The sequence below is a fragment of the Flexivirga oryzae genome (genome assembly GCF_014190805.1).
Lineage (GTDB): Bacteria > Actinomycetota > Actinomycetes > Actinomycetales > Dermatophilaceae > Flexivirga > Flexivirga oryzae.
The window spans coordinates 687,355-745,025 of record NZ_JACHVQ010000001.1 but is presented as its reverse complement, the minus strand read 5'-3'; the positions used below and the strand labels follow the sequence as shown (position 1 = coordinate 745,025).

37 protein-coding genes (2 of these 37 only partly in view) are annotated in these 57,671 nt (G+C 65.8%); 23 read left to right on the top strand and 14 right to left on the bottom strand.

Features of this window, described 5'->3' with window-relative positions:
* A protein-coding gene (locus FHU39_RS03330) for an IS110 family RNA-guided transposase (protein WP_183318964.1) crosses the window boundary here: on the bottom strand, positions 1–278 show its 5' portion. The gene continues 676 nt to the left of window position 1, outside the view; 278 of the gene's 954 nt are visible here — the first part of the coding sequence; the start codon lies at positions 276–278; its stop codon lies off the left edge, out of view.
* Positions 279–283: 5 nt separating this feature from the next.
* Between FHU39_RS03330 and FHU39_RS03325 the strand changes: the two genes are divergently transcribed.
* From FHU39_RS03325 to FHU39_RS03315, 3 genes are all read left to right on the top strand, one after another.
* Positions 284–637, top strand: coding sequence for a transposase (locus tag FHU39_RS03325; RefSeq protein WP_183318081.1), 354 nt, complete (start codon positions 284–286; stop codon positions 635–637).
* A 584-nt stretch (positions 638–1,221) separates the two neighbouring features.
* Positions 1,222–2,676, top strand: a complete 1,455-nt coding sequence (ltrA, locus tag FHU39_RS03320) for a group II intron reverse transcriptase/maturase (RefSeq protein WP_221185327.1) — start codon at positions 1,222–1,224, stop codon at positions 2,674–2,676.
* Positions 2,677–2,708: 32 nt separating this feature from the next.
* Positions 2,709–3,719, top strand: coding sequence for an IS3 family transposase (locus FHU39_RS03315; protein WP_183318962.1), 1,011 nt, complete (start codon positions 2,709–2,711; stop codon positions 3,717–3,719).
* Positions 3,720–3,724: 5 nt separating this feature from the next.
* Here the strand turns inward: FHU39_RS03315 and FHU39_RS03310 are convergent, their stop codons facing one another.
* From FHU39_RS03310 to FHU39_RS03300, 3 genes are all read right to left on the bottom strand, one after another.
* The gene (locus FHU39_RS03310) at positions 3,725–4,993 is read right to left on the bottom strand and encodes an HNH endonuclease (protein WP_183318960.1); all 1,269 of its coding nucleotides are present in this window, start codon (positions 4,991–4,993) and stop codon (positions 3,725–3,727) included.
* Positions 4,994–5,162: 169 nt separating this feature from the next.
* Complete coding sequence (locus FHU39_RS03305) at positions 5,163–5,642, bottom strand: hypothetical protein (protein ID WP_183318958.1); 480 nt, start codon at positions 5,640–5,642, stop codon at positions 5,163–5,165.
* A 4-nt stretch (positions 5,643–5,646) separates the two neighbouring features.
* Complete coding sequence (locus FHU39_RS03300) at positions 5,647–6,078, bottom strand: hemerythrin domain-containing protein (RefSeq protein ID WP_246336152.1); 432 nt, start codon at positions 6,076–6,078, stop codon at positions 5,647–5,649.
* A 60-nt stretch (positions 6,079–6,138) separates the two neighbouring features.
* On the opposite strand from FHU39_RS03300, the gene FHU39_RS03295 reads away from it, so the two are divergent.
* Positions 6,139–6,927, top strand: a complete 789-nt coding sequence (locus FHU39_RS03295) for an alpha/beta fold hydrolase (protein WP_183318954.1) — start codon at positions 6,139–6,141, stop codon at positions 6,925–6,927.
* Positions 6,928–6,946: 19 nt separating this feature from the next.
* On the opposite strand, the gene FHU39_RS03290 is transcribed toward FHU39_RS03295, so the two are convergent.
* The 5 genes from FHU39_RS03290 to FHU39_RS03270 are packed head-to-tail and all read right to left on the bottom strand — an operon-like array spanning position 6,947 to position 10,796.
* Positions 6,947–7,549: a hypothetical protein gene (locus tag FHU39_RS03290; RefSeq protein ID WP_183318952.1), complete on the bottom strand. Its 603-nt coding sequence runs from the start codon at positions 7,547–7,549 to the stop codon at positions 6,947–6,949.
* Positions 7,546–8,466, bottom strand: a complete 921-nt coding sequence (locus FHU39_RS03285; protein ID WP_183318951.1) for a hypothetical protein — start codon at positions 8,464–8,466, stop codon at positions 7,546–7,548. The genes FHU39_RS03290 and FHU39_RS03285 overlap by 4 nt, the downstream gene beginning before the upstream one ends.
* Positions 8,463–9,335 (bottom strand): ATP-binding cassette domain-containing protein, encoded by an 873-nt coding sequence (locus tag FHU39_RS03280; RefSeq protein ID WP_183318949.1) that lies wholly within the window; start codon positions 9,333–9,335, stop codon positions 8,463–8,465. Before FHU39_RS03280 ends, FHU39_RS03285 begins: the two co-directional genes overlap by 4 nt.
* Positions 9,336–9,384: 49 nt before the next feature.
* On the bottom strand, positions 9,385–10,224 hold the full coding sequence (locus FHU39_RS03275) for a hypothetical protein (RefSeq protein WP_183318947.1): 840 nt from the start codon (positions 10,222–10,224) through the stop codon (positions 9,385–9,387).
* A complete protein-coding gene (locus tag FHU39_RS03270) occupies positions 10,221–10,796 on the bottom strand; it encodes an RNA polymerase sigma factor (protein WP_183318945.1) in 576 nt (191 codons plus the stop codon). The genes FHU39_RS03275 and FHU39_RS03270 overlap by 4 nt, the downstream gene beginning before the upstream one ends.
* A gap of 205 nt (positions 10,797–11,001) precedes the next feature.
* Between FHU39_RS03270 and FHU39_RS03265 the strand changes: the two genes are divergently transcribed.
* Both FHU39_RS03265 and FHU39_RS03260 read left to right on the top strand, forming a co-directional pair.
* Positions 11,002–11,304 (top strand): type II toxin -antitoxin system TacA 1-like antitoxin, encoded by a 303-nt coding sequence (locus FHU39_RS03265; protein ID WP_183318943.1) that lies wholly within the window; start codon positions 11,002–11,004, stop codon positions 11,302–11,304.
* Complete coding sequence (locus tag FHU39_RS03260) at positions 11,301–11,810, top strand: GNAT family N-acetyltransferase (RefSeq protein ID WP_183318941.1); 510 nt, start codon at positions 11,301–11,303, stop codon at positions 11,808–11,810. Before FHU39_RS03265 ends, FHU39_RS03260 begins: the two co-directional genes overlap by 4 nt.
* A 25-nt stretch (positions 11,811–11,835) precedes the next feature.
* Here the strand turns inward: FHU39_RS03260 and FHU39_RS03255 are convergent, their stop codons facing one another.
* Positions 11,836–13,257 carry an amino acid permease gene (locus FHU39_RS03255; RefSeq protein ID WP_343065720.1) on the bottom strand — a complete coding sequence of 474 codons (1,422 nt, stop codon included), beginning with the start codon at positions 13,255–13,257 and terminating at the stop codon, positions 11,836–11,838.
* Positions 13,258–13,559: 302 nt separating this feature from the next.
* On the opposite strand from FHU39_RS03255, the gene FHU39_RS03250 reads away from it, so the two are divergent.
* From FHU39_RS03250 to FHU39_RS03240, 3 genes are all read left to right on the top strand, one after another.
* Entirely contained in the window at positions 13,560–14,276 is a 717-nt protein-coding gene (locus FHU39_RS03250) for a hypothetical protein (protein WP_183318937.1), read from the top strand.
* A 234-nt stretch (positions 14,277–14,510) separates the two neighbouring features.
* Entirely contained in the window at positions 14,511–14,729 is a 219-nt protein-coding gene (locus tag FHU39_RS03245) for a hypothetical protein (RefSeq protein WP_183318935.1), read from the top strand.
* Between the two features lie 83 nt (positions 14,730–14,812).
* Entirely contained in the window at positions 14,813–16,612 is a 1,800-nt protein-coding gene (locus tag FHU39_RS03240; protein ID WP_183318933.1) for a TerD family protein, read from the top strand.
* Positions 16,613–16,683: 71 nt separating this feature from the next.
* Here the strand turns inward: FHU39_RS03240 and FHU39_RS03235 are convergent, their stop codons facing one another.
* Positions 16,684–17,202 carry a GIY-YIG nuclease family protein gene (locus FHU39_RS03235; RefSeq protein WP_183318931.1) on the bottom strand — a complete coding sequence of 173 codons (519 nt, stop codon included), beginning with the start codon at positions 17,200–17,202 and terminating at the stop codon, positions 16,684–16,686.
* A gap of 106 nt (positions 17,203–17,308) precedes the next feature.
* On the bottom strand, positions 17,309–18,376 hold the full coding sequence (locus FHU39_RS03230; RefSeq protein WP_183318929.1) for a DNA cytosine methyltransferase: 1,068 nt from the start codon (positions 18,374–18,376) through the stop codon (positions 17,309–17,311).
* A gap of 100 nt (positions 18,377–18,476) precedes the next feature.
* Between FHU39_RS03230 and FHU39_RS03225 the strand changes: the two genes are divergently transcribed.
* From FHU39_RS03225 to FHU39_RS23750, 13 genes are all read left to right on the top strand, one after another.
* Positions 18,477–18,902, top strand: a complete 426-nt coding sequence (locus tag FHU39_RS03225) for a DNA mismatch endonuclease Vsr (protein WP_183318927.1) — start codon at positions 18,477–18,479, stop codon at positions 18,900–18,902.
* 80 nt (positions 18,903–18,982) lie between these two features.
* On the top strand, positions 18,983–23,623 hold the full coding sequence (locus FHU39_RS03220) for a DEAD/DEAH box helicase (protein WP_183318925.1): 4,641 nt from the start codon (positions 18,983–18,985) through the stop codon (positions 23,621–23,623).
* Positions 23,620–25,338: a UvrD-helicase domain-containing protein gene (locus tag FHU39_RS03215; RefSeq protein ID WP_183318923.1), complete on the top strand. Its 1,719-nt coding sequence runs from the start codon at positions 23,620–23,622 to the stop codon at positions 25,336–25,338. The genes FHU39_RS03220 and FHU39_RS03215 overlap by 4 nt, the downstream gene beginning before the upstream one ends.
* A 7-nt stretch (positions 25,339–25,345) precedes the next feature.
* Positions 25,346–28,516: a DISARM system helicase DrmA gene (drmA, locus tag FHU39_RS03210; protein WP_343065719.1), complete on the top strand. Its 3,171-nt coding sequence runs from the start codon at positions 25,346–25,348 to the stop codon at positions 28,514–28,516.
* Positions 28,461–30,206: a DUF1998 domain-containing protein gene (drmB, locus tag FHU39_RS03205; RefSeq protein WP_221185109.1), complete on the top strand. Its 1,746-nt coding sequence runs from the start codon at positions 28,461–28,463 to the stop codon at positions 30,204–30,206. The genes drmA and drmB overlap by 56 nt, the downstream gene beginning before the upstream one ends.
* Positions 30,207–30,224: 18 nt before the next feature.
* Positions 30,225–31,829, top strand: coding sequence for a hypothetical protein (locus FHU39_RS03200; protein WP_183318919.1), 1,605 nt, complete (start codon positions 30,225–30,227; stop codon positions 31,827–31,829).
* 9 nt (positions 31,830–31,838) lie between these two features.
* The gene (locus FHU39_RS03195; RefSeq protein ID WP_246336151.1) at positions 31,839–33,713 is read left to right on the top strand and encodes a helicase-related protein; all 1,875 of its coding nucleotides are present in this window, start codon (positions 31,839–31,841) and stop codon (positions 33,711–33,713) included.
* Complete coding sequence (locus tag FHU39_RS23995; protein ID WP_246336150.1) at positions 33,611–34,708, top strand: hypothetical protein; 1,098 nt, start codon at positions 33,611–33,613, stop codon at positions 34,706–34,708. Before FHU39_RS03195 ends, FHU39_RS23995 begins: the two co-directional genes overlap by 103 nt.
* 1 nt (position 34,709) lies before the next feature.
* The gene (locus FHU39_RS23755) at positions 34,710–37,331 is read left to right on the top strand and encodes a DNA methyltransferase (RefSeq protein WP_221185108.1); all 2,622 of its coding nucleotides are present in this window, start codon (positions 34,710–34,712) and stop codon (positions 37,329–37,331) included.
* Positions 37,332–37,361: 30 nt separating this feature from the next.
* Positions 37,362–39,632 carry a hypothetical protein gene (locus FHU39_RS03190; protein ID WP_221185107.1) on the top strand — a complete coding sequence of 757 codons (2,271 nt, stop codon included), beginning with the start codon at positions 37,362–37,364 and terminating at the stop codon, positions 39,630–39,632.
* Positions 39,629–45,976, top strand: a complete 6,348-nt coding sequence (locus tag FHU39_RS03185; protein WP_183318917.1) for a DEAD/DEAH box helicase — start codon at positions 39,629–39,631, stop codon at positions 45,974–45,976. The genes FHU39_RS03190 and FHU39_RS03185 overlap by 4 nt, the downstream gene beginning before the upstream one ends.
* Positions 45,977–45,978: 2 nt before the next feature.
* Positions 45,979–47,493, top strand: a complete 1,515-nt coding sequence (locus tag FHU39_RS23990) for a UvrD-helicase domain-containing protein (RefSeq protein WP_246336149.1) — start codon at positions 45,979–45,981, stop codon at positions 47,491–47,493.
* Positions 47,442–48,251 (top strand): 3'-5' exonuclease, encoded by an 810-nt coding sequence (locus FHU39_RS23750; protein ID WP_343065861.1) that lies wholly within the window; start codon positions 47,442–47,444, stop codon positions 48,249–48,251. The genes FHU39_RS23990 and FHU39_RS23750 overlap by 52 nt, the downstream gene beginning before the upstream one ends.
* 7 nt (positions 48,252–48,258) lie before the next feature.
* On the opposite strand, the gene FHU39_RS03175 is transcribed toward FHU39_RS23750, so the two are convergent.
* Positions 48,259–50,106 (bottom strand): GmrSD restriction endonuclease domain-containing protein, encoded by a 1,848-nt coding sequence (locus tag FHU39_RS03175; RefSeq protein WP_183318915.1) that lies wholly within the window; start codon positions 50,104–50,106, stop codon positions 48,259–48,261.
* A gap of 30 nt (positions 50,107–50,136) precedes the next feature.
* Positions 50,137–51,606, bottom strand: coding sequence for an SIR2 family protein (locus tag FHU39_RS24890; RefSeq protein ID WP_183318913.1), 1,470 nt, complete (start codon positions 51,604–51,606; stop codon positions 50,137–50,139).
* Between the two features lie 232 nt (positions 51,607–51,838).
* On the opposite strand from FHU39_RS24890, the gene FHU39_RS03165 reads away from it, so the two are divergent.
* Positions 51,839–57,671, top strand: the 5' portion of a protein-coding gene (locus FHU39_RS03165; RefSeq protein ID WP_183318912.1) for a DUF4011 domain-containing protein. 686 nt of this gene lie beyond the right edge of the window; the window shows 5,833 of its 6,519 coding nt (coding positions 1–5,833); it begins with the start codon at positions 51,839–51,841; the stop codon falls past the right edge of the window.

Here is a 57,671-nt window from a genome sequence, read left to right as displayed (position 1 = left end):
TCGTGTTGCCCGGCGACCATCGCGGTCAGTATGTCGTGACACGACACCCCAGCCAGGTTGCTGGCCACCACCGAGAGTTTGATCCCGGCATCTTCCAACTGCTTCTCCAAGCGGCTGATCGTGCGGGTTCGCTCGTGCACGATGGCCTCCCGGGACCGAGTCAAGTCCCGCAACGCCCGGATCGGTGCCGGCGGCACGAAGCTGGATCGCACCAGATGATGTGTGAATCGTCCTTGGTTTGATTGAGGGGAAGCCAGATTTCCTGGAAGGAATCCCATCGATCATGGCGAATGTGAAGTATCCGCTGGAGTTGCGTGAGCGTGCGACCCGGTTGGCCGTGGAGGCCCGTCGTGACCCCGATACGCGTACTGGCGCGATCGCTCGGGTCGCCGAGCAACTGGGGGTGCACAAGGAGGCGTTGCGGATGTGGGTCCGTAAGGCCGAAGCGGCGGATCTACCGGTCGAGCCGGAGGACTCCGAGGCGCGGATCCGGTTGCTGGAGAAGGAGAACCGGGAACTACGTCGGAGTAACGAGATCCTGAAGTCGGCCGCGGCTTTCTTCGCGGCGGAGTTGTGCGCCACGAGGCGCCGTGTTATCGAGAGGCGGTGGGAGACCGTCTCCGCCGGGTTGTCGTAGCAGCTTGGTGAAGCCTGGGGGCAGCCTGGTGCGGGTGGTGACTCGCGCCGGGTGGCAAGCGGCCCCGACAAGCGCAGGGCGTGCCGGTACTGCCAGACGGTGCGGGCCTGTGAGGCGAGGTCAGAGGGTACAGCGAGAGCGAACCAGTGGTTGACGCCCCGTAATCGCGAAGCCGGCTCGAACCTGGTAGATCTGGGCCGGTGCGCAGCGCACGCTCATCGGGCACCGTGTGGTGACCGGTGGGTGACTTCGAAGCCGTGTAGCTCTGACGGTGGGAAGGCTGCGGTGAAGGGCTACGGCGTAGCCGCAGCGATGCTGCCGGGGTAGAGCTGGGTGCCGGACTGGCTGATCGAGACATGGTGAACGTGGGAACCACCCCGTGGTGCGAGAGCCCGTTGTCCGGGCTCGGGTCGGTCACCACCGGTGCGCCGCGGGGTGGGGCGGAGGCCTGGTAGTAGTCGCGGGCGTGACGACCCGCCGTAGGAGTCCGGGAAAGCCGGGCACAGGGCGAAGCGGGCCAGCAGGTCGAGCAGGTTGTGTCACTGGAAGATCAGGAGGTTCCCGTCCCACATGGGCGGGTGTCGATGGTGAATACCGACGAACTGGAAGCTGCGCTGTTCACGGCGCAGCAGCGGGTACTGAAGATTCAGACCAAACTGCATGGTTGGGCGCTGCGGGATCGTGATCAGCGGTTTCGTGACGTGTTCAACCTCGTTGCCGATCCGGCGTTCCTTTTGGTGGCGTGGGATCGGGTCGCGGGAAATACCGGCGCACGTACTGCCGGGGTCGACGGACGAACTGCCGTCAGTGTTGCGGACGGGATCGGTGTGGACGTGTTCCTGGCCGATCTTCGGGCGGCGTTGCGTGACGGGACGTTTCGGGCCTTACCGGTGCGGCAGCGGATGATTCCGAAGCCGTCCGGTGGGAAGCGACGGTTGGGGATCCCGACCATCGCGGACCGGGTGGTGCAGGCGTCGGTCAAGCTGGTGTTGGAGCCGATCTTCGAGGCGGACTTCCTGCCGTGCTCGTACGGTTTCCGCCCGAACCGCCGCGCGCATGACGCGGTCGCCGAGGTGCGTTACCTGGCCAGCCGCCCACGCTGTTACCAGTGGGTGCTGGAAGGAGACATCAAGGCGTGCTTTGACGAGATCGACCACACGGCCTTGTTGGGGCTGGTGCGTCGTCGCGTCAAGGACAAGCGCGTGATCGCGCTGGTGCGGGCGTTCTTGAAGGCCGGGCTGATGGATGAGGCCAGGGCCTTTGAAGAGACCACCGCGGGTACCCCGCAGGGTGGAGTGCTGTCACCGTTGTTGGCGAACATCGCGTTGTCCGTGCTGGATGAGCACATCGCGGCTCACCCGGGCGGGCCGCGCGCCAGTAAGGACCAGCGACACCGGCGTCGCCGTCACGGGCTGCCGTCGGTGCGGTTGGTCCGGTACGCCGATGACTGGTGTCTGATGGTCAAAGGCACTCGGCAGGACGCGGCTGTTCTTCGCGAGCAGATCGCCGTCGTGCTGGCAACGATCGGGTTACGGCTCTCGCCGGACAAGACGTTGATCACCCACATCGATGAGGGACTGGACTTCCTGGGGTGGCATCTTCAACGCCACCGTAAGAGGGGAACCAGCCGGTACTACGTCTACACCTACCCCTCACGCGCTGCGGTGCGGCGCGTGACCAGGAAGGTCAAGTCGCTGTCCCGGCAGGTCGGCACGAGCCAACCACTGGCCGAGCTGCTGCGACGCGTGAACAACGCGGTCCGTGGCTGGTGCGGCTACTTCCGGCACGGGGTGTCGTCGCGCGTGTTTTCCTACCTCAACCACGTCGTGTGGTCGCGGGTGTGGAACTGGATGCGGCGCAAGCACCGTCACGCCACGTGGAAGGACCTACGCCGCCGGTACTGCGGCGGCAGGTGGTGGCCCGCGGACGACCGGGTCGTCTTGTACGACCCGGCCAAGGTCCGCACGAACTGGTACCGATACCGCGGAACACTCATCCCCAGCCCCTGGCCACAACCGGCCCAGGGGCAGGCTGCCTGAGCAGACCTGTGGAGAGCCCGGTGCATTGAAAGGTGCACGCCGGGTTCGGGAAGCGGCCCGGGGAAACGGAATCCGCCCCTGCGGCGGACACCGCGCCCCGGGCCGACTTTCACCGACCGCCCATCCAGGTAGTCGTCGCGTTCATCGACGAGCACCGGCACCGCTGGGGTGTCGAACCGATCTGCCGCGTCCTTTCCGCCGAACTGGACGTCAAGATCGCCCCCGGCACGTACTACGCCCACAAGAAGCGACCGCCCTCGGCACGCGCCCGCCGCGATGCCGAGTTGAAGGAGGAGATCATGCGCATCCACGCCGACCGGCGGATGCGGGTCTACGGGATCCGCAAGATCCACGCGCAGCTGAACCGCGACGGGATCGACGTGGCCCGGTGCACCGTGGAGCGACTGTGCAAGCAGCTGGGTATCCGCGGCACGGTACGCGGGAAGTTCCCTCGCACCACCCGGCCGGCACCAGAGACCGGCCGGCCCAAGGACCTGGTCGATCGGCAGTTCGTCGCGGCCGCCCCGAACAAATTGTGGGTCGCGGACATCACCTACGTGCGCACCGAGACCGGCTGGGTGTACGTGGCGTTCGTGCTGGATGTGTTCTCCCGGATGATCGTGGGCTGGCAGGCCTCCACCCGGATGTACACCGACCTGGCGTTGGACGCGTTGAACATGGGCCTGTTCGCCCGCCGCCGTGACGGGCATGACGTCAACGGCCTTGTCCACCACAGTGATCGGGGCGTGCAGTACCGGGCGTTGCGGTACGCCCACCGGCTGGAGGAGGCCGACGCGGTCGCGTCCGTCGGGTCCCGTGGGGACTCCTACGACAACGCGATGGCCGAAGCGCTGAACTCCTTGTACAAGGCCGAACTCATCCACCTCGACGGCCCCTGGGACGGCATCGACGACGTCGAGACCGCGACCGCGGACTGGGTTGCTTGGTTCAACCAAGACCGGATCCACTCCATGCTCAACTATCAACCTCCGGTCGAGGTCGAAGCAGCGTACTGGGCGCAACACGCGACCAGCGCAGCATAAGAAAATCAAACCCGCTGAGCCTCAACCAAACCCGGGACTTGACAGCTCGTGTGTCCGGCGTGGCCGGTGACGTGGTAGTCGGGGTGTTCTTTGGCGTAGTTGCAGCGGGCGCACAGTCCTTGCCCGTTGCGTTCGGACGTGGCGCCGCCGTCGGTGTGCCTGGTGATGTGGTCGGTGTGCCGCACCGGCGCGCTGCACCAGGGCGTGCGGCAGGTCTGGTCGCGGAACAGGATCAGGCGGGCCAGCAACCCCGGGTAGCGGCGGGCACGGGACTCCATGCCGATGATGTCGCCGGTGCCGGGGTGGGTGAACAACCGGCGTAGCCGCGGACCGGTCGGGTCCCCGGTGGCCACCCATTCACGCACCAGGTCCGCCGGCACCGGCCCGTACCCGGGCACGTGCGCGGGCGTGTCGCCCAGCAGCGTGTCCAGGGGCATGAGCAGGTTCACCGTCACCCCGAACACGTCGTGCGCTTTCGCCCTGCCGGTGACGCGTTCGACCAGGGTGTCGGCCATCACCTGCCCCCGGTGCACACTGCCGGGGTCTGCCCCGGCGTCGGCGGCGGCTTCACGCGCTGTGGTGACGGCGTCTTCGAGGGCGGTCATGCACGCCAGGGCGTCCTTGACCGGTAACAGGGCGGTCAGGTAGGCCATGGTGTCGCCGGCGGGTCGCAGGCTCACCCCACGCCGGGCTTGGGCGGCGCGGCGGCGTGCCGCGACCGCCTCGGCGGCCACCAGCATGGCTTGCTCTTTCGCCAGTGCGGCCAGCCGGGTGCTGGCGGCGGTGCCGAGGTGGTCGCGGATCCCGGCGTCGACGCCGGATTGTTGGTCACCGGTCAGGCCGGTGGTTTCCCGCACGATCCGGGTCGCGTCCCACTCGGAGATGACGCCGGCGGCGAGCGCGGCCAGCGTGTGCGGCATGTGCCCCACCAGCACGTGGCACAACCCCACGAACGCGGCACCTTGGTGTGGGGTGCACCGGCGGGCGAACCCGACCTGCGAGCCGACCACCCGGGTCGTGTCCGCCGCGGTGATCCCGCGCGGGATGTCGCGGGCGGTTTGGGCGTCGTGCACTGCCACGACCGCCCGCGCCTGCCGGGCGGTGATCGCGTTGCGTAACTCGTCCAGGACCCGTAACTCTTCCACCAGGGCTTCCACATCGGCGCCGTCACCGGCGGTCAGGGGCGTGTCGAGGCGGTCGTGGAAGGCGCGCACCGCGGTCACGTCCAGTACGCCGCCGGCGCCTGGTCCGTTGTCCCGCGGTTCCTCGTTCATGTGTTCGAGTATGTCACGAATACTACTGCAATACAAGCATTTTCGGAACAAGTTGTTATCCACATCCCCTGCAAAACCGGCTCATCGTCCACAGGTCACGACAGGGGGATGTGGACAAACACTCCGGGGTCGGCGACCGCTTCCCGGCATACTCGACCGGACCGCCCAGCTACGCCCGCGCGCCCCACCCGTGCAGGATCGTGACCACGTCCTGCGTGGTGCGCAGATCGGAGCCCGGCCACGAGCCGGCCGAGCGCCACCGCGCCCTCCGGCTCGTGCTCGGCTCGATGGTGACCTTGCCGACCTGCGGCACTTCGGCATTGAACGTGGTGCCGATCCCGGAGGGCCACTGCACGCGCATCCGGGTCGCGGGAACGCTCCACGCCGGGGTCTGTGCGCCGTCCGGGGTGAAGGTGACCTGCCCGCCATCCACCTGCAGCAGGCCCCAGTCGTTCAGCATGTTGCGGAGCGTCGTCAGGCGGATTCCCGGAGCGCGCACCTGCGCGTACCAGACCCCGGAGCCGTTCGCGACGTCATACCGGGCACGGCCCTTCGCAGGCATCTTGCGGCTGGTGCGAATCACCAGCAGCACGACCACCACCACGGCGACCAGCGGCAGCGCGGTGACGAGCAGTGAGAAAAGACGCATCCAGTCAGGGTATGTCGCCGGCGACCTCGACCGGCCCGAACACCTCGCCGACATCGGCACGCAACTCGAGCGTGTCGAGCACACCCAGCAGCTGCCGCTCCTCATACCGGAAGTGGCTCTCCATGATCGCGCCGATGCCGTCCAACTGCCGTTCCAGCTCGACGACCGGCGCATCCGATGCGAGCGCCTCCCCCATCGCCGACAGCAACTCCGCGATGAGCCCGTGATCCTCTACCAGCGCACGGAGCACCGTCGCCAGTTCGGGATGGGTGGCTTCGAGTGCAGGGAAGAGGATCAATTCCTCACCCTGGTGGTGCTTTTCGAGGGCGCTGCAGAACCCGCGGCAGTGCAGCAGCAGCTCCTGATCACCAAGGGCCGCGCCCGGCGAGCGGGCCGCCTCCAACGCTTTTCGCAGCGCCGCGTGCGTGCGGCGCATCTCGTGTGCCCAGGCGACTACACCAAGACTAACCGCCCGCGGCGCGGGTAGCGTTGTCGAATGGAGTGCCGGATCGATGATCTCGTGATCCATTACGTCGAGCACGGCAGCGGCCTGCCTCTCGTGGCGCTGCACGGGGTCGCGGTGGATCACCGTGAGCTGGAGGCCGGTCTGGAGCCGCTGCTCCCCGACGGCGACTGCCGCCGGATCTACCCGGATCTGCCGGCCATGGGCCGGTCCACGGCGGTCGGGTTGGCCAGCAACAACGACGTCGTGACCGCGCTCGGGGCGTTCATCGAACGAACCGTCCACGGGCCGGCGCTCGTGCTCGGGCAGTCGTATGGCGCCTACCTCGCACGCGGACTCGCCGCGCGCCGGCCGGACCTGGTCGCCGGACTCGCCCTGATCTGCCCGCTGTCCGAGAGCGTCGGCGAGCGGCCGTCCCCAAAAGTCGTCGTGCAGGACGACAGGGCGTATGACGAGCTCGACCCCTCCCAGCACGCCGGCTTCGACGAATACTTCGTCGTCCGGACCCCGGCAACCGGCCGCCGCTACCGCGACAGCGTGGTGCCGAGCGCGAGCCTGGTGAACGAGAGCGCCCTCACCGACATCTTCACCGAGTTCCCGATCGACATGGGGCACGGGACGTACTCGTACCCGACGCTAGTCGCCGCCGGATTGCACGACACCACAGTCGGATTCGACGATGCGGTGCACCTGCTCGACATCTACCCGAGGACGACGGTGGCGGTGATCGATGGCGCCGGGCACGCGCTGATCCACGAGCGGCCGCGGGCGCTGGCCGGGCTGATCAGCGACTGGAGCGAGCGGGTGCGCGCGACGCTGTGAGCGACGCCAGTGCGCGCCCTCAGCGCCCCGGGTCACGCTCGAGCGCGACGGTAGCGAGCGCCCCGACCACACCGAGCGCGACCCACATGACCACACTTCGCGCCGCCGACTCCCCCGCACCGAGGGGCAGCCCCGGCACCCACCGCTGCAGCGGGTTCGCGAGCGCGATCAGCACCACCGCACCGCACGCGAGCACCGCCGCCAGGTCGCCAGGAGCAGCACGCCCGCCGCGCTTCAGACCAGCGGCCGCACCGAGTCCCAGCAGGGTCCCGGCCAGACCGACCACCCACAGCCGCGACCAGTGCGTCGCAGGATCCAACCCGCCGAGGGCGAGCAAGCCGACCACCAGCACACCGACGACCAGCGGCGCGAGCGCCACTCTCCACCCGGCCCGACGACCCCGGGACGCAGGCGTCGCGTCGGCGATCTCGACCGCCGGTTCGTCGAGCAGGAACGCTGCACAGCCAGCGCCCGCGCCGAGTGCCACAACCACCAGGAGCCCGGAAATAGCGCTGTGCCGCAACAGGATCGCGCACCCGAAGAGGACGGCGACGCCGGCCGTCATACCGACGACCGGCGCCCAGGGGACGGTTCGCAACAGCGCCCGGGCGAGCGGACTCACTGCGCCGCAGTGTCGGTGGGCACGGTGCCGTCGACCGTCGTGTTGAACAAGTGCGTGTTGCCACCCAGCACCGCCAGGACCAAGGCGACGAGTGCGATCGCGATCCAGCCGAGACCGACGCTCAGCAACCGACGTGACCGGGCACCGCGGTCGTGCCACAGCGCCCCGCAGGCCGCCAGAGCACACAGCGCAACGGTCCAGACGGCGAACCACAGCGTCGACCCGGTGAACGACGTGACGGTCGTCGGTGGGAGTTCGCTCGCGTCACTCGATGCCCACGCCGTGTACGGACCGGCCAGGTGCAGGATCCGCGACGGCCAGGTGTTGGCGTCCATGTTCTGCATGGGCGCGTACGAGACGATCATCGACCACACCATGACGACGAGCAAGCTGAGCAGCGCAGCTCCCGGCAGCCGGAGCCAGCGGCCGACCGCCACCCCGAGCAGTGGTCCGCCGGCACAGGCGAGCACCGGCAGCACGAACTGGATGATGACCAGCTGCCAGCCGTGGTAGGTGCCGTAGGTGAAGTCCGGGACCGGGTTCGCTGCCAGGAACGCGCGGTGGAACAGCACCGTCACCAGCCCGGCGCTCATCGGCACCGAACATGCCAGGCACAGAGCGGCGGTGCGAGTCGCCTCGCTGGTCGGCACCGACTCCAGCAGCGGGTTCGCGCGATCGATCGTGCGGGTCAACCGGGCGCCGACCACGATGCCGAGCAGGCCGATGAAGAACGCGGGGACCACCTGGCGGTCCAGCTCGATCGGCCCGAAGGTGCCTGCCTCGCACACCAGGGCGAGCGCGAACCCGAGCAGGAACAGCGGGTGTTTGGCGTACCGGACTGCTTCGAGCCGTGCGAGCTGGGCCAACGTCGAAGGATGCTCGGCCCTCACCGGCGCAGGAAACGCGATGGCGCTCATGCTGCTACCTCCGTGTCGCGCGCGGCGGCGCCGCGCAGGATCAGATAGGCGTCTTCCAGGGTCGGATCGGTCAGCTCGGCGTCCACCGGCGCCCGGCCGCCGACGTTGCGGTAACGGCCGTCCGGGGTTCGCCAGGACACCTGTGCCGCCGGGTCGGCGGTCTGCGCCAGCCACACCCGGCCGTGCGCGGTCGCGAGCAACCCGGGGACGGTGCCCTCGAACCGGACCTGTCCCCCGTCGAGCACGACCACGCGGTCGCACAGCGCGGCCACGTCCTCGGTCTGGTGGGTGGCGAGCAGGACGGTGGCGTGCCTGCCGGCCTCGGCCAGCACCCCGCGCAACGACACCCGCTGCTCCGGGTCAAGGCCGTTGGTCGGCTCGTCGAGGACGAGCAGCTCCGGAGCGCCGAGCAGCGCCTGCGCCAGCGCGACCCGACGCTTCTGACCACCGGACAGGGCGCAGATCCGCTTGGTGGACAATGCATCGAGCCCGACACTGTGCAACGCGGAACGCACCGCGTCGCGTCGCTGCTTGGTGTCGTCGAAGCCCTTGAGCACCGCGATGTAGTCGACGAACCCGTATGCCGTGAAGCCTCGCGGGTAGCCCAGCTCCTGCGGCAGGTAGCCGATGTGCCGGCGGATCTCGGTGCGTTCGGCCGCAGTGCGCGGGTCCTTGCCGAGGATCCGCACCGATCCCTCGTCGGGTGCGAGCACCGTGGCGAGGATGCGTTGCAAGGTGGTCTTGCCGGCGCCGTTGGGTCCGAGCAGGCCGGTCAGGCCGCGGGTGATCTCCAGGTCGACACCGGACAGGGCGGGCGAGCCCTGGAAGGTGCGGCTCACCCCGCTGACGGTGATGGTGTTGTGGGTCATGGTTCCTTCTCTCGTCGGGTGGGCTCGACGGGGCGAATCGGCTTGTGGTTCAACGAAGTCGTATGGCGGAGCGTGGCGCGCGGGCGCGGTACAGCAGGACGAGGCCGGCGCCGACGATGAGCGCGACGTAGGTCTCGATGGCGGCCGCGCCGAGCAGGTGGTCGAATGCTCCGCGGCGGGTGCCGACGACGACCGCCGCGATCCAGAGCACGGCGGCGCCGGTCGCGGCCCGTTCGATCTCGATCCAGGTCGCGCTGGCGAGCACTGCGACGATGAACCCGGCGCACGGCAGCAGCCAGAGCGTCGCGACGCGCGACGGAAGCGGGAGCAGCAGCCCGGTGATCAGGAGCGCCGGCACCGACGTGGCGAGCACGACGAGGGTGCGCAGCAGCACCAGCCGGATCAGCGGGTATGGCGCCGCCACCAGCAGCTCGTGCGCGGGGTCCGTCCGCGGTCCGCAGAGCAGCGCCACACCGGCCACCGGCACCAGCGGCGCAACCGCGAGGAACGATTCAGCTCCGCCGTCGCCCGTGCTGAAAACCGTTGCCATCACCACGAATCCGAGGGTCAAGATGGTGCCGAGCAACCAGACGATCCGTGGCGTCGTCGCCGATCGCGCCGCATGCAGGTCGGCGACCGGCACACCGACCCGGGCCAGCAGCCGGTGCACAGGCCCGAGGGGTGGGCTCTGGACGCTCGCGAGCAGGCCCTCCCACCCGGCGTCGACCGCGTCGTGCACGGGAGGGCGCTCGTCGACCAGGCCGGCTATCGCCATACGGCACTGGGGACAGCCGATCAGGTGCTGCTCGATCGAGGCGCCGAGCGCCAGGCCGGCGTCACCGTCGACCCAGGCGCGCAGGTCCCGCGGGTCGGCGTGCCAGGCGTTCATGACATCTCCTCGGACGGGTGGCGGCGCAGTTGGGCCTTGGCCCGGAACAGCCGGGTGCGCACGGTCGCGGACGGCACGCCGAGCAGCCGGGCGGCTTCGCGGGTGGTGAGTCCGTCCAGGACCGTGGCCTGCACGACGGCGCGTAGTTGGGGGCTGAGCCGGGTCAGAGCGGTGCCGAGGTCGCCGTACTCGACGCCGAGCAGCACCCTGTCCTCGGCGCTTGCCGCGACGGCGTCACCCGCCAGCACGGTCCAGGGGTCGCGGGCGATCTCGCGGTGCCGGGACTTGCGCAGGCTCGACGCCAGGCGCCGGATCGCCACGCCCCACAGCCAGCCGGCGACCTCGCCGTCCTCGCGGTAGCGGTCGGCTCCCCGCCATACGGCCAGGAAGGTGTCCTGGATGACCTCGGCGACGAGTCCTTTGTCATTGCAGCGCCGTAGGAGCCGGACGGTGAGCCAGGGCGCGTGCCGCCGATACAGGGTTTCCAGCGCGGAGCAGTCGCCCGTGGCCATCACGCGGGCGAGCTCTGCGTCGCTGGGATCCGTGACGGTGGATCCCGGGAAATCCTGCATACCGAACCTGTCGCCGGCAGGGTGCGCAAATGTTCCCTTCAGCGTGCCCGAGTTCGCTCAGACCTGCCACCACAAGGCCGGTTGCGGTGAAGCGGCACCTGCTCGACGCCTACCCACGGGCAACCGTGGCGGATCCATGATGTGCGGCAGGTAGTTGTCACGAAACTACGCTCGTGTAGGTATAATCGCTATACAGAATGAGGAGGTGCGGCTGGTGAGCGCTACCCAACAACGTCACCCGAAGAGCCAGCAGATCAACTTCAGAGCGACGGACCGGCAGGCCGAGATGCTCCGCCGTGCGGCCGCGGCAACGGACACGACGCTGACCGATTTCGTGCTGGACAGCGCCGTCGATCGCGCTGAGAAGATCCTCGCGGATCGCCGGTGGTTCAGCGTTACCCAGCAGCAATGGGATGAATTCGTCGACATGCTCGACAAACCACTGCCCTCGACCGAGCGTTTCCGCGCACTACGGCGCCGCCCCGATCCCTTCTCCGACGACGAGTGAACGACCGCCCGCGTCGACCGCGGAAGTTGGAGCGTGGCGATGACGTCACGAGCTTCAACAGCGGTGCCGCCGAGCTCGACACCTGGCTGCATCGTTACGCCTGGGAGAACCTCCGAGCCAACAATGCGATCACGTATGTCACCACCGTCGACAAGCGCGTGGTCGGCTATTACGCCATCGCTTCGGGCAGCGTCGCGCTCACGTCAGTGCCGCCCACGCTCAGGAAGGGCAGCCGGCCCGATCCCATGCCGGTGATCGTGCTCGCCCGGCTTGCAGTCGACCACGAAGCCAGGGGGTCCGGCATCGGCGCCGGACTGCTCCGGGACGCACTCGAGCGGGTTGCCGTCCTCAGCGAATCACTCGGCGCCGCAGCGTTGCTCGTGCACGCGCGTGACTCCGCTGCCCGGGAGTTCTATCGGCACAACGGCGACTTCCTGCCCTCGCCGATCGACGAACTGCAACTCCTGGCGCCCATGAAAGCGTTGCGGGCTGAGTTCTTGCCCTGACGCCCGTGCCAGGACGCCCGCACCCTCACTCAGTCACGAGCACGTCCTCCTGCTGCTCCTCCGCGCGCATCAGCTGCAGCTTGCGCCGCACCAGCGGCCAGAAGACCACGAGCACACCGGTCGCGACCAGGCTGGTCCACACCTGCGTACGGCCGGTGGAGGTGGTCAGCATGATGATGACGACGACCACGACACCGGCGATCAGGAAGAGGTTGAGCCACGGGAAGAAACGCACCTTCACCTGCAGCGCAGCGACCTCGTCGGGTGTCATCTTCTGCCGCAGCCGCATCTGGGTCAGCGCGATGAAGACGTAGACGAAGAGGGCGACCAGACCGGCGGAGTTCATGATGAAGTCGAAGATGCCGGAGTCGGGTGCGACGAAGTTGGCGATGGCTGCGATGACGCCGCCGCTGGTCGAGGCGAGCACGGCAACCACGGGGACGCCGTTGCGTGCCTGGTAGCCGACCGCCTTGGGCGCCAGACCTTTCCGTGCGAGCGAGGAGAACATCCGCGACGCCGAGTAGAGGCCGGAGTTGAGCACCGACAGCACGGCTGTGAAGATGACCAGCTCCATCATGTTGGAGGCGGCCGGGATGCCGAACTTGTCGAAGAGGATGGTGAAGGGCGCGTCGGCGACGCCGGTCGCCTGCGGCAGCTGATCCCACGGGACCGCCATGGTGATGATGAGGATCGACCCGACGAAGAAGAGCAGCACCCGCCAGATGACGGTGACGGTCGCGAGTTTGACGCCCTTGGCGGGATCCTCGGACTCGGCGGAGGCCATGACGGCGATCTCGGTGCCGAAGTAGGAGAAGATCACGAGCGCAACTCCGGTGAGTATGGCGCCAGTCCCCTTCGGCGCGAATCCACCGTGTTGCCAGAGGTTTCCGACGGCGTAGTGTCCGTCCGGCCAGAGGCCGAGGACGAAGAGCGCACCGACGACGATGAAGACGATGATGGCGGCGATCTTGATGCTGGCCAGCCAGAACTCGGTCTCGCCGAAGGACCGCACGGAGATCAGGTTGGTGCACACGAAGACGCCGAGCAGCAGCAGCGACCACAACCAGGACGGCAGCGCGTGGAACCAGCCCTGCAGCGTGTGCCCGCCGATGACCGCCTCGTATGCGAGGACGCCCACCCAGAAGTACCAGTAGAGCCAGCCGACGAGGTATGCCGCCCAGTCACCCATCCCGACGCGCGCGTATTCCATGAACGACCCGACCTCCGGCCGCGCCGCCGCCATCTCCCCCAGCATCAGCATCGCCAGGTAGACGAGCAGCCCGCCGGCGAGATACGAGACCACCGCCGCAGGCCCGACCGAATGCACGATGCTGGACGACCCGACGAAGAGGCTGGAGCCGATGATCCCGCCGAGGGTGACCATCGTGATGTGTCGGGGTCGCAGCTTCTTCGGGCTGTGCTCGATCGTCGTATTCGCTTCACTCACAGTTGTTCCCATCTCCTTCGCCAGTCCATTCTGGTCGACTGGGCCCTCCGTGCCGGTCGAGTAGGCCCTCCGTGCTGGTCGAGTAGCGACCGAGGAACGAGGGCGCGTATCGAGACCCCATGACCGCACGAATTGTCGACAATCCGACTATGGCAGGCGGTGGCCGTATGCCGTGGCGTTCGCGCTCATCGGATTTCCGCGCCACCCCGCGTCACGTCGGGAACCGCCCACCCCGCACCCCCGTCAGTCATAGTGTTCAGCACAGCCGCTCACACCGGCGACCACTCGGGAGGGGAACGAGCATGACAACGAAGCTTCGGGGTATGACGCTGGCAGCCGCGGCCGTCGCACTGGTCGCGCCACTGGCAGCGTGCAATTCGGAGGGCGGATCCGTTGGGACGTCGTCGGCTGTCGCACCGACATCGACCTCCGGGCCGACCATGACGAAGGTCTCCCCGATCGCCTCACCGCCGTCCACCACCTCGAGCGCTGCCACCACGACCAGCAGCACGGCGAGCCCAACGAGTACCACCACTACCGAGCAGGCCGACCGCGTCATCCACGTCAAGTCCCGGGCGGGCTTCATGGTCGGCCCGACAAAGGCCGCCTGTCTGCTCAACGCCGCCGGCGTCACGTGCGCGGACGGCATGGACAAGCCCTACGACATACCCGGTGTGAAGTGCCCGTCGGACGACGTGGCCATCAACGCCGCGATCCTGAACGCGGACGGCGAGGTCGGCGGAGCCTGCGGCGGGGACGTCGCGTACCTCCCGGAGTCCGGCGACGCCGCCTGGGCCTCCGGCCTCGGCCTGCAGAAGGTGCACGGCGCCCCGGTCCTCACCCAGCACGTGATCCTGGTCGACGACGCCTCCAACATCACCTGCAAGGTGTCGACGTTGAACGAGAACTGGCTCGACTGCGCCTACCAGGAAGGTGTGATCCGTATGACGATCAAGCCGACCGGCGTCGCGTTCCAGGGCGCCACCCCGAAGCTCCTCGACTCCACGGTCAACTCGTAACACCACCGCCCACCGCCGCGCTCACGCCCTTATCGAGACCCATGCTGGCCGAGTAGCGCTGGAGGAGCGAGTTGCCCGCATCGACACCCACGCTGGCCGAGTAGCGCTGGAGGAGCGAAGCGGGGGAAGCGCGTATCGAGGTCCGAGCCCACCCACCGCGGGTCGAGTAGGCGAGGCACGAACCCGCATCGAGACCCCCGCGCCACTGTCACACCTCAGCAATAGCCTTACTGCATGCCCAAACCGCTGAAGGACCTCGGCAACTGCCCCGCCTGTGGCAGCGCCGAAGTCAACGCCATCTGGTTCGGCATGCCAGCGTGGGACTACGAGCAGACTTGGCCGTCCAACGCTCAAGTCGGTGGTTGTTTGGTTTCGGACAGCAACCCCGACCGCGCGTGCACCAACTGCGGCCTCACGTGGATCTCACCCGACGGCAACAGGCTCGGGCTGTAGCACAACCAACACCAACCTTTCTTGCACACCTGGAATCCTCAAAACCCGTACAGGCCAAGGACGCACGCCCTTACCATCCGGGTATGTCGAGCCCGGGAGTCCTGCCGAGAGAGGTCGCGGAGGCATTCCCGTTCTCCTACGCCGTCGTTGATGTCGAGACGACAGGACTCAGTCCCGACAACGACCGCGTCCTCCAGATCGCCGTCACCCAGCTGACGGCCGACGGCGCTCTGGAGAAGCAGTGGACGACACTGGTCGACCCAGAGCGCGATCCTGGCCCTGTGCACATCCACGGCATCACCGCCGCTCGCCTGCGGGGTGCGCCGCGTTACGCGGACGTCGCCGACCACATCCACGAGCTCATCAACGGACGCGTCTTCGTCGCGCACAACGCGCGATTCGACTGGGACTTCTTGTCGAGCGAGGCAGATCGGGCGGCGGCGCATTTCCCGAGTCATCAGCGCCTGTGCACTTGGCAGACATCTGCGATGTTCGATCTGCCGCTGCCCAACTTGAAGTTGGGCACCATCTGTCAGTACTGGGGTGTGTCGCAGGCTCGCCCGCACGACGCGGCTGACGATGTCCGCGCATTGGTGGAGGTCACCCGTCACTCCCTCGCCTACGCATCGTTCCTTCACCTGCAGTTGCCGATCTCCCGACCCTGGCCAAGGAACGGTTACCCGCCAACGGCACCTCGCGCGAACTGCCCGTGGAAGTACCCCGGTAGACACACCACAGGCGAGTCACTTCGGCAAGGTATGACGGTCGTCTTCACCGGCCCGACCGCCGTCGACCGAACGCTCCTCATCGAGGAGGCCACCGAAGCGGGGCTTGCGGTGATGAACAGCGTGAGCAGCCGTACCAGCCTGCTGGTTTCGAACGGAACCACCACGACCCGCAAGGCCGAACGTGCCCGGCTGCACGGCACCAGCATCCTGACCGAAGCGCAGTATCGGCGTCTGCTCAGCGCTATTCAGCCAGGCGTCGCGAAGCAATCCCCCACCACGCCCCCAGCGGCGCCAACCGTCAAGCGCACACCCAAACCAACTCCGAACCGCGGAGGACCGTTGGCCGGGCACCGCGTCATCATCATCGGCGGCGCTCCGGACGAGGCACACTCCACCCGTGATCGGATCGTCGAAAGCGGTGGAGCCTGCGCGGTCAACCTGACGGCGTCCGTGACGGCTGCCGTTCCCCTGTCGGGGCATCAGACCGATCAGCGTTGGGCCCGCGTCCAGGACAGCAACCTGTTGGTGCTCGACCAGCGTTCACTGCAACCGGTCGAGCAAGGCCACCAGAGCACGGTCGTCCACTCACTCACGACCGGCACTCCGATGGTCACCGAGTCCGAGGTCGCCGAACTCCCGCGCGGGGGTGTCACCGACGTCGAGGATGCACCCCTCATCGTCACAGTCCGGTGGTCACACTCTGCGGCGATCGGCGACGTCGACGTGGTGGCGTTCGTCCTTGGCGACGATGAGCTGGTGGGTGACGATGACGACTTCTGCTTCTACAACCAGCGCGAACACCCTGGCGGGGCCGTCGACCTGGAGCTCGACACCATCGGCCAGGCCGTCGCCAACATCCGGCCCAGCGCCCTCGAGGCCACGAGTCGCGTCATGCTCGCGGCGTCGATCGACGGCGACGGAGTCTTCGGGCAGCTCGGTGCGATCGAACTCGATGTCCGCAGTCTCGACGGCGTGTCATTGATCCACGCGACGCTGGACGCCGCCGATCAGGAAGCGTCGATGCTGCTTGCCGCCGTCTACTGGCGGAACGGCTCCCCGCGCTTTCGTGCGATCGGTCAGGGTTACCAGCACCGGCTCGAGACGCTTGCCGTGAACTTCGGTGTGGACATTGAGGATTCGCCAACTAGAGTGTGACAAATGAGGCAGGACCAGATCGCACTGGAACTGTCGACGTCCGGGTAGCGTGCGGCTGCGGGGCGCACCGGTCACGCTCCTCGATGCTTTGCCAAAGTGGATTCGATCTCATCGTCCCACAGCTGCTCCCATCGGTGCGCGCTTTGGAACTTCATCTCTCGCTTGTTCCCCGTGCGATGAGTACCCAGCGACATAATCAGCAGCGCCTCAATGTCGCCAATCGTCTTGACGTTGTCCGTCAGCAGAGTCTGTGGGCGCTTTCCGAGACGAAGGTAACCTCTGTAGTCCTGAGTCGTGAGAACACGATTGAACCCGAACCAGGAGAACCTGTCCCACTTGTCGGCGTGGCGGTCCTTCGTATGCTGCGCGAGGCGGACTCCCAGGTCCTGATCGCGCACCAGGCCCACGTAGTACGCGCCGTAATCGTCGTGCAAGACGTAAATGCCGGTCTGTGCCCAGAAATTGGCGACTCGAAGCTTGGGTTTTCGCTCTCCGATCCGACCTGCGAGCTGCCCGTACCTGGATCCCCAATCAACTTCATCCCGCAACCAATGAAGGCCGTACGCGCGAATAAAACCATCGCCCGCCACGTGCGTTCCTCCCTTCGCCACCAATCAGGTCTGTCGCTAAGCGGTTCTACCAGGGATAAGGCGAGTTAGAGTGATTTCCTCCCCAGCAAAGGGGGACGCGCCGACCCTACATCGCGCGGGCGATAACCCCGCCAATTGCCGCACCGAGCTTGATCGGGACGGCGTTTCCGATCTGTCGAGCGATCGACGTCTTGTTCCCGACCCACTTGTAGTCGTCGGGGAAACCCTGCAGGCGCGCTGCCTCGTGGTGCGTGATCGCGCGAGGTTCAGTCGGATGGAGATAGCGCCCCTTCTCCGGTTTGAAGAACTCCGTCCGAATGGTAACGGAGGGCTTGTTCCAGGACATGCGCCCCATCACGTCACTCGCGCCTGTTTGGTGCTTGCGCCAACACGGCGTCAATAGCTCGTACGGGATGTTCTTGCGGCTGCCGCCCTCCGGGATATATGCAAATCGTTTGAGGGAGATCAACTCGTACGTGCGGGTCAAGTGCAGCTCGTCAGTGCGGAAGATGCCGGGTAGTTCGCGCCCATCAAACTCGATCGAGCGATTCGGCAGCAGTTGCCGTCGCACCACCTCGGGAAGTCCGAGCAGACGAGCCTTGACGTCCACCCGATGTTCCTTGTCATGCGTGATATCGGGCCAACCCGGGAACGACAGATCGCGGTGATACCCGATCATCACAGCACGTTTACGCTCCTGGCCGGCGCCGTAGTCCGCGGAGTTCAGAACATCGAACCGCACGCCCCAGTCAGCGAGATCACCGTGTTCGATCCGCTCTCGGAATTTACCGAATTGGGGGCTCCGGAGGAATGTCGCCACGTTTTCGACGACGAAGTACTTCGGACGCGCCAGCAGAAGTACCCGTGCGTATTGCTCCCAAAGCTGGTTGCGCTCGTCATTGACATCCTGTTTCCCGAGCGCCGAGAAACCCTGACATGGCGGACCGCCGACGACGACGTCGGCGGTCGGAACCTCGCCGGCATCCACCCAGTCGGTGATGTCGCCGCAATGCACGCTGGCCTCAGGATTGTTGAAGTGGAACGTCGCAGCTGCGGCTACGTCGTGCTCGACCGCAGCCAATGTCTGAAATCTGCTGTCCGCATCTCGGAAACCTGCGGTCAAGCCGCCCGCACCGCTGAAGAGATCCAGGACGGTGATCGCCGCCGTGCTCATCGGACGACGGGGAGGCGCGGGCTCATGGCAGGAGACTAACTGCAGGTACCAACAGCCTGCCGTCAACCCGCCGACATCGCCCGAGGTGTAGACAAGATGTATGACGCGACCGGTGCCGTCGAGCGACGCGGTGTCCGCCAGGATGCGGCGTCAGCGCCGTCGTGACACGGCGCCGGAACTCGAGCTTCGTAGGGCACTCCATCGACGCGGCTACCGGTACCTCGTCGATGCTCAGCTCCCCGGCATGCCGCGTCGACGTGCGGACATGCTCTTCACCCGTCTCAAGTTGGCCGTCTTCGTGGACGGATGCTTCTGGCACGGCTGTCCGACCCACGCGACGCAGCCGACCGCGAACCACGATTGGTGGGAGCAGAAACTCGCCGGGAACCGTGCCCGTGACCGAGATACGGACCGCCGCCTACAGGAGGCGGGTTGGACCGTGATACGAATTTGGGAATGCACACCGTTGGAAGAAGGAGTGCAAGTCGTCGAGCGAACAATCACTCAAGCGAAAACCCAGCAATGACAAGACGATCGAGATAGTCTTCCTCTCACTCAACACGCGGGAGATCGTGGAGAGATCGGTACGAACAGGGGCGTTGACGAATGGCGACTTGGGCAAGCATTGACGGCGAGATTGCCGCGACAGTCAACACTCAGAACGACCGACTTCTCGAGACGTACCGCGCCGATCCGAAGCGCCTCGAGGAAGACGCCAACACCGAGCGCTCCATCCACGAGGGAGCCTACTCGCAGCGGCAGCTCTACGAACTGCTCCAGAACGCAGCGGACGCCATGCGCGAGAGTCAGGGCGGTCGCTGCGAGGTGCTCCTCACTGATCACACCCTGTATGTCGCCAACCGGGGCGCCCCTCTGACTGTTCACGGGGTAGAGACGCTCATGGCGGCGCACCTGTCGGCGAAACGTGACGATCAGATCGGCAGGTTCGGACTCGGGTTCAAGTCGGTGCTCGCCGTAACTGACAGCCCGCAGATCTACAGCCGCTCGGGTTCCCTCGGCTTCGACCGCGCGCGCTCGCGGCAACGCCTCGAACGCGCGATCCCCGGGCGGCCCGACTACCCGGTCGCGCGACTCGCAGAGGTCCTGGATCCCGGCGAGGCCGGACGAGCAGATCCGGTGCTCGACAGCCTGATGAAGTGGGCGACAACGATCGTCGTGCTCCCACATCTCACGAAGCGGCAACACATCGCGGACTCGATCCGGACGTTCCCTGCGGAGTTCCTGCTCTTCTCGCAGCATGTGAACCAACTCGACCTCGAGGACCGGCTCGCAACGGGCTCATCCCGCCGCATCACCATGCAACGGAACGATGACGGCCTGTTCGCGCTCGACAACGCCGGCAAGAAGTCGAAGTGGGCAGTTACCTCGCGAACCCACATCCCGTCTGTCGAGGCGCTCCGTGAAGGGGGTTACCAGGCCGCACGCGAGTCCGTCGACATCAGCTGGGCGGCGCCTGTTGAGGGAGTGTCGCAACGCGTCGGCCTTTTCTGGGCGTACTTCCCGACTTCCGAGTTCACGACGCTGTCCGGCATCGTGAACGCCCCGTGGAAGCTCGCAGACGACCGCGAGCGCCTGCTCGCCGGTACCTTCAACGACGAGCTGCTGACAGAGGTACTTCCCGGACTCGTGTCCGCCACACTTCCAGCCCTGACAACTCCCGAGCGACCATGTGTCGCGATCGACGCGCTCCCAGCTCGCGGGCAGGAGAGCCGCGGGCATGCGGATGATGTGATCAACCAGCCCATCTATGAGGTCGCGTCAAAGAATCAGTGCATCCCGAACATGGCCGGGGAGCTGAGGCACCCGCGGATGGTCAAGCTCCATCCGGACAAAGTCACGACAGAGGAGCTCGAGCTCTGGAAGGGCGCGTGCCAGGACCCTGGCAGTTGGGTCAGCCATGAGGTGTTCAGCAACGAGCGACGTTCAAAAGTGCTGCGGTTGTTCAATTTCCACCAGAAGACCGCTGTCGGTGTCAAGGAGTGGGTCGAGCACATCGCAAAGGCAGGGGTTGAAGGCTCCGCCGCGGCCGTCCGAATCGTTGCATCAATGGTCCAGCGCGATCCAGCGCTCCGGGACCAACTCCGACTCGCGCGCATCCTCCTCCTCGAAGACGGCACGCTCGACGCTCCCCGTCGAGGACAAGTCTTCATGCCTGGAGGCGCAACCAAGCCGGGACAGCTCATCATCGACCGGGTCCTGGCAGCCGACCCTGCAGTCGAGCAGGCGCTGCACGTGCTCGGCATCGAGATCTTCGACGATGCCGGCGAATTGCGAGGCGAGCTCGGCCGCGAACCGATCGACTGGACTCGTGTGTGGTCCTCGTCCCGTCGTCTCGATCCCCACGACGCGGAAGAGATCTTTCGCGACGTCTTCCGCAACGACGACGAGCTCGCCGCGGGGCTGCGAGTGCGCACCTTCTCCGGCAAGTGGAAGTCACCGGGTCAGGTGTTCCTCCCGGGCGAAATCATCCCAGCGGACGGCACTCGCGACGTCGATTTCGTGGTCGATCACCGGTTCCATCAGCAAGACCTCGGCCTCCTCGATGCCTTGGGGCTGGTCGATCAGCCACGACGCCTCGTCGATCCGCCCGCGGAACCGTGGCGGACAGCGAGCGCCGAGGACGTCCGGCAGCAATACCGGGCACGTACGCAGCAGCCTCGGCTGCAGGAAGCCAGCGTCGAAATTGACCGCAGGCCCGTCCTTTGGCCGATGGAATACCTGCCAGAGCTGTCAGACGAAGGCAAACACGCCGTTACTCGGGTTGCCCTGCGTGCCCTGGACGGCACCGAGGTATGGCGCCTGGCACGTGGCGGCAGCGGGCAACGGTTCTCGGTACCGGATCCGGTGTGGTTCCGACTTGCAAAGTATGGCGTCCTCCGCACCGGAGCGGGCATACAGCCGATCTCAGCCTGCCTCGTCAGACCTGGCGACGACATGGGCGCGGAAGACCTCGCCTGTCTTCCCTACGTGGAAGAGAGCCTGACCGACCAGCAGGCGGACGCGCTTCACATCAAGGACGCCCCTGAGGACCTCAGCCCGGAGGCATGGGCAGCACTGCTGGGAAAGGCCACGGGGTGGGAAGCACTGCGCAGATTCCAGCTCTACGCTTGGGCCGCCTTTTGCGATGTCAAGCCGCCGGAGCGAATCAAGGTCAGCAAGGGTCGTGGGCACGTTGAGGTTGCGCCCACGAAAGCCGCAGTCACAGCCCGCGAAGACACTTACGGCTCACTGCTCGAGGCGGACATCCCGGTCGTGAAGACTCTGACGACCGACGATGCAGAGACTCTTGTCGCGCAGTGGGGCCTGGACGTCGGAGAGGAGATGCTCACCGAGAAGGTGGTCCCCGACATCTCCGGCGAGCCCTACGTCGCTCTGGATCGATTCCCGCCGCTGCGGAACTCGCTGGACATCGACTGGCACGGACTCGAGATTCAGCCGTGCAACTCGATCGAACTCCTGACGTCCACCCCCAACGGACAGACCTCACGGCATCTGATCTCCCGGCTGGACGGTTCGAGGTTGCTCACCACCGCCGGCGAAGATCGCGACGTGCTCGCCGTCATTGCCCGGGAGACCGGCACGGGATTCCGACCAGACGCGATCCTCAGCCGGATGGAGAAGCAGCGACTGGAGCAGCTTCGCGTCCAGATACGCGACACCGAGGACGTCCTGGAGAAATTGATCTTGGCCATTGGTGTCGACGACTTGAAGTCGTCAATTCCGGCTGCGGCCATCGACGCGCTCACCGGCTCCCTCGACCGTGAGCTCGAGCCATTGGAGGTTGCTCGCCTCGCGCGGTCGGTCGATGGCTTCGGAGTGCTGCAGAAGCACCGGCAACAATTGGAGATCAATCGGCTCGACCCTCCGTCGCAGTGGGCCGGCAGAAACACCGCTCGTTCATGGGTCAGAAATCTTGGCTTCCCACCTGAATTTGCTGGATTCGCAGGGTCAACGCGAGAAGCCGAGATCGAAATCGAAGGCCCCCCATCGCTTGGGGAGCTGCACCAGTACCAGATGTCGATCGGCCACAAGATCAAGCAGCTGTTCCTGGCCACCGGAGAATCGAACCGCGGTCTCGTGTCGCTACCGACGGGATCCGGCAAGACGCGTGTCGCGGTACAAGCGATCGTCGAACACATGAAGCAAACACGCGGCAACTGCAAGGTTCTCTGGATCGCCGAGACAGATGAGCTGTGTGAGCAGGCAGTGCAGTCCTGGTCGTTGGTATGGCGAATGCTGGGCAGGAAGGGCCGCCCGTTGACACTCAGCCGTCTCTGGGGTTCGAACGAGCCGGAGGAGCGTGACGGCTATCAGGTCGTGGTTGCGTCGATCGCCAAGATCAGCAGCATCCTGAGAAGGAATGGTGGCGACTGGACCACGGCCTATGGCTGGCTCCAGGAACCAGACATGATCGTTGTTGACGAGGCACACCGGTCCATCGGGTCCGAGTATTCCGACATGCTCCGTGCCGTCGGCGCGGTCAATCGGTCACAAGACATACGGGTCCCGCTGCTCGGCCTCACCGCCACACCATTCCGCGGGTTCAACAAGGATGAGACACAGCGGCTCATCAATCGCTACCGAACCCGCCTCGACGAGGGCATCTTCCCCGATGACGACGCCTATGGCTATCTCCAAGACCTCGGTGTGCTCGCAAAGGTCGACCAGATCGAGCTGACAGGCACTGAGATCACCCTCACCGACGATGAGCTCTCAGACTCAGACAAGTTCAAGCGACTTTCGCCGTCGGTAACCGATCGCCTCGGTCAGGACCGGACACGCAACAACACGATCGTCGAGTCGCTGCTCCAGCAAGGAGCTTCGAAGGTATTGCTCTTCGCGACGTCCGTCGAGAACGCGAGAGTTCTCGCGGCGCTGCTGAGCTATCACGGTGTGGAGGCCCGAGCAGTGGACGCAGAAACGAGCAATGCGGCAAGGCGACAAAACGTCGAGGACTTCAAGCAAGGGCGAGTCAGGGTCCTCACCAACTACAACGTCTTCACCGAGGGTTTCGACGTTCCCGCCGTCGATGCGGTCTACATCACCCGACCGACCTTCAGCCCCAACGTCTACCAGCAGATGGTCGGGCGCGGCCTTCGAGGACCACTCAACGGCGGCAGCGAGCACGTCCGGATCGTCAACATCGCCGACAACTTCACGAACTACGGCGAGGAGTTCGCCTTCCGCCACTTCGAGCATCTCTGGACGGAGCGCGGACAATCGTGACCTTCGAGCTGGACACATCGCAGCGAACAGCTGTCGACATCGCCCCCGAAGATCGACAGATAGTCCTTGCAGGCCCCGGAGCGGGAAAGTCGGAGGTCGTCGGGGCGCTCGCCGCGCATCTGGTGGAGGACGACGAGGTCGACCCGGACCAGATCCTCGTCATCTCCTTCAGCCGGGCGGCAGTTGACGTGGTCGAGCAACGCACCGCGGAGGTTGTCGACGAGGGAGAGACGGTCGAAGTTCGCACCATCGATTCGCTTGCACACGAGGTCATCGTCGAGCTGTCCGACGACGAGCCCGCTTTTCGCGGCTACGACAAGGCAATCCAGCAAGCGACCGAGTTGCTGCGGGACTCCGATGAGCCGGTCTTCGACAACCTCCGCCACGTCGTCATCGACGAGGTGCAGGACGTCGTCGGTATCCGCGCCGATTTCGTGCTGATGCTCCTCAGAAGAGGCGTGGCGACAGATACCGGCTTCACACTTCTCGGCGACACCATGCAGGCGTTGTACGACTTCCAGCTGACCAAGGAACACCCGAAGACCTGCTTCGACCTGCTGCAGAGCATCAAGGGATCCTTCGATCCGCGCGTCGTCGAACTGAACTGCGACCACCGGTCGCGGACCGATACGGCAAGAGCCATCAGCGGTGTCCGGTCAGAGCTGCTCAACCTGGTGGCGATGCCCCGCCTGCGGCGGCTCCAGGCGGCGCTCGCCGACATCTCACCGCTCGGTGACTTCGACCAGGATGCAGTCGAGACTGTCGCCGCGTGGTCCGGACGCACCGCCTTCCTGTGCGACACGAATGCGCGCGCCGCCCTCACCGCACAGCGGTTGTCCGAGTTCGGGCTGCGGAGTGAGACCGCGACATCCGTGCTGGATGCCGGTTTGCCACCCTGGATCGCCCGTGCACTCGCCGACCACGAGTCGGACACCATCGAGTTCGACGAGTTCACAGGGCTGGCAGAGGGTTCCGGTTGCCCTGATCCGGTCGCGTCGTGGAGGCTCGCTCGTTCGCTCGACCATTCAGGCAGCGCCCTGAGCATCCCCCGCTTGGCCGCTGCGCTGAACTCGCCGCGAGGTCGCGGCCTCTTCCGCCGCACCCCGCAGTCCCCCGTGCTGGTGTCGACGGTGCACCGCGCCAAGGGGCTGGAGTTCGACAACGTCGTGCTGGTTGACCCGAATGACTGGAGCTGGGACGACGACACCGACCGCGCGTCAACGATGTTGTATGTCGCCATGTCACGTGCGTACGCCCGGGTGACGACTGTGGACGGCATTTCAAGTCAGCAGTGGCATCGTCGGGAGGACGCCGCCCGAGCGATCTGGACGCGGGAGCCCTGGCGAAAACGTGGCCTGCTCGGGTTCCTCGTAGAGCCATGGATGGCGCGTGATCTCGGACCTGCCGAGTGCCGGCTCGATGACGTCGTGGGTCAACCCGTCAGCTGGGAAGAGGGCGAGTCCTTCCTCCTCGACGGCGATGAGATTCCAAGTTGGGTTGCGACCGTGGGTGATTCCGCGGTTGCGAAGACGGGTGCGGAGCTCGGGCAGTTCATCACCCGCAAGATTTTCGGCTCGGTTACGCCCACGTTCCGTGGCGCTCGGGTCGACGGTCTGGAGACGGCTGTCGGTGCTCCACGCCAGGATGCTCTCGGCCGCCACGGAATGTGGCTGGCGGCACGGCTGTCCGGGCCTGTCGAACTCGACTGGAAGTGAGCGAACAGTGAAGCTTCAAGATGCATACGCGACACGCAAGTTCGTCGTTGACCGGCTGAGGGCAGACCTGTTGGGCGGCGAGTTCGACGAGGAGCTCGACGAGCGGCCGATGTCCCGCTTCGTCGTGGGAGTGCTGTACCCACAGATCGACACCACCCCTACCGCAGGTACTGCCGACAGTCCGGAGGACGTCGACATCGACAAGAGCGGCGACGGTGACGCCGGCTCGCCGACCACGGAAGGGGCTGAAGATCCGCAGGTTTCGTTGGCACGAGTGCGTTTCCCACGCACCATGGGTCTCACGTTCGCCGCCGCGGAGTCCGCAGCAGACATTCGGATCAAGGTCGAGGCCTCTCGTTACCTGCGTTCGGACGTCGCTGGGAAGGAGCGGTGGATTCGCGACACGATCAGCACAGATCCGGTCCAAGTGGACGTCAGCGCCCCGGCGACGACCACCAAGCCCGTCAGCGACGGCCTGGACCTTCATCTGCACATGGTGGTCCGTGTGCCGAAAGACGGAGCTGTGTCCATCACTGTCGCCCTCGTCAACGAGGCAACCGCCAGTCGTGGAGAGCGAGACGGTCGCTGCTGGTTCAACCCCGTGATCACTGTGACTGCCCCGGCCGGTGAGCTCATCGCGCGCCCCGAGTCGGTCGTTGCGGGCCTGGATGATCTGGAGGTGGCATCGCAGCGTCTCCTGTTCAGCGATGTGCACTCGTACGCCGTCGGCCATGGGTGCGGCGTCGACTGGAACGACGACGTCACCTCGATCTGGACCTCGTTCGTCCCCGGTCACGAAGTTCTGTTGAGCGACCCTGCAGGACCTGCCGGCATCGATCTGCGCATGGAGCACCTTTCGAAGTCCGAGGATCTGCAGGATCTCCGCTCGCTCGTCACCGCGTACGAAGCATGGATCAACGATCTCGACGACAACGGTCTGTCCCCCGCCAACGCCGAGGCACTGCAACGCCACAAGCGCGAAGCCAGGGTTGCGGCGGAGCGTATGGCGGACGGCATCTCCCTTCTGCTGGACGACCCAGCCGTACGGCGTGCCTTCAACCTGATGAATCACGCCATGGCGCAGCAGCGCAGCCGACAGGACCGCCATCGCAACGGCAATGTCGGGGACCCTCCTCAGTCCGCTGTGAAAGCTGCCTCGTGGCGACCGTTCCAGATCGCCTTCATCCTGGTCAATCTGCGTGGGCTGACCGACCCGAACTCCCAGGACCGAGACATCGCCGACCTGCTCTGGTTTCCCACCGGTGGCGGTAAGACCGAGGCATACCTCGGCCTGATAGCAATCTCAATCATGCTTCGCAGACTCCGAAACACGCTCGACGGTGGCGTCTCGGTGATCATGCGCTACACCCTCCGCCTGCTCACTCTGCAGCAGTACGAACGCGCGACTGGTTTGATCTGCGCACTCGAACAGCTGCGACGGCAGGAACTCCCCGATGCGAGGTCGATCTCGATCGGGTTGTGGGTCGGGCAGAGTTCGACGCCCAACAGCCTCGCCGATGCACGACGCGCCCTCAACCGACAGAAGACCGGCAAGGTCGATGACAGTGAGGACACTGCAGACCCCGTCCAGCTGCGCCAGTGCCCCTGGTGCGGCACGGAACTCACCTACAAGAACTACGACGTCGCTGACGGCCGGATGAACGTCTACTGCCCGCACCTCGGCTGTCAGTTCGGCGGTGGGCTGCCCGTGCACATCGTCGACGAGGACGTCTACCGTGAACGACCATCACTGGTGATCGGCACCGTCGACAAGTTTGCCCTCATGGCATGGAAGCGGGAGGTCGCCAACCTGTTCGGGAGCGCCGGTGCGACGACCAACGGCGCGACCGAGCCGCCACCGGATCTGATCGTCCAGGACGAGTTGCACCTGATCAGTGGACCGTTGGGCACGATGGTCGGTCTCTACGAGACCGCGGTGGACGCCGCTTGCTCGCGCCCGAGCAAGCCCAAGCTCGTCGCTTCCACCGCGACGATCCGCCGCGCCACCGAGCAGGTGCGCGCCGTCTTCGACCGCGAGGCTCACCAGTTCCCCCCACCAGGACGCACCTACCGCAACTCCTACTTCTCCGTCGAAGCGCCACGGACCGAGAAGGGTTCACGCGAGTACCTCGGTGTGCTGGGTGCCGGCACCAGTCACACGACCCTGATGGTCCGTGTCTACGCCTCGTTGCTGCAGAGCGCGGCGGCGATCCCCGAAGACGGCGAGGCTGCTGACCTCTACTGGACGCTGCTCGGCTACTTCAACAGCCTGCGTATCCTCGGCGGCGCCTACATGCAAGTCATCGACGACGTCCCTGCCGAGATGAAGGTCATTGCGACCCGTCGGGGCGAGGAGCCCCGTGACATCGGCAATCCGCGCGAAATGACTTCTCGGAAGAAGTCGACCGAGATCCCCCGCGAGCTGCAGATCATGGCGCGCAGCCGCGGCGAAACCGACTGTGCCGACGTCGTTCTGGCAACCAACATGATCTCCGTCGGCGTGGATGTGGATCGACTCGGCTTGATGGCGGTCATGGGTCAACCACAGACCACCTCTGAGTACATCCAAGCGACCTCCCGCGTCGGCCGTCGTGACCCAGGCCTGGTTGTCGCCATCTTGAACGGTGCCCGCAGCCGGGACCTCTCGCACTACGAGAACTTTGCCGGCTATCACCGGATGCTCTATCGACATGTCGAGGCAACCGGCGCAACTCCTTTCGCGCCCCGTGCACGAGACCGTGGCTTGCACGGAGTCCTCGTGTCAATGGCGCGGATGACCGTTGCGGCAGCTGCAGACAGCAAGGCCGCCGGCGATCTCGACAACTGGCTGGACGACCTCGACACCTGCACACAGCGGATCACCGACCGCGCGGCCTCGCTCGGGGCTTCCGTCAGAGACCTTCCGGACGATCAGTCTGCAGATCGAGTGAAGCACGAGCTGGAAGAGCTCATGACTCAGTGGGAAGACGCGGAGCCCACGCACTACGAGGGCTGGTTCGATCGGGCCGATGGCGCCCTTCTGGTCGAGGCGTCGAAAGCCCTGGGCGCCAATGAAGACGACTCTGTCGAGTTCCCCGTGACCGATCCACCGTGGCCGACGCTGACCAGTATGCGCGACGTCGATGCAGAGTCGAGCCTCTTTCTCATCAAATCCAGGAGGAGTTCCCGTGGCAAGTAAAGTCGTCGCCCGAGCTCGCCGGACAACCCTTGTATCTACCTTCGGCGTCGGGTCTCTCTATCCCGCGGAGAACGACAGCGTGATGATCTGCGGTCTCGACGAGTGGCCGACCCAGTTCAGCCGTGTCCTGGACGAGCCGCGCCTGGCAGCCAGTCTCGGTGTGCAGGAGCTCCGCGAACCGTCGAGCGGACGCCGAAACGGTGACATCCCGGTGGTCCGCTTCCCGACCTGGGGTTTCTGCCCCAAGTGTCGACGACTCGACCTGATCTGGAAGCTCACCTCCAAGACGTTGCGGACATGTGTCGCGTGTAACCGGGGAACCATCACCCCGTCCCGATTCGTGGCCTGCTGCGAAAAGGGACACATCGAGGACTTCCCGTACCTCAGGTGGGCCCACGGCAAATCTGTTGAGCCAGACGAGCACCACCTCACATTGAAAACGAAGGGCGAGTCGTCCGCCCTGGCAGATCTGGAAGTTGTGTGCCAGTGCGGCGCACGGCGCTCGCTCGACGGAGCCTTCGGCGTCAACGCTCTCCGCGAGATCAAGGGATGCGGTGGGCGTAGGCCCTGGATGCCGTCCGAGCCCACCAGCGCGTCCCCCTGCGATGGAACACTGCGGACGCTGCAGCGAGGTTCATCGAACGTCTGGTTCGCCGCGACTCGCTCAGCAATCTCCATCCCGTCAGTGCGTGACAGAGCCATGAAAGCGGTTCGGCCGATCCTCAAGCGGTTCTCCCCTGATGCAGATGCTTCAGGCATCGCACAACAGCTGAGAAGACCACCGGGGTTAACGATGGAGGACCTGGCTGCAGCCATCGCCGAGCTGCGGCAGCCTCTGCAAGAGCGGCGCAAACCGACCAACTCCGAGCTGCGTGCCGAGGAGTATGCGGCACTCGTCCAGGGCTTGAGCGAGGCGGACAAGGACAGCAAGCTATTCCTCTGCGAAAAGGTGGATCTCATCGATAGCAATGTGCCACCGATCATCTCCCAAGTGTCCCGCGTGTCTCGCTTGCGCGAGGTACGAGCGCTTCGCGGATTCTCCCGGGTGACTCCCGCCGATCCTGACGCCGACAACAGCAACAGCAACCTCGTTGAGTTGAGCGCGGGCCACCTGTCGTGGCTTCCCGCGATGGAGGTGCTCGGCGAAGGCGTGTTCCTCAGGGTCGACGAGAATGCGCTCACTGCATGGTGCGACAGCGATTTCGCGAAGAGCCGTGTGCGACAGATCCTCGAGAGCCAGGAGACGCTGAGCTCGACGTCGCTGGCCGCACACCTCACGGTGACTGGCCGCTCGCTCGCGCTCCACTCCCTGGCACATGCGCTGTTGGACGAGTGCTCACTCACCGCGGGCTACCCGACAGCATCACTGCGTGAGCGCGTGTACGCGGAGGAAGGACAGGCCGGCATCCTGATCTACACCGCCACCGCGGACAGCGCCGGCAGCCTCGGCGGTCTCGCGGCGCTCAGCAACAAGCACCGGTTCAACAGCGTCTTCCGCTCCGCGATCACGCGCGCAACGTGGTGCACGTCCGACCCGGTGTGCATCGAGTCCGGGGCGTCCGGGGTGGACGGTATGAACCTGTCAGCCTGCCACGCATGCCTGCTGCTTCCCGAGACCAGCTGCGAGCAGTTCAATCTGGTGCTCGACCGCAAGTGCCTGATCGAGCCTGACGGCCTGATCAAGCTCTGAAAACCCTTGGAGGACGCCATGACCGACGACACTGCAGCGACACCGGAGGACGAGACACCCGAGTACGCCCTCGTAGAAATAGCTCCCGGCTTCGGCGCGTTGTTCGGCCCGTCCGTGCCGGACGGATTCGAAATGTTGAAAACCCCCATCATGCCTGAGCGTGCAACTCGTGACCTTACGTCGGCGATGAGCAACCTCATCGGCGTCGCCAATCTGGGAAGCCAGCTATTCATGGCGCAGGCAAACCTGCAGGGTCTTGTGCAGCTCGCCCCGGAGACACTGAATGCGCTCGAGACAGCACACCCGGTGATGTCCGGGGGCTTCAACCTGGGCACACTGGTGGATTCAAGCGGCAAGTTCGCCCAGTCCGTACGCTGGATGCCGGTCAAAGACCTGCAAGCAATGGGTGGGCTCAGCGCTGTGGGGCCGGCATTGCAGATGCTGGCGATTCAGGCCCAGCTCGCCGAGATGAAGTCCTTGATGCAGGACAACATTCAACTGACCCAGGCGGTCCTGAAGGAGATCCGCAACGAGCGCTGGGCATCTGCGTCTGCGCTGCGGGAGACCCTCGGTCATGCCCTCGAGGAGGCGCAGGCAGTCGGTGCAGTGACGGACGGGGTGTGGCAGAACATCGCCGGTCTCGAGGATGACCTGACCAGGGAACGCAAACGGGACCGGCGCGCCGTGGACGACCATGTCAATGCGCTGGCGACCCAGAAGAGTCACATCGATCGGGAGAAATTCCTTGCCGAGCACGGCGACGCGATCCTGGCAGACCTGCTGTCGCTCGTCGCAGTTCAACAGGCGTGGTTCATCTACCAGGGGCTACGGGCAGGTCACCTCTACGAAGGCAGCGAAACCACTCCGGCCAACGACGCTCTCATCTCGCACATCGTCGACAAGGCGCAGGTGGGTTGGAAGCAGTCGACCTCGGACGTCTACGAGCTGACGTCCACTCTCCACCAGCAATTCTCGTTGTTCGCCGAGTTCTCCGGCAATCGGGTCATACCCGTGGGGCGCGCTCACAGCGCGCGAAGGAAGGTCTCCGAAGCCTCCCGCGAATTCCTAAAGCGACTGGATGTTCTCGAGAACGAGATCGGTTACAAGACCCGTCCGCTCCCCCAAGCGTCGCTACTGCTCATCGAGAAGGGCGACCGACAGGCACGCGCCGCGGAGTCCCTTCGGTGGGAGCTCAACGACTCCGAGGAACTGCTCGCAATCGGCGTCGGAGACGCGATTGGCGCGTTCGCAGGCGATCGCTACATCGCAGCGACAGCCGATCGGCTCTTGATTGCCCGTGCGTCCGAAGTGGATCGGCACGGTGGGCCGTGGCAGGCGTTCTCGACGAGCGATGTTCGTTTTGTGAAGTCTTCCGCCGACGACAAGTGGAAAGAGGTCAGCATCGACGTCTACCTGCGAGAGGACGAGGTACACCTCAAGCTCGACGTCCCCTCCGACTCGGAAACGGGCCGATCGGACGCGGAGAAACTGGTGCAACTGCTCCGCAGCTTCATGAACCTCCCGAGCGACGAGGTTCCGCAATCGCCACTGCTCACCGCAGCGAACGAAAACGAAACTCCTGCAATAGAACCCACACACGAGCCAGAGCTGCTGGACTCCTAGGATTCCTACATGACGGTGGAAGCGGACTCGACGCTGGAAAACATCGCACCCGGGTCCCTCGTGGTCGTGCGGGACGAGGAGTGGTTGGTCACCCAGGTCTCGCACAACAGCGACGGCCTGCTGGTGACCGTCGAGGGACTGTCCGAGTTGGTTGCCGGCACGAGCGCGCAGTTCAGCTCAGGCCTGGACGAGATCACCGTGGCCGACCCGAGTATGACGAAAGTCGTGCCGGACGACTCCCCCGGCTACCGACGAGCGCGGCTGTGGCTGGAGGCGACGCTGCGCAAGATGCCACTGCCTATCGGGGACCCGAACCTGTCCGTGTCGGACGGCATGCTGATGAACACCCTCGAATACCAGCGCAGCGCTGTCCGCAAGGCGCTCGACCCGAACATCCTGCGGCCACGCATCCTGCTGGCGGACGCGGTCGGACTGGGCAAGACGCTGGAGATCGGGATGCTGCTGGCCGAGCTGGTGCGGCGCGGTCGCGGCGAACGCATCCTGATCGTCACACCCCGACATGTGCTGGAGCAGATGCAGCAGGAGATGTGGACCAGGTTCGCCCTGCCGTTCGTCCGCCTCGACTCGCTCGGCATCCAGCAGGTACGTCGGCGCCTGCCCGCGTCCCGCAACCCGTTCAGCGTCTACAAACGAGCCATCATCTCGATCGACACCCTGAAGAACGACCGCTACCTGGCGCACCTGCGCAAGCACCGGTGGGACGCCGTCGTCATCGACGAATCCCACAACATCACCGGATCGAAGACCCAGAACAACCGACTCGCAACGGTTCTCGCGCCACAGACCGACGCGCTGATTCTTGCGAGTGCGACACCGCACAACGGCAAGGCGAGCTCGTTCGCGGAGCTGATGCGGCTGCTCGAGCCGACCTCCGTGGCTCCGGACGGCGAGATCGACCAGAAGGACATCGAGCGGCTCGTCGTCCGCCGACACCGTCACTCGACCGAGGTGGCGGAGGTGGTCGGTGGTGAGTGGGCAGAACGCCTTGAGCCGGTGAATCGTCTGGTGCCCGCCTCCGTCGAGGAGGACGAGATCGCCGAGGAGTTGGCGGACAACTGGCTCTACGACTCCACTGGGCGCAGAGGCGGCGACGCGCTCTTCGGGTGGACACTGGCCAAGGCGTTTCTGTCCTCCCCGGCGGCTCTGGCTGAGACGTGCAGCAACCGGCTCAAGCGCGCAGAAGGTTTGAACGTGACCGAGCACGATTCGTTGATTCACCTTCGCGAGCTCGCGGAGCGAGCCGAGAGCACGAAGACCGGCAAGTATGCCGCGCTCCTCGAGGAGCTCGATCGCATTGGTATCGCCCCTGATTCAAGGGCGCGGGTAGTCATCTTCGCCGAGCGGGTCGCGACTTTGAAGTGGCTCCGTGAGCGTGTGATGAAGGATCTGAATCTGGCTGCCGACCAGGTCCGTGTCATGCACGGTGGTCTCAGTGATGTCGAGCAGCAGGAGATCGTCGACGAGTTCAAGCAGGAGGGGACCCGCCTGCGTGTGCTCGTGACCGGAGACGTCGCCAGTGAGGGTGTCAACCTGCACCGGCAGTGCCACGAGCTGATCCACTTCGACATCCCCTGGTCGCTGATCCGGATCGAGCAGCGCAACGGCCGCATCGACCGCTACGGCCGAAGTTCTCTCCGCAGATCACGACCCTGCTGCTGCAGACCGGCAACGACCGCTTCTCCGGTGACGTGCGGGTGTTGCGTTCGCTGGTCGAGAAGGAGCACGAAGCCCACACGGCGCTCGGCGACACGGCCTCGATCATGGGTGAGTACGACGTGGCAGCCGAGGAGAAGCAGATCCTGGCCGTCCTGCGTGGGCGGAAGCAGCTGGACGAGGTGCTCGAGACTCCGGAGGATGTCGTGAGCGGTGGCGACCTCACGGCGTTCCTCGCGCAACTCGCCATCGGCGTCACCCCGGATGGAGCCGAAACGACCGAGAAACGCCTGGCACCAAGCGGATCCGGGCTGTACCCGGCACCCGTCGACTTCCTGCGTGACGCAGTCTCCCAGATCTACCCGCGGCCGGATCAGAAACCGCTCGCCGGCGGAGGCGGCGGGATCGGCTGGGTCGAGCACACACACGAGAACATCGTTGAGATCACACCACCGAGTGATCTGAAAATCAGGTTGTCGTCCCTTCCACAGAGCTATCTGCGCGAGCGCGAGGTGACGACGAGGATGCGGCTGGCCACCAGCCAGGCGAAGGGCGACGCGCTCCTGGCGGAAGCGCTGCGCGACGACCAGTTGTCGTCCTGGCCGTCGGCCCACTACCTCGGCCCGCTGCACCCGGTGCTCGACTGGGTCAGCGACCGCACCCTCGCCGCACTCAGCCGGGGCGAGGTCTTCGCGGTCCGCGGCAACAACGAGACGACAAGCGTGCTGATCAACGGCACACTCACCAACCGTGCCGGACAGGCGGTCTCCTCCGCGTGGTTACAGGTGGTTTTCGAGCCCGACTCGCCGCTGACTTTGATCGAGACGTACGACTCCGCGGCATCGATGCTGCAAGCAGTTGGGGTGACCGCCGTCATGTCGAATCCGGGCCTGGTCGGAGACGCCGAAGCGCTGAACGCACTGATCCCGAGGGCGGTGCAGCAGGCCGAGCGCTTCCTGGAGCAGACCTTCACGATGGCCGAGCACGAAGCCGACCGCCAGGTCGAGGAATGGGCAACCAGGGCGAGCAACTGGGCCGAAGAGGCGGACACCTTGGTCCAGCGGAACGAGCTGAAATTGCGCCGTATGGGGGTAGAGGAGCAGCAGCGCCTCGCAGAGCAGCGACGGCCACAGCGCCGCAACCTGCGCCCGCTGCTCGTCGTGGTGCCGGCCGGCCACCCGGTGGCTTCGACGGAAGGACTGTGAGATGCCGGTCAGCGACGCACTGGTCATCGGCGAGGACTGGATCAGCGAGCACTTCTTCACCACCGACGCCAAGAAGGAGTCCTTCCAGGCGCGGGTCCTCACCCGCCGCAAGGAGTGGGACGAGGAGGAGCAGTCGACCCGGAGCCGGTTCACCGCGGCCCGCGGTGAGCTGGAGGCGCACCTCGCCGAGCTGGCAGAGGAGGGCATGGACTTCGACGCGACACGCGACGAGGGCGAGCGTATGACGGCTCCCACGGCCCTCACCGGTCAGGAGCTGGATCGCGCCAAGAACATCTACGACAAGGTCACCGGCATCCTCGGATTCCGGACGGGTCAGTTCACCACGGAGATCGACGGACCGATCGAGTACGTCCGACCGGCGAACCTCGACTCCGCAAAGCCGCTGGCGCTCATCGCGGCTCGTCCCGCGGCGACGATCGAGGGACTGATCGACAAGCACTCCCCCACCCTGCTGCAAGCCTGGGACCGCGACGAGGAGGACACCATCTTCTCGGTGTCCACCACCTTGTCGACCCTGATGACGAGTGCGGACGGACCGGACTTCGCGCTGGTCGTCGCCGGCCGCTGGTGCGTGATCGCGGAGAAGACCCGCTGGCCGGAGGGCCGCTGGCTCGCCGTGGACCTCCAGCTCGTCTGCGAGCGCAACGACGGCAAACGCGGCGGTGAGATCGACCGTGCCCTCGCCTGCCTCGATGCCGCATCCCTGGCGCCCGACCCGTCCGGCGACACCTGGTGGGCCGAAACCCTTGAGGAGTCGGTCAAACACACGGTCGGCGTCAGCAAGGACCTGCAGGACGGCGTGCGTGAATCGATCGAGCTGATCGCCGGCGAGGTGGTGCGTCGCCGCCGCGCGCAGGAGCTCCCGCCGCTAGCCGACAAACAGGCCCAGCCGCTGGCCGTGCAGTCGCTCCGCTACCTCTACCGCATCCTCTTCCTGCTGTTTGCCGAGGCGTCTCCCGAGCTCGAGGTGCTGCCGGTCGGCGTCGAGGAGTACGACCGAGGTTACGGTCTGGACCGGTTGCGGGATCTCGCTCTCACCGAGCTGCAGGACGAACGCTCACGCCGTCGCACGCATCTCTACCAGTCGTTGGAACGCCTCTTCCGGTTGGTCGACGGCGGTCACACGCCCCCGGACGCCGACGATGCTGCGGACGGGCTGACCTTCAACGCACTGCGTGCCGATCTCTTCCGTCCCGAGGCGACGGCGCTCATCGACGAGGTGCAGCTCGGCAACGGGACGCTCCTGGAGGTGCTGCGCAAGTTGCTGCTCAGCAAGGAGAGCAGCAAGCAGCAGCGCGGTTTCATTTCGTACGTCGAGCTCGGCATCAACCAGCTCGGCGCGGTCTACGAAGGGTTGATGTCCTACACCGGCTCCTTCGCACCCGTTGACCTCTACGAGGTCGCACCCGGTGGTGACCGGTCGAAGGGGTCGTGGGTCGTGCCCATCGCCGACTCCGCGCATCTCGACGAGAGGGACTTCGTGCGGGAGGTCGACCCGGAGACGGGCGCACAGAACGCGGTGATCCACCGCCAGGGTGAGTTCGTCTTCCGGCTGTCCGGACGAGACCGGCAACGTTCTGCGTCCTACTACACGCCCGAAGTCCTCACCCACTTCACCGTGCAACAGGCACTGGAGGAGCTGCTCGACCAGGACGACCACCGGACGACTGCCGAGGAGATCCTGCAGCTGACGATCTGCGAACCCGCTCTCGGTTCAGGAGCGTTCGCCATCGAGGCTGTCCGACAGCTGGCGGAGCAGTACCTGCGGCGACGCGAGGACGAACTCGGCGAACGCATCGATCCGGAGCGGCGACCGGCCGAGCTGCAGAAGGTCAAGGCGCACATCGCGCTGCACCAGGTCTACGGCGTGGACCTCAACGCCACGGCCGTCGAGCTGGCCGAGGTGTCGCTGTGGCTGGACACCATGGCCCCCGGCCTGCAGGCACCGTGGTTCGGGTTGCGGCTGCGACGCGGCAACTCGCTCGTCGGCGCCCGGCGGGCGCTGTACGCCGCGCACCGGATCAAGGACAAGAGCTGGCTGAAGACCGCACCCGAGCCGCTGCCGCTGACATCGCTGGTTAAGCCCGGGCCGTCGCCGGTTGAGCCCGTCGAAACCGTCGAAACCACCCGACGTGACCTCGACAAGCTCGGCCACCGCACTGAGCTGGTTGAGCCTGGGCCGTCGCTGGTTGAGCCTGGGCCGTCGCTGGTTGAGCCTGTCGAAACCACCGGACGTGACCTCGACAAGCTCGGCCACCGCGATCAGGCGGTTGAGCCCGGGCCGTCGCTGGTTGGGCCTGGGCCGTCGCTGGTTGAGCCTGTCGAAACCACGAAGTCGATCGGCACGCGTGTCCACCACTTCCTGCTCCCCGCAAACGGGTGGGGTTCCGCGGCCGAGGTGCCGAAGTCGGTGCGCGACCTGGCTGACCCGGAGCTGCTGAAACGGTTGAAGGACTGGCGACGCACGATCCGCAGCAAGCCCACTGCGGCCCAGCTGAAGCGGCTGCAGAACCTCGCGCAGCGTGTCGAGGTGCTCTGGGACCTCGCACTGCGCCGGCTGACGATCGCGGAAGCCGAGTCGGGCCGGACCATCGACCTCTAGGGCCGGGAACCTCAGCCGTCACGCGGAGCGGTGACCCGTGAGCAGATCGAGGCGTCGCTGGCCGACCCGGACGGCGCGTATCAGCGCCTCCGGCGCGTGATGGATGCCTGGTGCGCGCTCTGGTACTGGCCGCTCACCGAAGCCGAGACCGAACCACCAACGCTGGATCAGTGGCTCGATGTCTGCCGGGATCTGCTCGGTGCTGCCCCTGACACCAAACACTCCTGGATGGACACCTTCGGGTCCGGCACCCCCAACTGGGAACAACTCGGCCAAGCCGAGACTCATGACCTGAATCTCGCGGGTGCCCAACCCGTTTCATCGGTAGTTGAAAAGCGCGCGTGGTTGCGAGTTTGCGAGAAGGTGGCTACCGAGCAGGGCTTCTTCCACTGGGAGCTCGACTTCGCGACCGTCTTCGCCCGCGGTGGTTTCGACCTGCAGGTGGGGAATCCGCCCTGGGTACGGCCGGTGGTCGACGTCGAGTCCCTCCTCGCAGATGGCGATCCCTGGTGGGCAGTGACCGCGAAACCCTCTGAAGCAGCGAAGGCGGAGCGCCGAGAAGTGGCCCTAGCTGAGCCTGGAGTGGTTGAGCACGTGCTCGACGGCTCGACCGAAGCATCCGTGCTCGGCGACGTGCTCGGAGACTCGACGGCCTACCCGGTTCTGACTGGTCAACCCGACCTCTATCGAGGGTTCATGAGCCAGGCCTGGAATCACGCCTCTCCGACTGGGATCAGTGGCTTGATTCATATGGAGTCCCACTTCACCGATGAGAAAGCGTCGACGCTCCGGGAAGAAACCTACCGTCGGTTGCGACGCCACTGGCAGTACATCAATGAGCTTCGTCTGTTCGACATCCATCATCTTGTTACATATGGAGTGAATGTCTACGGGTCCGACCGCAAGGTGGGTTTCGTCCACGCCGCCTCGCTCTACCATCCGGACACGGTGGGCCGTTCGTTCAAACATGACGGCTCCGGCGAAGAGCCAGGAGTAAAAGACAACAGGGGCAACTGGGATCAACGTCCACACCTCTCGCGGATTCAACACGTCAAAGAGTCGACGCTGCGCTTGTGGCAGGAGGTGCTTGGCGCCGAATCATGGACATCGACGCCAATGGTCTACACCGTCAACTTGGCTGCGGAGCGAACGCTCGCCCGACTGTCCAAGGCGCACCGAGCGTCCAGCCTACGCCTCGAGTTCTCGGCAGGATGGCACGAGAGAGCCGACCGTGAGCGCGGGCGATTCGTCTCCAAGTGGGGGGAGGCGCTGTGGCGTGACGCCATTCTCCAAGGTCCGCACCTCTACGTCTCGCATCCGCTTTACAAGGCGGTCAACCGTACGATGCGAAATAACAACGACTGGTCGAGTACTGACTTCGAGAGTCTGGCCGAGGACGGTCTCCCTGTAACCGCCTACAAGCCAGCAGGTGACCGTGCCAGCTACGATGCCGCGTACACACTCTGGGGCGAAGACCGCGTGCCCGCGCGCAATTTCTATCGCGTCGCCTGGCGAGCAATGGCTGCGAACACAGGTGAACGCACCCTGATCTCAGGACTCATCCCGCCGGGGGCGGCGCACATCAACGGTGTCTTCTGTGTCGGACTTCCGAACCGGAACCTGGTCGAACTGGTTGTCCTCCAAGCGTGTTCGTCAAGCCTCTTGTCTGATTTCACCCTTCGAGCGGCACCCAAGAGCGGCATCTACTTGGCAAACTTCGGCCGCCTTCCCCTCGTGGCGCTCGACCATCCGCTTCTGGATGCTCTAATCGGACGAACTCTCCGCCTCAATTGCGTGACCGCCGCATACACATCTCTCTGGACGGAGTGCTGGAGTGGTGAATTCGCCACGGACACAGCTATCTTGGAACGTCTTGACGAGAGACCGATCGGCCCGACCTGGACGGCTGGCACTCCCTTACGCCGTGCTCTTGACCGCCGGAACGCTCAGGTGGAGATCGACGCTCTGGTGGCGCTGATGCTCGGTGTGTCCGCGGATGGATTGTGTGCGGCATACCGGGGCCAGTTTGGCGTCCTCGCAGACAACGACCATGCCCGGTCGAAAGCGAAGAAGCCATACCTTTTCGACGCCACCGGCCGCCTCGTTCCCAACTCCGTGCTGGCGGTGTGGCGGAAGAAAGGTGACATGATCACCGAGGAAGAGCGCACCGCGACGCATCCGGGCAGTGGGCTCGACTACGTCTACGAGTTGCCGTTCGCAACCCGTGACCGGGAGGCCGACTTCCGCACTGCGTACGCCGAGTTCGAGCGTCGACTCGCGGCCAAAGCGGGCACGTCATGACCGAGCTCCTACCCAGTCTGCAGGCGCTGCGGCTGCGCGACGGCCTTGTCGACTACCTGACGACGACCTTCGCGCTCGCCGACGCCGAGCCACGGCAGGCACTCACCGACTTCCTGCAGGACCCGGACTCCGGGATCTTCAAGGGTCCCTACGTTCGGCTCCGCCTCCCCTTCCACACCGCGGACTCCGCCGGTGACAGTCCGCTGGACTGGCAGCCGCCGTTCCCGCCGTACCGGCACCAGGAGGAGGCGCACCGGCACCTGACGAGCAAGGATCTCCGCCCCGACAAACCGCGCCCGCTGCCGACCATCGTCACCACCGGCACCGGCTCCGGCAAGACCGAGGCGTTCCTCAACCCGATCATCGACCACGTGCTGCGCGCCCGGCGCGACGGCATCACCGGCATGAAGGCGCTCATCCTCTACCCGATGAACGCCCTCGCCGACGACCAGGCAGGTCGTCTCACCAAGCTGATCACCACCGACCCCAAGCTCGCCAACGTCACCGCCGGTCTCTACACCGGTGATGCGAATCCCGGCCAGGGCCAAGGACGTTCGAAGGTCGCCAAGGAAGGGTTGATCACCAACCGCACGACGATGCGGGACACCCCGCCCGACATCCTGCTCACCAACTACAAGATGCTCGACCAGCTGCTGCTCCGGCCCGAGGACGCACCGTTGTGGTCGCAGAGTGCACTGTCGCTCACCTACCTGGTGCTGGACGAGTTCCACACCTACGACGGTGCACAGGGCACCGACGTCGCCATGCTGTTGCGTCGGCTCGGGCTGCGGCTGCGCAGTCACGTCCCGGAGGATCACCCGGACCGACCGCTCTTCGACGCGTGCCCGCTCGGCAGGGTGACCCCGGTTGCCACCTCTGCGACCCTCGGCGACGGCGGTGACCCGACGGCGATGCTCGACTTCGCGGCGCAGGTCTTCGGCGAACCCTTCGACCGCAGCGCTGCCATCACCGAACGACGCGTGGACGCCGAGACCTACTCCGAAGCAGCCCGCACTACCGTCACCGAGCACGCACTCCGACGCCGCCGACTGTTCTCGATGTTGTCGACCGAGGTCGCAGAAATCGCGGATCTGGCACGGGTGTGCGAGGACGACGGTGATCGGCTCGTCGCAGAGGTCGCCAGGCGACTCTACGGACCGGGGCCGGCGCCCGAACACCTCACTGCGGCAACACTGTTGCGCGCGCACGACGACATACGAGCCTTCGTCGACGACGCTGCCGAGGCAGTGCCACTGGCCGACCTCGCGGCCCAGGCATTCGGGAGCCAGATCGACGACAACGACAAACAGCAAGCCGTCGCGACGATCCTCGCCGCGCTCAGCCACATCCGGCTCGCCGACCGCGGCGCGGTCTCGGTCGAGGTGACCCAGTGGATCCGTGAGCTCACCCGGCTGGATCGTGTCGTCTCGGCTCAGCCGGCGTTCCGGTGGTCCGACGACGGTCCACCGATCGACGACGCGCAGACGATCGCCCTCCCGGCCATCTTCTGCCGATCGTGCGGCCGCTCCGGCTGGGGTGTCAGCCTCGCACCGACCGGCCGGGATCTGGCCGCGTCCGACAACAACATACGCGCTGAACACCTCTGGAAGACAGGGCGATTCCGCGCCCTACTGCACGCGCCTGGCGAGGCTGCGTTGGTGGCGGACAAACGCTCCCAGGGTGATCCGCAGCCCGAGCAGCACGCACCCAATCTGCGCTGGCTGGACGTCGGGAAGCGCGCGCTGCTCCTGCACGCCCCGGCCGAAGACGACGAGGATCTGCTGGAGGGCCGCATCCTGCCCGTGGTGATGCTCGACGGCGACACCGAGGACATCGAGCGACGGTCCAAGTCCGATGACTGCCCCTCCTGCGGCAAACGCGACCAGATCCGCTTCCTCGGCAGCGCGATCGCAACCCTGCTCTCGGTGAGCCTGTCCACGCTCTTCGGTGACGCCGCGCTCGACCCGGGCGAGAAGCGGGCACTGGTCTTCACTGACTCCGTCCAGGACGCGGCTCACCGCGCGGGCTTCGTCGACACCCGGTCGCACACGCTCTCCCTCCGCGCAGCGTTGCGCGACGGGCTCGACAAGCCGATGTCGCTGGTCGAGTGGACCGATGAGGTGTTGCGTCGGGCCGACGGCGACGGGTTCGCACGCTACCGGCTGGTCCCCCGGTCCCTGCTCGACAACGAGTTTTTCCACTCCTACTGGTCGGCGAACAGTCCGTCGCGGATCCCGGCGTCGGGTCGCACTGCCATGCGACGCCGGTTGCTCTTCGACATCGAGTTGGAGGTCGGGCTGCAGGCGTCATACGGGCGAACACTGGAGGCCACCGGGTCTATCGGCGTCCAGGTGAACGCCGGCAACCCCGAGCGGGTCGCCGGTTTCGGCCGCAGGGCGTGCGCGACCGACGGCACCGACACGCTGCCGATCGGGCACGTCGACGACACCGCGCTGCGCCGCTGGGTGCACGGCACCCTGGAGCACCTGCGCCGCGACGGCGCGATCGAGCACGACTGGTTACGTCGTTACGTCCAACACGACGGTGGTCGGATCTGGGTGTGGGGCAAACGCCGCCGTGACCAGGGGGCTCCCGCCTTCCCACCGGGTCGAGGTGCACCGGCTTTCGCGATCACCGACGGATCGGTCGATCCCAAGAGCGACTTCGTGCGAGTGACCAGTCCACAGAGCTGGTATGCCCGGTGGGCGCAGAAGTGTCTGGGAGTCAACACCGCACACGGCGCGACGCTTGCCGCTCGGCTCCTGAAAGAACTGTCGAAGGCAGATGTCGTCCGCGAGACCAACACCGACAAGGGCGCCCACGCCTTCGGTCTCACACCGGATGTGGTCCGCGCCGTGCCTCTGTCGGACGAGGAGCTGCGCGACAGGGTCACACTCGTCGTCTGCGACACCTGCCACTCGCCCGTGCCCACCACGCCGGAGCTCGGTGACCTCTTCGCCGGTGGACCGTGCACGACGGATCGGTGCCGAGGCACGCTCAAGGCAGCGCCGCGCGACCCGAACTCGTTCTACCGCAACCTGTTCGCGAACTCGGACATGCGACGGGTCGACGCTCACGAGCACACCAGCCTCATCGACCCGGTGGAACGACGCCACATCGAGGCGGGCTTCAAACGCACCGACCAGTCCCCCGGTGACCCCAACGTGCTGGTCGCGACGCCGACCCTGGAGATGGGCATCGACATCGGTGACCTGACGACCGTGATGCTCTCGTCGCTGCCGGACTCCGTCGCGAAATACGTGCAGCGCGTGGGACGCGCAGGGCGGCTCACCGGCAGCTCGTTGGCACTGGCCTATGTGACGGGTCGCGGTGACCAACTGCCGCAGCTCGGAGAGCCGCTGTCGATGATCAACGGCACGGTGCGACCGCCTGCGACATACCTCGACGCGGAGGAGATCCTGCGCCGGCAGTTCCTCGCGCACGTCATCGACGATCTGGTGCGCAGCGGCCACGTCGACGTCCCGCGCACCACCGGCGAGGCACTTGCATCGACCGATCCGGGGACCTTCCTCGGAACTGTCATCGATCGGGTCGAGCACGACGGGGTGCGTCTGCTGGAGGACTTCGTCGGCACGTTCGCGCACCGCGACACCGCCGGCATCGCGATGCTCCGGACGTGGGTGCTCGCCCCCGACGGCGAGCCGGACACCTTCGCCGCGACCGTCCATCACGCAGCGCACGAACACCGCAGCGAGGTCGAGGAGCTGCGTCGCCGGCGCACGGCTGTGGTCGACGCGATCCCGGGGTTGCGGGAACGAGCCGAGCTTCCTGCGGCGAGTGACGACGACAGGACGGCATACCGGTCGGCAGTGGGCACGGCCAAGCTCGTCAAGCGGGTGCTGAGCGACATCACCGGAAGTCCCTGGATCAGCGGACTCGAGATGCGCGGGCTGTTGCCGAACTACTCCCTGCTGGACGACACCGTCGAGCTCGACGCACAGATTTCCTGGATAGACCCGGAGACCGAGCGGTTCGACAGCGACTCACTCGTCATCCCGCGCGGCTCAGCCCGTGCGCTGACAGAGCTCGCACCGGGCGCGCACTTCTACGCGCACGGGCTCGAGCTGCGCGTGGACGGCATCGAGATCGGCCAGGACCAGGCGGAGGTCGCGCACTACGCCCTGTGCGACGAGTGTGGCCATCTGAAGGAGTTCGAGGCAGCAACCGACCCCTCGCCGACGTCGTGCCCACGCTGTGGCAGCACTGGCATCGCCGACACCGGTCAACGCTTCGACGCCGTCCGGTTGAAGCGGGTCTTCTCCGAGGTCCGTCGGGACGACGCGAAGATCACCGACAACGACGATCTGCGTCACTCACAGCGCTTCGAGGTGCTCGTCGCCGTGGACTTCGACCCGGCTCGCCTGGTGGAGCAATGGTCCGTCGAAGCAGCCGGTCTCGGTGTCTCGCACTACCGTCGCCTCCCCGTGCGGTGGTTCAACCTCGGACGGTCCTCGAACGCGCCCAGCACCCGGATCCTGGCCGGCAGGGACGTTGCCGCGCAGCTCTTCCGGGTCTGCGAAATCTGCGGGAAGCTCGATCAGGAAGCGGGCACCAATTCACCGCACGAGCACCGCGCCTGGTGTCCGCACCGCACCGCGGTGGATGAGCACACCCGCGAATTCGGACTCAGCCGGGAGCTCGTCACGCAGGCGATCGCCATCAGCCTGCCGCCGAGCGTGACAGCGGACCAGTTCAGCGTGCCGAGCCTGCAGGCTGCGCTCCTCCTCGGGTTGCGCGAGATCATCGGCGGTGCCCCGGATCACCTGCGGGTGGAGGTCGTGCCGCAGCCGCTCGGCACCGGTGACGGCGCAACCCGAACGGCGCTGCTGCTGCACGACATCGTGCCCGGTGGCACGGGCTACCTCACGGATGTCGCGGGAGCCGAACGGCTCTGGGCGATCCTGCTGCGAGCGGCTCGGACGCTCGAGGACTGCCCGTGTCAGTACGAAGAGCGAGCCGCCTGTCATCGCTGTCTGCTGCCCTTCACCCATGACAGCTCCTCCGTCACGCGGTTGGACGCCATCCGAGCACTGCGGGTGCTGCTCGAGATCGACGAGGAGACCTCCGCTCACGCCCTGGAGATCGACGCACCCACCTGGGACGTCACGGACCGGCCGATCGATGCCGACTGGGGTGAGTCAACTCTCGAGCAGAAGTTCCGCAACGCGCTCAAGGAACGGCTCGCGAAGAACACTGATGTGAAGGAGTCGACCGGACCGAACGGGGCAGAGCTGCGCATCTCCAGCGGCGGCCGGCAGTGGCGACTGCGGCCGCAGGTGCTGATCTCACAGACCAAGCCCGACTTCGAGCTGACGGCGAGCGGTGGTGCCGGGCGTTACGCGATCTACACGGACGGACACGCTTACCACGCGGTCCCCGCTGTCAATCGCCTCGCCGACGACGCCGAGAAGCGGGAACGCTTGCGGTCACAGGGGATTCAAGTCATCGCCGTCGCATGGGGCGACATCGACGACCCGACACGGCCCGTGTGGCTGAACGACCAGGTGATCGCCGCGCTGCGGAAAACTCCTCAAGGGGCAGGGATCTCGCAAGCAGTCGTTCAGGAATACGCGGGCGGACCACTCGCGCTGCTCGAAGGCATCGTCCACAACCCCACCGATCCGGCGCGCACCATGCTCGCTCGCAACCTGCCCTTCCTGCTCGCCCAACGACCCGGTTTCCGCCGGGGATGGATCGGTCCCGACCAGGACCTACTGCGAGTGGCCGACAGTCTGCTTGCCGAGCCGGAGCGCGAGCTCGACACTGCGGGCGACTCGCTGATCGTCCACCGGAGCGAGCACCTGGTCCTCGCCTGCCGGTTGAAGGGCATCGCGCCGGTCGAGGTCGCGCTCGTCTTCGACGACACTGAAACCGCAGTGGCGAGTCCGGACCACGTGGACGCCTGGCACGCCTGGTTGGAACTGTCGAACGTGATCGGCCTCAGTGACATCGAGGCCAGGATCAGCGTGCGCTCGCTGGTCGAGAAGGATGCGAAGGCGACAGGCGGTGCACCGGTGTCGACGGTCGACGAAGCTGCCTGGGACGGAAGCGATCTGGGGGGTCTCGGGTCGACCGCGAAACGGGTGGCGGCCCTGCTCGCCGCTGCCGGCGTTGCGCAACCGGACATCATGTCGGAGGTCGACGGCATCATGGTCGACCTCACGTGGCGAGAACAGCGCGTCGCAGTACTCGACGCTGAAGCACCGGCCGACGACTTGGAGGACCTGCGTGGGTCCGGGTGGAAGGTCGTGCGACTCGACCTTACTGCTCCGGAGCAGCTCGCGCAGGACGTTCGCAACGCGCTCGACGAGCAGAAGGGGTAACAATGCCGATCTTGATCCTCAACAAGGTGAAGGACGGGCTCGACGCGTCCATGAAGAAGAAGGCGTTCGCCTTCCTCGAGAAACTGCAACTGGACGACAAGCTGCCGGGTCTGCACATCGAACCCATCAAGGGATCGGTCGATCCCCGCGTCCGGACCGGCCGTGTCCACGACGGCTACCGCTGCGTGATGTTCAAGATCGACGGCGCGTCCGAGCCGGTCTACGTGCTGCACGGGATCTGGCCGCACGACGAGGCGAACAAGATCGCCGAGAGCGTCCGGCTGTCGATGAACCCGATCAACGGCATGCCGGAGATAGAGCGCGTGCTCGACTCCTACGTCGCGGCCGCTGCGAGCGCGACCCCCGAAGTGCTGCCGGCACCCGAGCCGGTGCCGATCGCCGCTCCCGCGCCCGCTGTCGAAGCTGCACCATCCGAGGACGCAGTCGAGACACCGTCACCGAAGACCAAGGCACCGACCTGGCCGACGGACGCGAGCGCCGAGGCATTCCACGAAGAGTTGGGCATCAACCGCGAGCTGGCGCAGCAGGCGCTCGACGCACCCACCGAGGAGGACCTGCTGACCATCGTCGCGGACGCGCGCGTCGAGTGGCAGGGCGAGGCACTGCTGGAGCTGGCCACCGGCACCTCCGTCGCCGACGTACGCACGGCATACGGACTCGACAAGGCCATCGATCTCGGCCACGGCTCCGAGGACGAGAAGTTCCTCAAGAGCCTGGAGCACCCGTTCGTCCAGGCGTCGTTCCACCTGATCGACGACAGCGAAGAGCTGCGCAGGATCATCGAGGGCGGCGACCTGGTTGCCTGGCGGCTCTTCCTGCACCCGGAGCAGCGCAAGTACGTCGACAACGACTACCACGGGCCGTTCCGCCTGTCGGGCGGTGCAGGAACCGGCAAGACGGTGGTGGCGCTGCACCGGGCTGCTCGGTTGGCCGGCGAGCGCACCGAGGCGCGCGTCCTGCTCACCACGTTCACCCGCAACCTCGCAGATGATCTCGCGTCGAACATCCGGGCGCTCGACGAGTCAACAACGCTTCAAACGCATTTGGAGTCTCCCGGGATCCACGTCCGTGGACTCGACCAGGTCGTACGGTCCGTCCTGCAGACTGCTGGGACCGACATCGACGCAGCGGTGGCCGAGGTCCTGGGCGACAGCCGGTCGGGCGTGACCAGCGCGACACCGCAGGATGCCTGGAAAGAAGCCATCGACGATGCCGACGCCGACCTGCCGCCGGAGGTCGCGACGCCGGCATTCTTCGCCGCGGAGTACGGCCTGGTCGTACTCCCGGCACGCATCACGACGGAGACGGCATACATCCGAGTGCGCCGCAAGGGCCGTGGCGTGGCGCTCGATCGCACCAAACGACAGCAGGTTTGGCAGGTCATCGAGCGCTACCGGGCGATCGGCCGGCCAATGACAGCACCGACTGGGCGGAGAAGGCGGCGATCGCCGCAGCCTGGCTGGAGCTCAACAAGCGCACGTTCTTCGATCACGTAGTCGTCGACGAGGCACAGGACCTCAACCCGTCGCAACTGCGCTTCCTGCGCGCGGTCGTCGCTCCCGGTGACAACGACCTGTTCATCTGTGAGGACTCGCACCAACGGATCTACGGGCAGAAGGTCGTGCTCTCCCACGTCGGCATCAAGGTGACCGGGCGGGCACGGAGCCTCCGCCTCAACTACCGCACGACCGCCGAAAACCTGGACTGGGCGATGCACATCCTCGCCGGTGGTGACTTCACCGACCTGACCGGTGAGGCCGAGGACCACACCTACCACTCCGCCCGCAGTGGGCCACAGCCGAAGGTTGTCGAATGCTCGTCGATGAGCGATGAGCTCGACAAAGCAGCCGAGCTCATCAAGTCCTGGATGCCCGACGACTCCGATGACGACGGGCGCGCGCCGAAGCCGGAGGCGATCGCTGTCCTGGTGCGCGACCAGTACCGACGCCAGACAGTCGTCAGCGGCCTGGCCGACCGCGGTGTGCAGGTGCGATCGGTCGACCGGGAGAACGCCAAACCCGGGATGCCGTTGGTCATGACGATGCACCGGGCCAAGGGGCTGGAGTTCACGCACGTGCTGCTCTTCGGCGTGCACGAAGGTTCGGTGCCCAACGCGCTCAAGGACTACAAGTCCAGCGAGGAGGACTTCAAGGACGCCATGCTCCGCGAGCGGTCACTGCTCTACGTCGCGGCCACCCGCGCGCGAGACGTGTTGGCGGTCAGCTGGCACGGGGAGAAGTCCTCGTTGCTCTGAATGTCGCTCACACCGATGGTGAGGCGGATGCCTCAGGATTTGTGGCCGAGTGGCTGATCAAGGACCGGAGTCGTTCCTTGATGACCTCGCCGCGTGCTTCGACGAACGCGGGGAATGCTTCGAACGAGAGATCGGTTCCGGCGGGAATCATGGGATCGAGCGTCGTTCGACCGTTCAGCGGGTCGAGCCACTCCCCCAACGGCTTGTCCTGCTTCGACGTGTTCTCCGCCTCCGTCAGCAGGTGCAGGTTGACGATGGCGTTCCAGTTCTCGGGTGCCTCGTAGAACGCACGTATCTCCGGACTCTGGTTGACGAAGGGCGAGGCCTCGAGCCGTGATGACGAGAACGCGGCTGCGGGGTGCAAATGGTCGATGTGCAAGATCTGGGTGATGTCGACATCGGGTTGGAGCAGCGCGAGGATCGAGAAGCACTCGGCGTTGTCCGTCTGTGTGTGCAGCATGCGCTCGATGAGCTCGTCGTCGAAAGTCAGGTCACGGGCGGTTCCGCGCGATGAGCTGATGATCTCCGCGAGGGGGAAGCCCTCCGCCACATCGAGATTCGAATGGATGAGCCCTCGGAGATTTGTCAGCACGCTGTCGGCGGCACGACCGAAGACTCCGCGCAGCAGCGACATAAGCAGCCATTGTCGGATGCGGTTGCGGTCTTCGGGGTATCTGTTGAGTCGGTTGATGACCGTGAACCGCCCGCGCTGTCCACCAGCCAGGTCACGATCCCTGTGAAACAGGTAGTAGACGATCGGGATAGCTGCGTTCTTCGCTCGCAGCGAAGCATCGTTGAGCCCGAATCTGGCGATCATCCGGAACGATTCGACGATCGAATCGCGGATGTCATCCCACGACTCGCGGATCTTCGCGACGTTGTCCGCACCGAAGTTCTTCACCTGGAATCGGACGTCCCCATCTGTAACCATCACGGCGGTCTTCATCACGAAGTTGCGGTCGATGGAGAACTGGAACTCGGTCCGGACGAGGTTCACCAGCTCGTCGACACGCTCACGGGCGTCCTCCCAATTCGCCGACGCGATCGACATCAGCAGGTCGGAGAAGGACAACGGGGTTCCGCCCTGGTTCGTCCGGATGAAAATGTCGAGGACCCGGTCGATCTCCTGGCTCGTCTCCACGTAGTAGTTGAGGTTCGTCTCCCGCCGAATCGAGAAGTACAGACGTTGCAGAGTCTTTCGGGCATGGATGTTGCCGGCGTGTCCGGTCCCGGCCAGGTGGTCGAGGACGTGGTCGACGATCTCGTCATCGGTCTCGACCGCGGGGAAGCCCAGGATCCTTCCCACTTCGAACCAGAGGTTTTCCTCGTCGCTCGGCTTCTTCCCGGCCTCCTCGACGGTCAAGAACCTGAAGTCGTGCAGCATCTGTCCGTCGTTGAGGTCAGGATCGAGCGGCTTGGCCAGATTGAGGAACAAGCGGCGTGGTGGAAGGACGGCCGGTTCGTAGGCCTTCGGCCACCACAGCCGCGGCTTCTTGACGGCATAGGTCCCCTTCAAGCCGATGTAGAACGACGTGAGTCTCTGCTGACCGTCCATCACGGCGTAGAACTCGCCGTGGCCCCGTGTGTCGAAGTTCGGGTTGTTCTCCGCGAACCTCTCGACATACTTCTCGAGAAAGCTGTAGAACCGGAAGCCTTCACGAACCTCTTCCGACTGGACCTGCCACAACATCAGGCTGTTGATCGGGTAGTGGCGCATCACAGAGTCGAACAGCCTGCATATCTGGTCCATTCGCCACGTGAAGTTACGTTGTATCGAAGGGAGGACATAGCGACGCGCGACAATCTCTCGGATCGCGGCCTCGATCGTGATCGGTTTCTCGTAACTTCCTGCCACTGTCATCGCTCCTTCGCCGGCCGCTGAGACTCACCCTTGATCCGACTGCAGCCTACGAGGGGGCCTCTCGCACGACGGTTCTCCGCGAACCGACCAGAGTGCCACGGTGTCCAGGAAGATCTCCAGCTCCCTGACTTGCCAGGCCGTTTCCCACCTCTTGTCGGCGGATTCTTTCGTCTCGCGCGGCTTCGTCCAGCCCATCGGGCGAGGCGGGTGATCGTCTGGCGCCGAAAGGTCCACCCACTCGAGGACGCCGCGCCACAGCTCCTTCTTCGCCGAGCTGACCCCCAGGCCGAGAGCGGTGCCCAGGGTCTTCTCGCCCTCTAACGGCGCGGCGGTCACTTCGTGGGTCAGCCGCAGGACATTGTCATCGGTGAACGACAGGCCAACAAAGAGAACGTGGCTGGTCAGCAGCATCGCTTGGAAGACAGCGCCCGTCGCAGAGCGACGGCCGTCGTACTCGACGAACGAACTTCGACTCAACACGAGATCATCGTGTTCGACGTCGCCGTGCAGCTTGAGGATCCACGGGTTAGGTGGCGCGGGCCGCTCGTACGGCAGCGCGTGGATCTGCTGAGAGTCACCCTGCGACCGGACGGCCGCCTCATAGAGCAGGTCGTAGTTCGTGGTTGCGACTTGTCGGCAACGGAGGCCGGCGAGCAGGAAGTGGCCGAGCGCGGGGCGGAACGCCTTGCCACTCTCCTTGACGGTCACTGCTTCGACAACCTCATCGGCGATTCCCCTCCGGCGAAGCCGCTGGAGCAGCTCTGCCTGGTCGAGCGGCGGAAGCGCCTTGAAGTCGTCTGAGTTTACGATCTCAGCATCTGAACTCAAGCCGTCCTTCAAGTGATCGAGTAGCTCACTCCAGCTCGGCAAGCCGGCCCCCATGCTGACGCCCGCACCGATCATCAGCGAGAGCCCGCCCTGACCGGCGAGCTCACCGAGGCGCTGGGCCTCATGAGCCAACTGCGAGTCGCGCTTGTAGTTTGTCTGCCTACGGCGCAGTTGGAGCGCCTCGAACTCATCCCGGCCTGGTACGACGATCGCCAGATCGGTCCTGCACGCCCCAGCTAGCTTGTCCAGGGCCTCGAACAGCTGAACCGACTCGTCCGCGTCGAGTCCTCCTCCCCCGGCACCGAGCAGGGGCATTACCACGAGGTGCTGCGCACGACGGCGGACCGGAGTCCGCGGCAATGCCTTCACCACCCGCTCGACGACGTCCGACACCATCATGACCAAGTCTGCTGCGTTGATTCTCTGACCGTTGTCGGTCACGTCGATGTACCAGAAACGCGGATTGCGCTCTTCCTGCGCATATCCGTTCTCCTGCCATGTGTCAGGCATCGGCGGTTGTTCTGGAAGACCGATCACGTCCTTCCACCAATGGGACCGCACGCTGAAGCCCGTGTCGGCCGGGATCAGTGCGGCATCACAGGTGACGTCCTGGATCTTTCCCTGGATGACGAACACGTGGCCCGGCGCAGACGCAGTTGTCGGCACGAGTGGACTCCTTCGATACGGCGATGTTCACGATGTGGTCGGCGTGCATCTGGACTCCATCTCAGCCCGCGAGCGGCAAAGCTGAGCCCGTGCAGCAGTGTCACACGGCCGTGCGAACATGGCCCTGAACTTCTGAGAACCAACTGAACGGGGGCGCCGCATGGCTGATCTCAATCCGACCGAGGTCGTGTGGCGCGCAGCAGCTGTGATGGCCCGTTCTCTACGGTCGGTCGTGCCTATCGTTCAGTCCCCGAGTGGGCTGCCGTGGGACGTCTACTACGCCAAGCGCGATGAGACCAACGGCAGGCCAGCGGGCAAGTATTCGCTCGACGACCCGCGCTTTCTGCTCCTGCTGTTCATCCGCGAGTGGCAGGCGTTCCAGGGAGCAGTCACCCCGGTCCACAGCGCGTGGGCGCGCGAGGTGCGTGACGCCCTCAACCGGGCCGCCCATGAGCCGGAGTCCATCGACACCTTCACCGCCAAACGAGCCGTCGAGACAATGGGGCTGCTCGTGTCCAACGTGGCGCAGGATCCCGCAGCACGTGCCGAGCTCGACCGGCTGGCTCTCGAGCTCGACGCGCCCGCAACCCAGACGCCCGCATCAGCACCGGAGGTTGCAGCACCAGAGGAACCTGCTGCACCCCAGACACCCGCCGGGGCTGAGCAGCAGGTCGTGTACGGCGTGCCGGCCGCAGCCCGTCAGGTCGCGGGCTCAGCGCCCACACCCCAGACACCGGCTGAGCCGGACGTCCTCGACCGCGTCGAGCTGCACAACGCGCTCTCCCAGGTCGAGGACGTTGTCGAGACACCCGAGCGGCCCGAAGAGGTGGACGATCGTCCCGACCTCGGCGATGGGCTGCACCGTATCCGTGTCGACGCCGGTCCGGTGACGGCCACCGCGATCTACCGCTCGAACCTCAATTACGCGACGGCCAACCAGCACCTCAGTCCGCTGCAGGAGCTCCAACTGGAGAACCGCAGCAATCAGGCCCAGCAGGTCCTGTCGGTCACCGTGGACATCGAAGGGATCGGCGACGACGAGACCGGCATCTCGGTCGGCCCGGTCGACCTCTCGCCATACGAAACCCACTCGCTCACAAGGGAAGAGCTCTCCTGGGCACTCGACCACCAGGCGTTCGCCGAGCTCGAGGAGGCCCGTGCGGGCCGCCTCGAGCTGCAGATCACCGTTGGTGGCGTGGCCGCAGTCGGTCGTGGCGAGGTGACGCTCCTCGCCCGCGACGAGTGGGACGCCGCCAACACACCGGAGCTGCTCGCCGCGTTCGTCACGCCCAACCAGCCGGAGATCACCGCGCTGCTGGCCGAGGCGTCCGATCTGCTCCAACAGCGGACCGACAACCCGTCCTTCGTCGGCTACCAGGACGACGAAGAACGGGTCATCGACACCGCACACTGCATCTATGACGCTATCCGGGCCAGGGGGATCCGCTACGCGACGCCGCCGGCGTCGTTCGAGACGACCGGGCAGAAGGTACGCCGCCCGGAGGACGTGCTGGGCGAGCGATGGGGCACCTGCCTGGACCTCAGCGTGCTCTACGCATCCGCGCTCGAAGCCGCCGGGATCAACCCGGTCATTGTGATGCTGAAGGACCACGCGTTCGCCGGATTCCTCAGCGAGGAGGTCAAGCTCGTCGAGCTCGCCACCAGCTCGAAGGAGCAGATCCAGAACATCGCGCGCAGCGGCATGCTCGTGCCCGTCGAGCTCACCGGCGCCACCGCCGGCCAGGACGTCACCTTCGACGCCGCCCGCCGCAGCACCGAGCGCTACTGGGACCAGGACCTCGACGACGTCCGCTTCGTGCTCGACGTGGCCGCGTGCCGTCGCCGGATCCGTCCGCTGCCGCGGGTGCGCCGGGACGGCGACACCGTCATCATCGAGGTGCAGCGACCGGCAGCAATGACACTGCCGACCACCCATCGCCCGGAAACACGCGCCAGCAGGCGGACGTCATACCCACAACGGGTAGAGCGCTGGCGCAGCGCGCTGCTCGACCTGTCCTTCCGTAATCCCCTGCTCAAGCTGAGCGACCGTGGCGCGCTCAAACTGCACATCCCCGAGCGGGCCCTCGGTCCCTTCGAGGACATCCTGTCCAGCGGCCAGGCGCTGACCTTCACCGCAGGACTCGAGCTGCAGGACAGCGTCTACCAGGGGCAGTCCGACATCCGCCGCGTCGAGGACCAGAACGTCGCCGAGATCCTCGACCGCGAAGGACTCGTGCACGCCATTCAGACGCAAGAGCGGCTGGGCAAATCCCTGGACAGCCTGCGGCGACGTGCGAAGACAGTCTTCGAGGAGACCGGCAGCAACAACCTCTTCCTGACCCTCGGCGCGCTGCGCTGGAAGGACAACAGCGGCAGGGACGCGCTGGCACCGCTCTTCCTGCTGCCCGTCCATCTCGAAGGCCGGAAAGGGAGCACCTACCGCGTCATCAGCGAAGGCGACACTGCGCACCTGCCCAACTACTGCCTCATCGAGAAGCTGCACCGCGACTACGAGATCGACATCCCCGAGCTGTCGACACCGCCGCGCGATGACTCGGGCATCGACGTGCCCGCGATCCTGCAGGCGGTCCGCCGCGCGATGACCCTGGCCGGTCAGCCGTTCACCGTCGAGTCCGACGTCCGTCTGGCGATCCTGCAGTTCTCCACGCTGGAGATGTGGCGTGATGTCTCGAACGAGTGGCAGCGGTTCATGTCCAACTCCGTCGTGAAACACCTCGTGGAGACCCCGACCGAGACGTATGTCGACCAGGTCCCCACACCGGAGGTCTCCGAACTCACCGAGGCAGAGGAACACCTGCCGGTCCCGACGGACGGATCGCAGCTCGAGGCGATCCGGTGGGCGCGCGAGGGGCGCACCTTCGTACTCGAAGGACCGCCCGGCACCGGCAAGTCCCAGACGATCACCAACATGATCGCCAACGCCCTGGCGCACGGGAGGACCGTCCTGTTCGTTGCCGAGAAGCAGGCAGCACTGGAGGTGGTGCGCCGCCGACTGGACGGCGCCGGACTCGGACCACTGACCCTGGACCTGCACGGCAAGGATCAGAGCATCAAGCACGTCCGCGCCCAGCTCGAGCAGGCCTGGGACTACACGGCCGAGGGCGACGACCGCTACGACTCCGCGCGACGCCGGCTGAAGACTCAGGTGCAGGATCTGGCGGACTATGCCGGTCGCCTCCACCAGCCCGGACCCGCCGGAATCTCCCTCTGGCAGGCCCATGAGCGAGTCCTGCACCACAGCGGGCCGATTTTCGGCGACTTCGTCGTCCCGGCGCAGGTCGTCACCGGTCAGCGGAGCCTGGAAAACGTCTTCGAAGCGGTGCGCGCCACGCAACAGTCGCTGCGCACAATCGAGGGCCGGCTGAGCGATCAGCCCTGGTCGCTCGCCGGGCCAGGCTCAGCGACGCCGGACTTCGGGGCGATCTCCGCAGCTGTGCAGCGGCTGGGAGCCACACGAAACGGACTGCCACCCAAGGTCGTTGAGCTCATCTCCGACACCTCACCGACGCAACTGCGAACGCTGGTCGACGCCGTTCAAAAGCTGGCGGCGGAGCCTCGGCTCGCCCTGCCACAGGCTCAGTCGGCCAACTGGGCACAGGACCTCCACCGTCTCTCCGGCGAGCTCGACGACTATCAGCGGCGCTACGCGCAGGTGCTCCCCTATCTCACCCCCGCTGCGAAGAGCGCCAACGTACCGATGTTGCGTGCGAACCTCGTCGCCGCGCAGAACGCCGGTGCCCTGAAGCGCGGTCGACTCCTCAAGACAGCGACGGCCCAGATCGCGGCTCTCTGGACGGGCATGCCGATCTCCGAAGCCCAGGTGCACCGCTTCCTCAACGATGTCGAGCAGGTGCAGCGCGACGGCCAACAGCTCTTCCATCGCTTCGTGCAGACACTGCCCGGTGAACGCACGCCGGACGTGGAGCACGGCGGACGACAGGTCCAGGAGATGGCCAATGCCGTCGACCGCTGGCGCGGGATGGATGTAGGAGCGACGAACTCCGCGAAGATCCGAGCATATGTCGCCGCCGTCGGCACCGGCCAGGCGTCGCCGCCCCACGACGCGCAGGCACTGCGCGCCTTCAGCGAGAGCTGGCAGGGGCTGCTGCAGGTGCTCGGTGCCTCCGACTCCTCGCTCGACGGTTGGCGGCGCGACCGGTCCTTGCTGGCGGCGCTCGATGCTTCGATGCCCTCCTGGGCAGAGTCGATGCGCCAAGGACACACCGGATCGCTTACCCGGTTACAGACAGCACAAGCCGACCTGCAACGACTGCGCGACACGGGGTTCGGCGAACTGTCCGACCAGCTGTCCGACGGACGCATTCCGCCCGACGGACTTGTGGAGCTGGTCGAGGCCAAGGTTGTCCGCGCAGTAGAGGCCCAGCGTCTCGACGAGACCGGCATGGTGGCGTTCCAGGTCAAGCACCGCAACGACTCGATCCGTGATCTTGCTGCGGCAGGCCATGAGGCACGAGAACGTGCACGATCCGCCATACCCCACCTTGTCCGCACAACCAGGAAGGTCGACACCAGGCATCCGAGCAACGACCTCGCCGCGCTGCGTCGCGAGTTCCAACGCAAGCGCGGCGGGTCCATCCGGGAGCTGATGACCAACCACGTCTCGGCGCTGCTCAAGCTCACCCCGTGTCTGTTGATGAGTCCGGCGTCCGTCGCCCGCTACATCCCGGCGGAATCGATGACGTTCGACCTGGTGATCTTCGATGAGGCATCGCAGATCCGGGTGGCGGACGCCGTTGGTGCGCTGGGCCGTTCACGCTCGGCCGTGATCGTTGGCGACTCCCAGCAGATGCCACCTACCTCGATGTTCCGGTCAGCCACCGACTTCGAGGAGGACAACCCCGACGCTGACGGTGCGGTCGTGCCCGTCGACCAGGACTCGATCCTCAAGGAATGCGTCGACTCCAACATCGAGCGACTTCGCCTCACGTGGCACTACCGCAGTCGCGACGAGAGCCTGATCGCGTTCTCCAACAGGGCCTACTACCGCGATGAGCTGGCAACGTTCCCAACACAGCCGGGAAACGTCGGCGGCTCGACGAGCGGCGTGCACTTCCGGTGGGTCGGTGGCCATTACGACGGTGGGACCGGCGCGAGCCGCACCAACCAGATGGAAGCCGACGCGATCGTCGAGGAGATCAGCAGTCGCCTCGAAGCCGACCCTGAAGTGTCCATCGGTGTCGTCACACTCAACTCTCAGCAGCGCGACCTCATCCTCGACAAACTCGAAGCGATGCCCGGGCGGGTGCGAAGAGCATTCAACCGCGAGGTCGACCCGATCTTCGTGAAGAACCTCGAGAACGTCCAGGGTGACGAGCGCGACGTCATACTCTTCTCCCTTGCCTTCTCCCCAGACCCGAAGACCGGTGTGCTGCGGCTCAACTTCGGGCCCGTCATGACTGACGGTGGCGAGCGGCGGCTCAACGTCGCGATCACCCGAGCCCGCCACGAAGTGGTGCTCTTCTCCTCGTTCCAACCCGAGGACATCGATCTGTCGCGCACGTCATCCGTCGGCCTGCGTGACCTGCGACAGTATCTGCTGTTCGCCCGTGACCACGGCGCGGAAGATGCCGAGTTTCCTTCAACCACAACAATTTCGACCGGGCACAGCAGTGACGTCGCGGAGAAGCTGCGGGCCGCCGGACTCGACGTTGTTGAAAGCCTTGGCATGAGTGGCTTCAAGGTCGACCTCGCCGTCCGACAACCAGGAGCCGAGAGCTGGCTCGCAGTCTTGCTGGACGGACCCGGTTGGGCGCGACGTCGCACCGCGTCCGACCGCGACGTGCTGCCGGCTGCCATCCTCAGCGAAAACATGGGCTGGCCCGCGGTCGAGCGAGTGTGGCTGCCCGGCTGGATCCGCAACAGAGACGCCGTCGTCCAGCGCATCAAGACTGCAGCGGAGGATGTCGCAACGCGTCCAGCGCCCGACCCTGAGTCGGCATCCACTCCGAGGGCTGGGGCCGACACAGAGTCTGTCGCGGAGACCACGCAGGACGAGGACCACCCATCGGACGCTCCGAACATCC

Excerpts from the sequence above, each read along its gene's own strand:
- FHU39_RS23755 (WP_221185108.1), top strand. The coding sequence starts at position 34,710 with ATGCCGGTCAGCGACGCACTGGTCATCGGCGAGGACTGGATCAGCGAG.
- FHU39_RS03225 (WP_183318927.1), top strand. The coding sequence starts at position 18,477 with ATGACGCGACCGGTGCCGTCGAGCGACGCGGTGTCCGCCAGGATGCGG.
- ltrA (WP_221185327.1), top strand. The coding sequence starts at position 1,222 with ATGGTGAATACCGACGAACTGGAAGCTGCGCTGTTCACGGCGCAGCAG.
- FHU39_RS03195 (WP_246336151.1), top strand. The coding sequence starts at position 31,839 with ATGACGGTGGAAGCGGACTCGACGCTGGAAAACATCGCACCCGGGTCC.
- FHU39_RS03200 (WP_183318919.1), top strand. The coding sequence starts at position 30,225 with ATGACCGACGACACTGCAGCGACACCGGAGGACGAGACACCCGAGTAC.
- FHU39_RS03270 (WP_183318945.1), bottom strand. The coding sequence starts at position 10,796 with ATGCAGGATTTCCCGGGATCCACCGTCACGGATCCCAGCGACGCAGAG.
- FHU39_RS03325 (WP_183318081.1), top strand. The coding sequence starts at position 284 with ATGGCGAATGTGAAGTATCCGCTGGAGTTGCGTGAGCGTGCGACCCGG.
- FHU39_RS23995 (WP_246336150.1), top strand. The coding sequence starts at position 33,611 with ATGGGTGAGTACGACGTGGCAGCCGAGGAGAAGCAGATCCTGGCCGTC.
- drmB (WP_221185109.1), top strand. The coding sequence starts at position 28,461 with ATGCAGAGTCGAGCCTCTTTCTCATCAAATCCAGGAGGAGTTCCCGTG.
- FHU39_RS03245 (WP_183318935.1), top strand. The coding sequence starts at position 14,511 with ATGCCCAAACCGCTGAAGGACCTCGGCAACTGCCCCGCCTGTGGCAGC.
- FHU39_RS03285 (WP_183318951.1), bottom strand. The coding sequence starts at position 8,466 with ATGAGCGCCATCGCGTTTCCTGCGCCGGTGAGGGCCGAGCATCCTTCG.
- FHU39_RS03250 (WP_183318937.1), top strand. The coding sequence starts at position 13,560 with ATGACAACGAAGCTTCGGGGTATGACGCTGGCAGCCGCGGCCGTCGCA.
- FHU39_RS03300 (WP_246336152.1), bottom strand. The coding sequence starts at position 6,078 with ATGCGCCGCACGCACGCGGCGCTGCGAAAAGCGTTGGAGGCGGCCCGC.
- FHU39_RS03240 (WP_183318933.1), top strand. The coding sequence starts at position 14,813 with ATGTCGAGCCCGGGAGTCCTGCCGAGAGAGGTCGCGGAGGCATTCCCG.
- FHU39_RS23990 (WP_246336149.1), top strand. The coding sequence starts at position 45,979 with ATGCCGATCTTGATCCTCAACAAGGTGAAGGACGGGCTCGACGCGTCC.
- FHU39_RS03275 (WP_183318947.1), bottom strand. The coding sequence starts at position 10,224 with ATGAACGCCTGGCACGCCGACCCGCGGGACCTGCGCGCCTGGGTCGAC.
- FHU39_RS03280 (WP_183318949.1), bottom strand. The coding sequence starts at position 9,335 with ATGACCCACAACACCATCACCGTCAGCGGGGTGAGCCGCACCTTCCAG.
- FHU39_RS03220 (WP_183318925.1), top strand. The coding sequence starts at position 18,983 with ATGGCGACTTGGGCAAGCATTGACGGCGAGATTGCCGCGACAGTCAAC.
- FHU39_RS03310 (WP_183318960.1), bottom strand. The coding sequence starts at position 4,993 with ATGAACGAGGAACCGCGGGACAACGGACCAGGCGCCGGCGGCGTACTG.
- FHU39_RS03295 (WP_183318954.1), top strand. The coding sequence starts at position 6,139 with ATGGAGTGCCGGATCGATGATCTCGTGATCCATTACGTCGAGCACGGC.
- FHU39_RS03305 (WP_183318958.1), bottom strand. The coding sequence starts at position 5,642 with ATGCGTCTTTTCTCACTGCTCGTCACCGCGCTGCCGCTGGTCGCCGTG.
- FHU39_RS03185 (WP_183318917.1), top strand. The coding sequence starts at position 39,629 with ATGACCGAGCTCCTACCCAGTCTGCAGGCGCTGCGGCTGCGCGACGGC.
- FHU39_RS03230 (WP_183318929.1), bottom strand. The coding sequence starts at position 18,376 with ATGAGCACGGCGGCGATCACCGTCCTGGATCTCTTCAGCGGTGCGGGC.